This is a genomic window from Frigidibacter sp. SD6-1 (genome assembly GCF_030143255.1).
Classification (GTDB): Bacteria; Pseudomonadota; Alphaproteobacteria; order Rhodobacterales; family Rhodobacteraceae; genus TMP-24.
Map to the genome: position 1 here is coordinate 52,826 of NZ_JARJNR010000010.1, position 40,774 is coordinate 93,599.

Below are 40,774 nucleotides of genomic sequence, written 5' to 3' on the forward strand. Positions count from 1 at the left end.
TCGGCAAATGGCAACAGCGCTGACGTGACGATCTTGCAGCCATGTGACCATCCGGCGTTATTCGAGGCTTTGGACTGTCCGCCGTCACCTACGGACGCACTACGAGCAGCACATCGCCGGACGAAAGAGAGGTCATTCCGGCGAAACACATGGCTTCCAACGATGGACTGAGTCTGCCGGTCTTATGGGCTTCCCATGGACGCGCTGAAGACGACGACGTCTCTGCCCCAAGAGACCTCTATAAATTGCTTTGATGAATGCGATGTTCCAGCGTTATGGACGCTCCAATGCCAACATTTCCAAAGAACTGAGGGACTAGCCCAAGTGGAGGAAAGTCTGAAGACGCTGGGTTAAGCGACGGCCACGACTTGCGGTGGTTGCCGAAGATCGCAGCGGTGTATCTCCCGGCGTGCCGCCGGGAGCAGACCTTGGTCCTTCGGACAGGAGCTTGACCGAAGCTGATGTCCCAAAGGGATAATCTGCCAATCTATAGGTTGGCAACTACGCTCGGTTTGCCAAGCCACGGCATAGCAGAAGCTCCGGAAGGCCGGAGCTAGCCGGTGCCGTGCTCACTTGTTCCCGTCGATCCACTTCGACATCAACCCCTTGTCGCGGAAGCATTCGTCCGGAACGGCGCGGCGCTTGATGCGGGCGAGCTTCTCCGCGAAGGCCACCTGCTTCGAGGTCGGCAGCCGGTCCATGTCGGATACCGGCTTCAGCTGGGCCTGCGCCTCGATCCAGGCGCTGAGCGACCGGCGGTCCTGCTGAACTTCCCAGAGCAGGAGGGTCTGGTTGCGCAGGGCGAGCGAGCGCGCATAGGCGATCTGCTTGGGCGTCGCGGGCAAGGCGTATGTGGTGCTGTCCATCGGGAAACTCCCTTGCTGGCTTGGCCCTGAATATAGAACATAACAGGAACAAAATCAAGCCGAAGCTCTGGGGCGCGTCGGTTCGAGAGGGAGAGATGGGCGGGGGAAGATCAGGCCTGAGGGTGCCCGAGAGAGGGTGTCCGGGCCTGATCCTGTCCCTCATTCTGGAGCTTCCCGATGACCTATCTCGCACCCGTTGCGCCTCCCGTTCCCGTTCCATCGCGCGATCTCGCGCCAGCGATCCTCGCCGTCGCCGAAGTGTTGCAGCCCGATCTGACCCAAGGTTTCCAGATCGACGCGCTGCGTCTGCGGCTCGAGATGGAGCGCGCCTTTGGCGGCTCAGATGCCGATGGTTGCTGGGACTGGAAGCTTGCCTATGAGGCGGGCGAGGTGGCGCTGGTCCTCTTCCTGCGGAAGTTCGGCCGCGCGCTGCTGGCCCGGGCCGGCTCGCCTGCGGCGCTGCTGCCGATCCTCTCCAAGGTGGCCGGCCTCTTGCCGACGCACACCCGCCGCTCGGAGGAGATGGAGCGCTTCCAGCAATTCTCGACGCCCTTGCCCATGGGGCTCGCGGCGCTCACTGCTGCGCAGATCACCCGGCGTGACCTGGTCCTCGAGCCTTCGGCCGGGACCGGCCTTCTGGCGATCCTCGCGGAAATCGCCAGCGGCAGCCTCGCGCTGAACGAGTTGGCAGACACCCGCGCCGACCTTCTGCGCCTTCTCTTTCCGGGTCATCCCGTCACCACATTCGACGCAGCACAGATCGACGATCATCTCGACGCGGGCGTCCGCCCAAGCGTCATCTTGATGAACCCGCCGTTTTCGGTTGTGGCGAATGTCGATGGCCGGACGACAGAGGCGACAGCGCGCCACCTCCGCTCGGCGCTTGCCCGGCTCGCCCCCGGCGGGCGTCTGGTCGCAATCACCGGAGCCGGTTTCGCACCCGATGCGCCTGCGTGGGCAGAGACATTCGGCCGCCTGACCGAGAGTGCCCATCTGGTCTTCACCGGCGCTGTGTCGGGCGCTGCTTTCGCCAAGCACGGCACTAGCTTCGAGACGCGGATCTCGGTCTTCGACAAATGCCGGGGCGGCGAGCAGGGTGGCATCACCGCCGATCTGGCACGGTCCATCTCGCCCGATGTGGCCCACCTCCTTGCCCGGATCACCGCCGAGGTCCCGCCACGCGTCGAGTTGGATGCGGGTGTGGGCGCATGTTCCCGGCCCATTTCCTCTTTCCGGGGAATTCCTTCCCGTGCCTCCGGCCCTGCCGCTCGACCCCAGCGGTCAACGGCGTCGGCCAAGACGGATGCGCATGTCACCACGCCCGATGCCGAGGACCTCGCCTACACGCTGCGCGAGACGGAGGACGGCCTCGGCTCCGCGCGCCTTTCTGACGAGATCTACGAGATCTTTCGGCTGCAGGCGATCGACATTCCCGGTGCCGCTCCACACCCGACCAAGCTTGTGCAATCCGCGGCCATGGCGTCCGTTGCGCCCCCGAAACCCTCCTACCGCCCGAAACTCCCCGCCGCCGTCCTGCGCGACGGCCTGCTGTCCGACGCGCAGCTTGAGACCGTGATCTATGCCGGTGAGGCGCATGACGCCTATCTCGCGGGGTCTTGGACCGTCGATGAGACCGGCGACACGGTGTCTGCCGCGCCCGACGATGCCGCAGACGCTGTCCGCTTCCGCCGCGGCTTCTTCCTTGGCGACGGCACCGGTGCGGGCAAGGGCCGCCAGTCAGCAGGCATCCTGCTCGACAACTGGTACCAAGGCCGCCGCAAGGCGCTCTGGATCTCGAAGAGCGACAAGCTTCTCGAGGACGCGCAGCGCGACTGGTCTGCCCTTGGCCAAGAGCGGCTGCTGGTGACACCCTTGTCGCGCTTCGCGCAAGGCCGCGACATCCCGCTCGCTGAGGGTATCCTGTTCACCACCTATGCGACGCTGCGATCCGAGGAGCGGGGCGCCAAGAAATCCCGCGTCGACCAGATCGTCGACTGGCTGGGGGCGGATTTCGACGGCGTGATCCTCTTTGACGAAAGCCATGCCATGGCCAACGCTGCAGGGTCCAAGGGCGAGCGCGGTGACACGGAAGCTTCGCAGCAGGGCAGGGCGGGCCTGCGCCTGCAGCACAAGCTGCCCAATGCCCGCGTGGTCTATGTCTCGGCCACGGGAGCCACGACGGTCCACAACCTCGCCTATGCGCAGCGCCTCGGGCTCTGGGGCGGGGAGGACTTTCCCTTCGCGACCCGCGCCGAATTTGTCGAGGCCATCGAGGCTGGCGGCGTCGCCGCGATGGAAGTCCTCGCCTGCGACCTGCGGTCCTTGGGCCTCTACACGGCCCGGTCGCTGTCCTACGATGGCGTCGAATACGAGATGCTGGAACATGCGCTGACCCCTGAGCAGCGCGGCATCTATGATGCCTATGCCGGGGCCTTCGCCATCATCCACAACAATCTCGCGGCCGCGATGGATGCGGCCAATATCACGGGCGACAGCGGCACACTGAACCGCCAGGCCAAGTCCGCCGCGCGCTCGGCCTTCGAGTCTGCCAAGCAGCGCTTCTTCGGGCATCTGCTCACCAGCATGAAGACCCCCACGCTGATCGCGAGCATCGATGCCGATCTCTCGGCAGGCCACGCAGCCGTCATCCAAATCGTCTCGACCGGCGAGGCGCTGATGGAGCGCCGCCTGTCGGACATCCCCACCGACGAATGGAACGACATCCGCGTCGACATCACCCCGCGCGAGTACGTCCTGGACTACCTCGCCCATTCCTTCCCGGTGCAGCTCTACGAGCCCTTCACTGACAGCGAGGGAAATTTGTCGTCCCGGCCCGTTGTTCGCGACGGCCAGCCAGTCGAATGCCGCGAGGCTGCGCGCCGGCGCGACGCGCTGATCGAAAGGCTGGCGTCGCTGCCGCCGGTGCCGGGGGCGCTTGACCAGATCGTGCAGCGCTTCGGCACCGACCTCGTGGCCGAGGTCACGGGCCGCTCGCGCCGCATCGTGCGCAAAGGCGAGGGTCCTGCTGCTCGGCTCGTCGTGGACAGCCGGGCGGGCTCGGCCAACCTCTCGGAAACTGCCGCCTTCATGGAAGACCAGAAACGCATCCTGATCTTCTCAGATGCTGGCGGCACGGGTCGGAGCTACCACGCCGATCTCGGGGCCAAGAACCAGCGCCTGCGGGTGCATTATCTTCTGGAACCCGGCTGGAAGGCAGATGCAGCCATCCAAGGCCTCGGGCGCACCAACCGCACCAATCAGGCGCAGCCGCCGCTCTTCCGGCCGGTGGCCACGGATGTTAAGGCGGAGAAGCGGTTCCTGTCGACCATCGCCCGCCGCCTCGACACGCTCGGGGCCATTACGCGCGGCCAGCGCCAGACGGGCGGGCAGGGGCTGTTTCGGCCGGAGGACAACCTCGAGTCGCCCTATGCCCGAGACGCGCTGCGCCAGCTTTACCGCCGGATCTATCGCGGCGATGTGGCGGGCTGTTCGCTCGGTGCCTTCGAGGACGCCACCGGCCTGAGCCTGACGGATGACAACGGTCTGAAAGAAGACCTGCCCCCGATCACCACCTTTCTCAATCGCCTGCTGGCGCTGACGATCGACATGCAGGCCGTGCTCTTCTCGGCCTTCGAGGAATTGCTCGATCAACGGATCGAGGGCGCTATCGCCGCAGGGGTCTATGACCTTGGTCTCGAGACGCTACGTGCCGAAAGCTTCCGTGTCACGGATGCGCGCGTGATCTACACCCATCCCGGCTCCGGAGCGGAAACCCAGCTCCTCACCATCGCAGAAAAGCGCCGCAACACGCCGACCTCGCTTGCCGATGCTCTCGACTGGCTCGATGACCCGAAGGCCCGCCTTCTGGTCAACAGCCGCTCCGGCCGGGCTGCGGTGCAGGTGCCCGCGACCAGTCTGATGCTGGACGACGGTACCATCGAGCCGCGGCTGCGTCTGATCCGGCCGACCGAGGCGAGCACGGTTCCGGCCAAGATCATGGACGACACCCACTGGCTGGAAGCCGACCGCGCGGCCTTCGTCGCTGCCTGGACCGCGGAACTGGCCGAGGTGCCGGAGTTCAGCGAGTCCACCCTCCACATCGTTGCAGGCCTCCTGTTGCCGATCTGGAAGCAGCTCCCGCAGGACGAAACCCGCGTCTACCGGCTGCAGACGGATGACGGTCAGCGCATCATCGGTCGCCGCGTCTCGCCCGCCTGGGTCGCGACCACGCTGGCCAATGACGCGCCGCAACTCACGGCGGCCCAAGTCCATGCCCTCGTTCTCGAGGGCAAGACCGTGGTCCGCCTTACCGAGGGGATGGAGTTGCATCGCTCCCGCGTCATGGGCGTGAACCGGATCGAGCTTTCCGGCTTCACGGAAGCGGCCAAGGACCGGCTGAAGGCGGATGGCTTCTTTTCGGAGATCATCAGCTGGAAGCTGCGCCTCTTCTGCCCGACGGACTCGGGCGGCATCGTCGTGCTGGATCGTCTGCTTGCACGTTGTCCTGTGACGGGACTACATGCACGCGGAGGGTGTTGACCCATGTATTCCGAGACTGAAGATGTGATCCGCGCTCTGGCGGAGAATGCTGAGAGCGTCTGTCGCGCTTACCTTCCCGCCGGACGGCGGGAAGGATCCTACTGGATCGTGGGCGACCTGCAGAACAACCCCGGCCGGTCGCTTTTCGTGCGGCTGACCGGACCCGCGTCAGGGCCGGGCGCGCGCGGAAAATGGCAGGATGCGGCGGTCGGACTGCATGGTGATCTTCTCGACATCATCCGCGAGCGGACCGGGATCTCCCGCTTTCCCGATCTTCTGGCCGAGGCCCGAGCACATCTTGGCCGTCCGCAGCCGGTTCTCCCGGATGCGCCCATGCCGAAGAAGGCGAAGGCTCCCGCTGGCACGACAGTGGCGGCGGCGCGTCTGTTCGCAGCCTCGATGCCGGTCGCAGGGACGCTTGCTGACTCCTACTTCCGCTCCCGCGGCCTGACCCAAGGCGGCAGGATGAACGCCCTGCGCTTCCACCCGAAGTGCTGGCATCGGGAGGAGGGCCAAACCAAGAGCACCCCCAGACCAGCACTGATCGCCGCGGTCACCGATGGGGCAGGGGCCTTGCAGGGCGTGCATCGCACCTGGCTTGCGCCTGACGGACAGGGGAAGGCGCGGGTCGAGACGCAGCGGCGTGCCATGGGTCACCTCCTCGGCAATGCCGTCAGACTGACCCCGCATGACGACATCCTCGTGGTCGGCGAGGGCATCGAGACCATGCTGTCCCTGATCGAGGCAGTGCCCGGCCTTCCCGTCTGGGCCGCGCTCTCGTCGGGTCACCTCGGGGCGGTCCTGCTGCCGGAGGAGCTGCAGCGCCTCTACATCGCCATCGACCGCGATCCGGCGGGGCGCGGCGCGGCAGAGAGGTTGAGCGCCAGAGCAACCGGGGTCGGCATTTCCGTGCGGGTGCTGGAACCGCGGCTCGGGGATTTCAACGATGATCTCCGGGCGACCGGCAAAGAGGCGCTGCGCCAGCATCTGGCAGGTCAGATCGGGCCCGAGGATCGGCAGCGCCTGTTCGGCTGAGCAGCGTCGCGCAGGGGCGGGCAAGGAACAGCAGGGCAGGGTCTGCATTCCTGTTGTGGCTTTTGACCGTCACCTTTGCCTCTTCCCGGGCAATCTCATCCACCCGTCCCCCGAGCGGCCTTCAAGAGATGGGCAGGCGGCCGTCAAAGGGGACGCCCCTTCAAGGACGGGGGGCGACTGATTTCCGCCGGCGGGGACAAGCCCCGCCTTTGCATCGCGAAGCAAATCAGCCGCCCCCCGTCCTCCTCCACATGCGTTCCGGCCCTGAAAAGGGGGTGAAGGGGCGGCCCCCGTGACGGCGCTCTACGCCCATGAAGGCCGCGCGGGATGACGCGCGGACGAGACAGGCCCGGAGGCAAGAAACCGATGACGATCCACACCCACGACGACGCGTACGAACCCGCCCACACCGCATCCCAGACCGCCCATGCGCTCGACGAGCTGCAGCTCTATGGCTACCGCCCCTTCGACGAGCCCGATCCGCGCCCGATGCCCGATGGGCAGCGCCTCGCGGTCGCCGTCGCGGACATCTTCGACGCCCTTGTCGCGACCCTGGAAGACACCCGCATGGAACCCGACCTCGAAGAGGTGCTCTGGGGCCAGGTCAACCTCTTCCACCGCGCCACGGCCCGGATCGAGCGGTCGCTCGACGAGAACGAGCAGGCGCAGCGCCGCCTCCAGCGCGAGCAGGACGGCTCCGAGGTGAAATCCACCGAACTCGAGCGCCTGACAGCAGAAGGCCTGACCCTGATCGAACGGCGCAACTGCATGGACATGATGCGCGATCACGCCGCCACCGAGTTCGTCCATCACACGGGTTCCACCTGGCGCCCCCGCACCGGTTCGATGGTGAATCGCCAGCACATGACAGCCGCACTGATTGACAGCCGCGACTTCCTCGCCGCCAAGCGCCGCGTAGAGACCGAGGTGATGCTGCCGGCAGGCCCCAAGGTTGCCCTCACCGGCGGGACCGACTTCAACGATCATCGCCTGATCTGGGGCAAGCTCGACCAGGTCCGGACCAAGTATCCCGACATGGTCCTCCTGCACGGTGGCAGCCCGAAGGGCGCAGAGCTCATCGCCGCCAAATGGGCCGAAGCCCGGGGCGTGACGCAGGTGACCTTCAAGCCCGACTGGACCAAGCACGCCAAGGCCGCGCCCTTCAAGCGCAACGACGCGATGCTGGATGTGCTCCCGGTCGGGGTCCTTGTCTTCCCCGGAACCGGTATCCAGGAAAACCTCGCCGACAAGGCCAAGAAGCTTGGCATCCCGGTCATGAAGTTCGAGAAGGGGGCGTGAGCCCCCTCTTTCTTTTCGGGATAGAACATTGTGGAAACGTCGAAGAGCGCTTGATATTGTGGTTTGGAGAGAGGCGCAAACAACATGTTCGACATATCGCAGCAAATGGAAGTGTTCCCGACGACGGTCGATCTCAAGCGGATCGACCCGTCTCTCAACATGCGGCGCTTCTATCGAATGAGCGTTCAGCCGGACCTGTTTGGCGGCGCATGCCTTGTGCGGGAATGGGGCCGGATCGGGATGCGAGGGCAGATGCTGATCGAACAGCACCCAGACGAGGGCAGAGCAGTCACTGCACTCATGAAGCTTGCAGCGAACAAGACGCGGCGAGGGTATCGAGCGGCCGCCGGGCAGAAGATCGATTGAAATCCGGTCAAAGAGATTTCGCCAGGCGTGTATTTCGCGTTTATTTTCGGTAGTTTCCGGCAGCTTCTTTGACTACGAATAGTGTAACGAATTCCGAGGCCTGTTGATGAACCCGACTGAAATTTATGATGCCCTTGCCGAGATTGCGGCCAAGCCATTTGATCCGAATGAGTTTCCCTTTGCTTTTGCCGAGGCGACGGACGCGGCCAAGGCGGCGATCTCGAAGTTGCGCAATGGCTCGACCAACAAGTCAGATCTTCCTGGCGGCGTTCTGTTCAACAAGAAGTTTCACTACGCACCTGCACTAAAGGGCCTGACTGATGTCACCCTCGATCAACTGCGCGCTTCAAAGAAGACCAAGGCGTCCAAGCCCGCGATCCTGATTGCGACCGATGGCGAAACCATTGCAGCGGAACACCCGGCTTCAGGCGATACGCTGCATTGCACCTTCAGCGAGCTTGGTGATCATTTCGGCTTCTTCTTGCCTGCAGCGGGCAAAGAACGCTACCGCGCGGTCGAAGAGAACCCTGTCGACGTCAAGGCAACTGGTAAACTCGCCCGCCTCTATGACGCGCTGACAAAAGCCAACCCAGACTGGGGCAGCGACGAGCGTCGGCACGAAATGAACCAGCTGATGATGCGGCTCATCTTCTGCATGTTCGCCGAGGACGTGGGCATCTTCCCGGACAACCAGTTCTCGCGCCTTCTGTTTACCCATGCGGGCGACAAGGGTGAGGAGGCGCGCGAGACCATCATCGCGGCCTTCAACGCCATGAACCTGCCCAAGGACAAGCGCGGCGGTCTGCCCGCTTGGACCGGAGAACTGGAATACGTCAACGGCGGGCTGTTCGCGGGTACCATCGACGCGCCGCGCTTTGACACCATCGCCTTCCGCTATCTGCGTGATGCCTGCGATCTGAACTGGCGTGAGATCAACCCCGACATCTTCGGATCGATGATCCAGTCTGTGGCCGACCCTAAGCAACGCTCGGAACTGGGGATGCACTATACCTCGGTCCCGAACATCATGAAGGTGATCGGGCCGTTGTTCCTTGATGATCTGGATTCCGAGATCCACAAGGCCTGGGACCGCGCGAAAGCGTTGCAACAGGTGCTGGATCGCATGTCGCGCATCCGAGTCTTTGACCCCGCGTGTGGATCGGGCAACTTTCTGGTCGTGTCTTACCGCGAACTCAGGGCGCGCGAGACGCGCATCCTGCAGCGGCTGGAGGAACTCAACGGCCGAGGCTCGATGCAGATGTTCTCGGCCATCCCGATCAGCAATTTTTACGGGATCGAGATCGCGGATTTTGCGGCAGAGACCGCCAAGCTCGCGCTGTTCATTGCCGAGTATCAGGCCAATGCCAGCTTTGCCGAGGTGTTTGGGCGGCGTCCGGCCGCGCTGCCTTTGAACGATGCGGCGCATATTCGGCGTGGGGATTCCCTTTATACCCAGTGGGAGGAGGTCTGCCCCCACCCTGGCGAGGAAGAGGAAGTATTCATCGCAGGCAACCCGCCATTCCTTGGAAAGGCTCAGCAGGACGCGGATCACAAGGCCGGAATGGACCATGTCTTCAAGGGCAAGGTAAAGTCTTACCGAGCGTTTGACTTCGTGGCGGCGTGGTTCTTCAAGGCATCGGTCTATCTGCGTGGCCGCAATGTTCGTGCTGCTCTGGTGTCTACCAATTCAATCTGCCAAGGGGCATCCGCAGCCAACCTGTGGCCCGAAATCTTGACTGACGGCGTAGAAATCGGATTCGCGCACCGATCCTTCAAGTGGCGCAACAATGCATCGGCAAATGCCGCAGTCATTTGCGTAGTCGTCGGAATGCGAAACAAATCCAATGCTACAAAGCGCATTTTCGACGAAGGTGTTTTCGAGGAAGCCGCAAACATCAATTCGTATCTGCTAAATGATCAAAACGTATTCGTATCTGGATCGAGCAAAGGACTTTTCGGGCTACCCGAGATGAATTTTGGCTGCATGCCATATGATGCTGGAAATCTGTTACTGCTCCCAGATGAGAAAGAGAAAATGCTGGCCGAAGCACCTGAGGCGTCGAAGTTCATTCGGCGTTTCATGGGGTCGCAGGAGGTTGTGAAGGGCATAGAACGCCATTGCCTTTGGATTTCAGATCCCGACTTGCCGGATGCCATGGCCATTCCACCTGTCGCCCTTCGTATCGAGGCGACTAGAGAGGCCCGTCTAAAAATGACGGATAAGGGCGGCATTGAACTTGCAGAGCGGCCACATCAATTCCGTGAGCATGTTGCGCCTGAACGCCATGCCATCCTTGTTCCCAGCGTGACTTCCGAACGCCGCCCTTATTTGCCCGTTGAGCGGGTTGGGGCCGATGTGATTGCCTCTAACCTCAACCAGGTGCTCTACGACGCCCCTGAATGGTGCATCGCCCTAATCGCCTCGCGCCTGCATCTCGTCTGGATCGCCACGGTCTGCGGCAAGCTGAAGTCCGATTTCCGCTACTCCAACACCCTCGGGTGGAATACCTTCCCCGTTCCAAAGTTCAGCGAGGATCAACTGGCCGAGCTATCCGCCTCTGCGCGGCGCATCCTCAAGTGCCGCTACTCGCATTTCCCCAAGACCATCGCCGAGCTTTACGACCCCGACAAAATGCCCGACGACCTGCGCGCCGTGCACCGCGAAAACGATGATCTCTTGGAGACGATGTATATCGGCCGCCCCTTCCGCAACGACACCGAGCGGCTTGAAAAGCTCTTCAAGCTCTATGCCGCCAAGGTGAAATCGCAGGATAAGAAGGGCGCGAAGGCATGAGCGGGCAAACGACACCCCAAAAAACAAGCGAGGCGGCGCCCGAAGGCCCGCCTCATGATCTTGTCCACGGGAGGGGCCAGAAGCCTGCCGAAGCACCTAAAGGCAACCTCACCGCGTCTCACGAAGCAATAGATAGCGCCGATGTGGCCACGGATCAAGTTCAAACTCTGACCGATCTTAGGGTTCAGAAGCTGTTAACCGACTGCCTGAGCGACCGAAGACTTCAGCGATACGCCCCTGCGGCCGGTGATGCCGGGGTAGCGCGCGAGGACATCTACCTCTGGAACTGCGACCTGTCCGAGGCATTTCACTTTGCATTGCATATGGCCGAAGTGACCTGCCGGAACAGCATACACAACGCGCTAACGTTCCGTGACCAGCGATGGTTCGAAAACCCAACGTTTCTCAAGATCCTGGACCCTGTTCGCAGGAAGGACCTCGACAACGCGATCGCTGATGAGACCGATCAACACGGTGACGTCATGGACGCCCACCACATGGTTTCGGCTTTGTCTTTCGGGTTTTGGGAGCACCTGACGACCAAGCGGTTCCAGCGTTATCTGTTCCCGAAAGGGTTTCAGCGGGTGTTCAAGCACGCTCCATGGGACGCCAAGCTGGAAGACTTGCACGACTTGATCGAAAGCGTGCGCCGCTGGCGTAACCGCATCGCGCACCACAATGCGATCTTCGACAAAGGCCCATCATCGAAGTACCAAGACGCGTTAAAGCTGATCGCGTGGTCCTCTCCGGACCTAGAGGCATGGGTAGCAACCCGATGCCGTGTGAACCAGATTATCAACGCGCGCCCGAAGGGAGAATGACATGGTTGAAATGGTGAACGTTACCTATGGGCGCTCCAACTCGACAACCAACAAGTTGGGCCAACGCCCGATGCAAGCCCGCGCCTATGCCGCACGAGCGGCGCAGTTCCTTTTGCTCAAAGCGCCGCCGGCCGCTGGCAAAAGCCGCGCGCTCATGTTCGTCGCTCTCGACAAGATGCTTCATCAGGGGCTGGAAAAGACGATCGTTTGCGTCCCCGAGACATCGATTGGCGGGTCATTCCGCTCGACGGATCTGACCCGCTACGGGTTTGAGGCGGACTGGGACGTCGAGGATCGCTGGAACCTCTGTTTAACGGGCGAGGACGCAGACAAGCAGAAGGTCAAGGCGTTTCAGGCGTTCCTGGAAAGCGATGCCAAGGTGCTGGTCTGCACCCATGCCACATTTCGCTTCGGTTTCGATGAGGTGGCAAGAACTGCGGGTATTGAGGCTTTTGACAATTGCTTCATAGCCATTGACGAATTCCACCATGTCTCTGCCTCCGACAACAACCGGCTGGGCGTGATCCTGCGCAGTCTGATTTCCCGAGCGGAATGCCATGTGATGGCAATGACCGGCAGCTATTTCCGCGGGGATGCGGATCCGGTGTTGCGGCCAGAGGATGAGGATCGGTTCACCAAGATCACCTACAGCTACTACGAGCAGCTGGAAGGCTACGAATTTCTCAAGGCACTCGGGATCAACTACGAGTTCTACAAGGGCAATTACGTCAACGGATTGCCAGGGGTGCTGAACCCTGACCAGAAGACGATCATCCACATTCCTCACCGGGGGTCGTCCGAGGCATTCGACGACAAGTACAACGAAGTCGGGAAGATTCTCGACCTCTTGGGTGTCCATGAAGGTCGCGATCCTGAGACCGGATTTGATCTTGTCCGCAGGCCAGATGGGCAGATTCTGAAAATCGCCGATCTGGTTGATGACGGACCAGGCCGCGACATCGTTAAATCTGCGCTTTCGCGAGAGATCAAAGGCGCTGATGGTCGTCGAGACGATACGGCGGACCGCGAGAAGGTCGACATCATAGTTGCGCTTGGTATGGCGAAAGAAGGGTTCGACTGGGTTTGGTGTGAACATGCCCTGACGATAGGCTACCGGTCATCGCTTACCGAAATCGTGCAGATTATCGGGAGAGCCACCCGCGATGCCCCGGGTAAGCCGCGTGCGCTCTTCACCAACCTGGTTGCCGAGCCGGGTGTGGAAACTGGCGTTGTGACAGACGCGGTCAACGATATGCTGAAGGCCATTTCTGGTTCTCTGCTCATGGAGCAGGTGTTGGCACCCAACTTCAAATTCTATCGGCGCGAGGATGGCGACGTGCGTGCCCCAGTCGGCACTGACGCCGAAGGCAACGTCACCATCGGTATCAGGGGACTGATTGAGCCACCCACTGATCGTGCTAGGGAAATTTGCGAGAAGGACATGCACGACTTGATGGCCACCGCTTACCAGGAAATGGATAGACGGGTCCTTTCTCCGGACACAGCGCCAGAGGTCGCCACGCAAATGGTTCTGACGGACATCATCGAGCGTAGATACGAGACCCTAGATGAAGAAGAGGCAGAGTCTGTCCGGCAACACCTTGCGGCGCATATGAACGTGCTCACTTTGGCTCGGCGAGAAGCTGAGCGTGGCTTCGCTGAAGGGCAGTCACCTTTGATCGGAAGCCCCGGCAAGGTGGACGCTTCTGACGACGATGGGGATGACCTCGGAGACAGCGCCCCCAATACGCTGCTGCAGATGGTCAAAAAATTCATCAACGTCCGCGACATTGATGTTGAGCTGATCGATAGCGTGAACACGTTTCGTGAACGGTTCGAGGTCGCATCGAAGTCTTTGAACTCAGAGCTTTTGGCACATGTCCAATCGGCGATGGTTGCGTTGCGGGTCAACATGACCGGCGACGAGGCTCGAACCCTCTGGCCGAGGATCAAGGCGTTCCGGGCCAGTGAAGGACGTGAGCCGAATGTTCATTCCGCCGATCCCCTGGAGAAGCGGATGGCAGAGGCGCTGGCCTGGCTGAAAGCTGAGAAGGCGAAGCGGCTGCGAGAGGGCGCGATGCAATGACGCGGCCGAGCTTGGAGGACATATTTTCGGAAGACGATGAATTCGGCCTGTTGGATGTTAGGCTGCGCGGCAGCCGCGCCCCAGTAGCCTCCGACCAAGGGGCGGGCGCGCTGAGAGAAGTCTCAGCGTTCTTTGAGAAACACGGGCGCGTTCCTGATCCTGATGCGGTGGACCATGACGAGATGCGGCTCGGTTCGATCTGGGCATCGATCAAGTCTGCGCCGACAGACCAGATGCAGTTGGAGGATCGGTTTGGGCTCCTGGACGACAAACCTGCGCAAGTGTTGAAATCTTGGCGAGATGAGCCACAGGGTTCTGAAGTGCCTGCCAGCCTCGATGACATCTTCGATGACGACGAACTTTCGGTGGATCTGTCACTGATCAACTTGAAACATACGACGCCTGCCGCAGACCGACATTTGCCCGATCATCGGGCGGAATTTGTTCCCTGTAGCGACTTCGAGCAGTTTGCAGAGCGTTTTGCAGCGGTACAGCAGGCCTTGGAGGCGGGCGATCGCCAAGCGTTGCCAGTAAAGAAATGGTCCGTGATTGAGCCCATAGAAGGCGATTTCTTTATCCGCAACGGGCTTCTCGCGATGATAGCTGAGAAATCCGAAATGTCCGCGCGAGGCGGCTCTCGTGACCACAGACTTCGGGTCATCTTTTCCAACGGCATGGAGAGTGATCCTCTCATGTCTTCGTTCCGCAAGTCGCTCAACGATGATAAAACGGCCCGTATGGTCCAGAAGGTAGGGCTTGGACCCCTCGATCCAGACTGGGAAACGGATCAGCTCGAACTTTCCGGGACCATTTACGTCGCTCGGTCACGCTCGGAGGATCCTGCGATCAGGGCGGAGCGAATGATCCTGCATAAGATCGGTGTGACCAGTCAGGATGTCGCGCGCCGAATTGCAGATGCCCGGAACGATCCCACGTTCTTGCTGGCTCCCGTGGACATCGTCGCGACCTATGAACTGCAAAACCTGTCCCGCCGCAAAGTCGAGAATCTTCTTCATCGCTTCTTCGCTGCGGCCAGGCCGGCCGAGCTCTATGTGACTGATCGTTTCGGGAAGAAAGTTTACCCCAAGGAATGGTTCTACGTCTTACCGGACCATGTCGGCCGAGCGGCGAAACTGATCGAAGAAGGGCGCCTTCATCTGTTTGAGTATAACGTTCAATCCCAAGAAATCGTTGCGAAGGTTTGACCAGGTAAAGGCGCGGCGGGCTACCAGCGCGACGGGAAAAATAAGGTCGGTTGGCTAGGTCTGATAAGTCGATCTTTGATGGAAATACGCGTTCCAGCCCTTTTCGGCGTCCCGTTGGCCGATAAAACCTCTAGCTCACGCGCTTGTGCCAATTCGGAGAGTACCTGAAAAATGTCGTCGTTGGTGCCTGCTGTTCGGTTGCCAATCTCATCCAACAGGCGTGCGACGTCCAACTGCCCATTTTCCATGATTTGGTGAACTTCGGCTGGCAGGGCGTTTACAAGCTCCGTATTCAACTTGGTTCGATCAATCTCTGAAAAGTTGAAGAGCGAGTCGCAACTTTCGATCAGTCGCGTATCATACCCCAAAGAAAATAAGCTTCCCGAACCAATGTGGGTGAAGCTGTTCTGTTCCTGCCAGTGCACACTAAGCATCTTGTCGCGGGCAGCTTGGTGTTGCGATAGGTGTGCAAGCATCATCCATCGGTTATCTGTGCGCGACCACAGCATGAATGGAGTGAAAAACTTGGCACCACTTTTTGCATGAATGTGTGCCATGAGCGCGCGCTGTGTCAGTGCGCGGCCCATATGTTCATCTTTTCGCTGTCTCCAATCAGCGATGAAGCGGGAGTCGATGCCAAACTGCTGGTAGAGGGGAAGCTCTGCCGAAGCGTCCTGGAGGTAGTTCAAGAGGCTATCAATGGCGAAATTGAGTACGACCTCTGCTCTATCAAGGGCAGAAAAGATCGTCTGTATCGCTGACATTGGCACGTCGGAGTAGCCAAACTGATCCAAAAAGAAAATCGATCGGCCTTTGCGCTGAGTCTGCGTGATCTCAGCCATGATTGTTGGCAAGTGTTCGACAAACTTTCCTTCTAATACAGATATCTGCGGATCGTTCTCTTTGTATCCTCGCCCGCGCAGCTCCCTCTTAAGGGCGGCCACATGCTCGCGTTCGTCATCCACAAAGATAAAGCGTGCGTTGATTTCCAAAGGCTTTGCGCGACCTTCGTTCAGTCTTACGGACGCCTCTTCAACAGCATTGAGGAGAACAAGCGGGCTCCCAGCTCTCGTCCCGTTTCCATCGGAATATGCGCCACCCCCACTGAACCCGTCCACAAGAGTAATATTCAAACGATCTTGTGCTGGGTTACGAACCACTGTGTCGAAATAGACATCAAGATAGTTCTTGAGGACATCGAGCTTACGCTTAGTGTGTTCTTCAATTCGCGGGAGACTGCCATCGGGTCCCCAGATGAAGTTCGTCGCCATCCCGTTCCTAACTCGTCAACTCTGCCATTATTTCTTTGGGTACGATCTGCCATGGAAAGCCGTTCCACTCCGCTCCTTCGAGAAGCCGTCCGCCAGACTTTGGCCGGGCGCCCCCCCACTGCTTGAAGAAGAATGCGACTTCATATTTTTCACATGCAATGCGCAATTCCGTTGCCCATGACGGTTCCATCGGCCTCGCCTTTGGGCCGCTTTCACCCCCGACAATTGCCCATGCTATGCCGCTCAGATCGACGTTCCCGATCCGCCCGAGTAGTGGTTCAAACGAAATAAATCGCGCTTCTGAATTGATTTGGCGCAGGTGTTCGATGCGGCTTTTGTGTGCGCTGTCCTCGACGGACACGCCGAGCCAGATGTGTGAAGGGACTTTTTCTCCAGAATATCTCTTTCTTACGTAGTTTCGCATCAGCGACGAGCGTTTGGTAAGAACCTGATACACATGCCAATTAGCCTTCTCCATCGCGTCAAAAACGGCATCGATGTGACTGATCGGGATATCTTTGTGAAATAGATCGCTCATTGAGTTGACAAAAATCATACGCGGCTTCTTCCAACGAGCCGGTTGGTCAAGGCGTGAGGGCCAGAGACGTAGATCAAAGCCTTGCTCATAAGGATGCCCCTCGATACCACGCCACCGCTCCGCAAATCTTTCTGCATAGCAGTTGTCGCAGCCCGGGCCGATTTTTGTGCAGCCGGTGACAGGGTTCCACGTCGCGTCCGTCCACTCGATTTCAGATTTTTGTGCCATCCTGCCCAATCCTTTTTGACGGCCACTCTACGCTGATTGGCACAAAGAGGGAACATCCAATCTGGGCACTGAGCGTCATGCCGAATCTGCCGATAGTGAACCTCCCAGGCTTTCTACCAACCATTCACGTCCTCCCACTTAGGTTCAACCAGTACCTCGTATGGCGTCGCTCACCGGTTCGGCTGAGCGCACCTTTCTCGACCAGGTCCTGCAGATCGCGGGTTGCGGTTGCGCGTGAAGTTCCGGTGATTTTGAGATAGTTGTCGGCGCTGAGGCCGCCTTTGAAACCGCCAGGGCCTTCCCGGAACATTCGAGCGATGGCCTTGGCCTGGCGTTCGTTCAACTGGTCCCTGTGACGATCGTAGAAGTGTGCCTTGCTGATGAAGAAGCCGACGCGGTCGAGTGTTGCCTGTTGGGCCTTCAAGACAACTTCCGCGAACCAGACGAGCCAATCGGTCACTTGAAGCGTTTTTTGATGCTGCTCGAGCTGGTCGTAGTATGCCTTGCGCTCCTTCTCGATGGTGAAGGCGAGCGAGATGAGGGTCGGCTGGCCAATGTTCTGCGCCAGCGACTTTTCAGCGAGGGCGCGACCCAGGCGGCCGTTGCCGTCTTCGAATGGGTGGATGCTCTCGAAATAGAGGTGGCTTAGCCCTGCGCGCGTCAGCGCTGGAAGCGGCTCTGCTCCCCCCGGCCCGGTCTTGTTGAACCAATCCGCGTATCGCTCCATCTCAGGCATGACACGCTCTGAGGGAGGCGCTTCGAAATGGATCGTGGGCCGGTCGAGGCGGCCGGAAACGATTTGCATCGCCTCGGCGTGGCGTCGGTAGGCCCCGATGGTTTCCAACCGACGGTCATGGGACAGGAGCATCCGATGCCAGCGGTACAATGTCTCATGGGTTAGCGGCTCTGCAAAACTGGAATAGACATCGACCATCATTTCCGCGACGCCCTGTTCGCGCGGTTTGGCAGGGTAGCTGTCTGGATCGAGGCCTAGATGGCGGCGCAGCGAAGACTGGACACTGAGCCGATCGAGGATTTCACCCTCGATGGCGCTCGTCTGCATCGCTTCCTCGCTGAGCAGTTCGATGCGGAGTTGCTCGCGCTCCGGCTGGCTGACATGATGGACCGCGCCGAGGATTTCCCCGGACGACAGCAGAAATGTCTGCTCGAACGCCTCCAGAGCGGAGGCGTCATACCGGAAATCCGGCCAATCAGGCAGCGTCCAGTTCCAAGCCATGAGTTATAGACATCCTTTCTATAACTCATATCTAGACCACTTCCGAGGCATAGAAGTCAACTCTATCGCTCAAAGGACCTGCGGGATGGGGTGACCCACAAACCGACGCGAGGCCTTGAACTATGCCTTTTCAAGGTGCGTCAGACCTTGCTGACGCGGTCTGGGGGCCTTCGGATCGGCGGGGTTTTGTTCCGGCGCTTGAATGAATGGTTCATAGCGAACGTCCGCTATGGCGCCGTCGAACCAGGCAGGCTGCACGTCACCATTGTTCCATTGGTAAAGGTAGCCAACCAGATTCTCAGATGTCTTGCAGAGGATGCGCATGATCGGTTCGCCAGTCAGGCGGGGCTTCGTGTTCATAATGCGTTCCTCCTAAATGGACCTCGCAACTCGTCACTACTGAGGTCTGAAATTCCTGTTAGCCGGTGTTAGGACTAGGTTTCTGCAACTGCAAGATGAACCGTCCCGGGTGGGCAAAAATCCACCGGCGAAATGCAAGTTGTCTTTTCAGATAGGTATCTTACGGCACGTTCGGTTCATGCGGCGATGCAGCACGAATGGCAATTTCTTCCAGGATCGCATCGATCTCGCCCCAGATGAGCGGTTCCACCTGGCCACGGATCAGGGCCCATTTACTCAAGACGTCGAGCGGGTCTTGTTCGCGGAGGAGCATACCCAGGCTTGCCGCATTTACAGCCAGAGATGTCCGGGCCTGCCACTGTGTGTTGCGAGTGCGTCGCTCCTCCGCGACTGGGGCGAAGACCGGCGACAGTTGCCAGCCTTTGACTGCACGGCGCAGGGCGGCACGCACCACATGCGCCGGCTCAACACCACAAGTCTCCAGCGCTGCTTCCTGTCGTTCGAGTGCGTTGACCCTGATGTCGATCTTGCGGGTCGGGCTCTTGGTCGCGGTCGATACGGGAGCATTCAGGTTGGTATGCGGGTCAGAGCTTTCCGCGGTGACTTGGTGCGGCGCCACGGCACCTTCCGGCACACACTCTGACTCGTGCCGATCAGCGTCAACGTCAGCGTCAACGGCCGGGGTGCCTGTCTTTGTTGCTGTGACCTGTGCCTCATCTTCCTTCCCGGGAATCTCGCGGTCACCCTGTTGCAGGGTGGCGGCGTAGGCTGGGTCGGGCCTGGTGATGGTCGGGATCTTCTTGCGCAATCGGCTGTCCTCACGCAGCAAGGATGTTGTTGAGGATGTCCGTTGCCTCCTCGAGCGCCTCGACGACATGGCGTACATGTGGACGCATCAGAGGGTTCGGATCGGATTGCTTTTCCAGCGCCAAGGCGTGGAGAAGCCCCTTCTGGTCCATCTCCTTGTAAGTGTTCCGTCGCATCATGACGGTCTCAATTACTGGAAAACGGGTGAGCGCTTCTTCAATCAGGGCGGCGTCAGCACGGGTCGTTTTCGGGTCGACCATGTTGAGGACGACGTGGTGGCGCGGAAGGCTAGAGGGGTCGTCAACACGGGATTTCAGCTTCTCAAACCAATCAGCCGTCTGCGCGCCGACATCGAAATCAGACGTCGACAGCATGACGGGCGTCACGATGTGGTCCGCAAGCACCGCGATGCCGTCTGACCATTCGGCACCGACCCCTGCGGTATCGATGAAGATGAAGTCTGCCGTGCCTGCCATGTAGACCTGATCGATCCGATCCTCGACACCCGCCACGCTTTCGACGATGGCCGAGCAGAGAAGCGGCGAACTCAGCCCACCGGCTTCCGCCCGGGTATGCCAGGCCCCGAGTACTCTCGTGCTGTCCGTGTCGATCAACATCACTCTGCGTCCGGCGGCGATCGCGGCGCTGATCAAGGCGCGCGAAAGCGTCGTTTTCCACTGCCCCCTTTCCGGGCCATCGCTGCGATCACCACAAGATTTTCGTTCGGCATTCTGATCCTCCACAAAAATAGTGAATCGCAACGATAATGCCAAAGTGTCGCTAAACGCATGAGGCGGAGGGGTCAAGCAGAAGTCGGGATGCGACCCGCGTTTGGCATGCAGAGGGCGGCGTTGTGCGATGACCGTGCGACGTCTGCCGTGGCGCCTTCAGCATTCGTCGCGGGGCACCACACACCATCCAAATGTCGGGATGCGCTTGGCGATGTGCTGCGGACGGAATGCAGGTGACGTATAGCGCGCTCCAAACGACGGGAGGCAAGAGACGGGGCGCAAAAGACGTGATGCGCGATGCGGAGACCGCATCGCGTGGTGCAATGAGCGCGAAGCGCGATCCATTGGACAAAGGACGGGAAATCGCCCCTGTAGGGCGATTTTCTACATTGAGTACAAGCCCTTATGGCCGACTCCACTTGCGTTGGGAGTCGGCGGGCTTGTACGAAGTTGGCAAGAAATAGGAACGTTAACTTCAAAATGCCCCGACGTCGCAGACTGTCAGAGATCGAGCGCTCGACCATCGCCCAGGACCGCCGGAACGGCGTCTCCGCGGCGTCGTTGGCCGCGCGCTACGATGTCAGCCTGAAGACGATCTACAATGTGGTGAACCACTGGGGTGAGCGTCAGACAGCGAACGGCAGCCGATCGCGGGTTGTGGGGATCCGGGTCTCGGACGACGACCTGCGCCGGTTCGACGCGGCGCTGTCGCGGCGCGGGATTGCGCACCGCTCGGATGCAATGCGCCGCCTGATGCTGGCGGCCGAAGGTGTCTTCCTGCCCGATGACGAGATGTGCGACGAGCTGCGCAGTCTCGGCGCCGCGCTCAACCGGGTCGGCAACAACGTGAACCAGATCGCGCGACGTCTGAACGAGGCCAAGGTGCGGGGCGAGAGACTGTCCTACCCGGCCTCAAGTCACCGTGACGTCCGCGCCCTTGCGGGTCTGGTCTTCGATCTGGCCGACCAAGTCCAGGAGATGTCGCGTGCGCGGCGCAGCGTGCTGGACCTTGAGATCAGCTCTGCCCTGGCGGGCCTCGCCGAGAGGGATGAGAATGGCGCGGAGTGACCGGGTCCGTGGCATCGACCCGGCGCTCTTTGACCGCGGCTGGAGCCGAGTTTCGGGATCCTGGCAGGGGCTTTCCAAGGGCGCGCAGATGGTTCGGGCCGCGCGCGGCTATTCGCCAGCGATCTTCAAGGCTATCTCGAAAGGGGGCTGCCACACCGGGGCGCAGCTACGGGCGCAGCTCACATATCTCACGACGAAGTCGACCCATATCCTCGACAGTCGCGGCACCCATGATGGAAAGAAGCAGCTCTCGGAAGCCGAGATCAACCGAGTGGCGCGGCGGTTCGAGAACCAGTGGAACGAGCGCTACAGCCCCAAGCTCGGACATACGTCGCATCTGCTGATGGCATTCCCGGTTGGAACGAGCGGCGACGAAGTGCGCGATATCACCCAAGCGGTCTGCGAGAGGTTCTTTCAAGGTGAGGGGTCGCATTTCGACTATATTGCTGCAATACACCAAGATCGCGCGCATCCACATGCGCATATCGTTCTGAACCGCCGCAGCAAGGATGGCGAAATGTTCTTTCTCGGGAAGGATCACCACTTCAACTACGACGCTTTTCGCGAGGCGATGGTCGAGGCTGCCCAAGTTCATGGGATCCGCCTTGAGGCGACGCGTCGTCTGGATCGCGGCGTCACGACCTACCGCGCCGAGATCGATGAAATCTACAAGGCCCGCGACGAAGGCCGTTCTCCTGTCGAACGCCAGAGAACCGGCGCTGACCTGGCGGCCGCTCTGGAAACCGTCAGGCACAATGCGTTGATCTACCGCGGGCTGGCGGCGGAGGCGTCACGTTCGAATTTCGAAGACTTGGCCGAGGCGCTCGAGAGGGCCAGCACCATCCTTGCCAGTGGCGGTCAGATTCAATCTGACGGAGCCATCTACATGTCCCAAGACCAAGCAGCGTTCGACACGTTGATCACCGAGTTTTCTCAGAACATTCGCCAAATCGAGGCGGCGATCGACAGGGCGCCGGCGGCCGAGAGGCCGGTGATCGAGCGCAAGCTGACCGACGTTCTGGCCTCGGTCGCGCATTTGAACCCGCTCGGGGATCGCTCCGCCGCCCTGGTCGATGCCCCGTCCCGGGACGGCATCTATGCAAGGCCGAACTTAAGTGAAGATCACCTCGCGCGTCTTGACGATGGAGAGGTGGCACCAAAGCTGGCCGAGGCGTTGCAAGGCACGGGCATCGATGCCGAGGCTGTGGCCGCGCGCCTGCGGGAAGGGGCAGGCAATGCCGCATTGGAGCGCCAGTGGCTGGCACAGGATCTGCAGGCGATTGCCAAGGAAGGGGGACTCGATCTGGAGAAACCTGCGGACCGGGAAGAAGCGCTCGACCGGCTGGAAGCCGTGCATGTTCGGTTGGGCGATGTTCTGACCGATGTACGCGTCCTGCGCGCGCCAACCGAGGTCGACGAGGTGGATGACGCTGAGGCAGCGCTTGGTGAGCGGTTGACGACACCTGGGAGTGATCTCGCGCAAGACGGGTCCGACATCTTTTCCCCATCGGAGCGGCAGGCGTTCAGTGCGCTGGTGGCGCAGTTCCGCCGGACGGATTTCGATCATCCGTTCTCCGACGACCCCTCTGTGCGGCGGGCAGGCGCCGTGGAGGTGGAAGAGGCCCGCGCCGCGTTCGACGCCTACGCGCAGAAATCGCCGCAACATGCCGAACTGGCCTCAATGGCTTGGGAACAGCTGACCGACAGTCGAATGCCGCCGCAATATGCGGTATCGGAGCAGGACCGCACGCTTCATGCTGGCGACATGGACCTCGCCTTGCGGGATCCTTCGGATCATTTCGGTCCGATTACCGAAGAGCTCCGCACCCTCGCCCGCTATCGCACGGAGATGCCGGATGACGAGTTCGGGCAGGCCGTCCAGGACGAAATCAATCACCTTCGTTCGCTCGGCGCGTCGCGTGCCTATATCAGCGAACGCAGTTTCGAGATCGAGGACCAGGCGCGACAAGACTACGCCGAGCGCCGGCATCTGGAAGAGACAGCGCCAACCGTCATGGCCTTTGTGCGAAACGCCGACGTCGAGGGCCCGCTCTCCGAGTCAGAGCAGCAGGACATCGTCCGACAGATAAACGAGCGACTAAGCCCCGACGCAATCGACGCGCTGCGGGCCGGTAACGCGGACGTCCTCGACAAGTTCACTGAGGATCCGTTGCGCCAGCTGGAACTCGCCAGGACCTATCTTCAAAGCAGCGAGGTCACTGCGCACGGCCCGGCGATGGAGCGCGTTCTCGATGCATTGGCCGAAGAGCAGATCGAGGCGCAGCGCGCGCGCCACGCCGCGGCACATGGTGAGAAGGGGATCACCCATGGATAAAGGCAAGATTGCCCTAGGAGTGTTGAGCCTCGTGCTGGTCGGTCTCGCCATGGGCTATGTCGTGGCGACCGGCTTTGTCATGTTCCGCTATGGGCTTTCTCCCACGCGTTTCGACGTCACCCTGCTTGCCCGCGAATATCGGGGTCTGTCTCAGTCCGCACCAAAAGACTTCCTCTGGGTGAACCTCATCCTTGGCGGCTTCGGCCTGGCATCGCTGATGCTGAGCGTCACGCTTCTGGGGGATGCATTGACTCGCTTCGGGACGACGCATTGGCAGACCCGCAGCGAGATGAAGAAGAACGGTTTCTTTGCCAAGCCCGGCGGCGGCTTTCTTCTGGGCAAGCTCGGCTCCCCGAAATCCAGGCGCCCGTTCCTTGTCTCAAAAACCTTCCCCCACGCGCTGATCGTGGCGCCTACAGGCCGCGGCAAGGGCGTGGGCTTCGTGATCCCGAACCTTCTGACCTACAAGGGCTCGGCTGTGGTGCTCGACGTGAAAGGTGAGAACTTCCGCGAGACCTCGCGCTTCCGCGCCAGCATGGGCGACAAGGTTTTCCGCTTCGCGCCGACCGACTGGGACCGACCGACGCATCGCTACAACCCGCTCGCGCGCATCGCGGCCATGACCAACCCCGACCGACAGCAAATGGAGCTGAAACTCACCGCCAAGCTCTTCCTGCAGACTGACAACGAAAAGCTGAGCGGGCTTTTGGCCGGGGGTATCGACCTCTTTGTGGCGGCAGGTCTTCTGGCCATCGAGCGCGGCGTGCCGACCATCGGCGAGATCTATCGCATCACAGCCTCGGGGGGCGACAAGCAGAAGGAATACCTGAAGCGTTCGCAGGAGGTGAAGAACAAGTCGGCCAAACTGATCTTCGAGCGTATGGCATCGACCAACAATGACACCCTGACCTCCTACTTGTCGCTTCTCATGACCTCGGGACTCGACACCTGGGATAACCGCGCGATCGACGCGGCCACCGCGACCTCTGACTTCTCATTCCGGGATATCCGCCGCCGCCCGCATGCGATCTATCTTGTGGTCGAATCCGAGATGATCCGACCGCTTGCCCCGCTGATCCGCCTCTTCTTTTCGGACCTGATTGCCTCGCTGCAGGCGCAGGAACCTGGAGACGACGAGCCTTGGCCCGTCATGATCATGCTCGACGAGTTCGACCGGCTCGGCAAAATGCCGATCGTCGCCGAGAGCATCAAGACGCTGCGCTCCTTCGGCGGCAACCTCGCCATCGTCACCCAGACGATCCCCGCGCTGGACGAGATCTATGGTGAGAACACCCGCAGGTCGCTTCAGGGCGGCGCAGGTGTGAAGCTCTACCTCACCCCGTCCGAACAGAAGACCATTGAGGAGTTGAGCCAGGCCGTTGGTAAGACCACCAAGCGCGTGGTGACCCGGTCACGCGCGGTCGGGCGCAATCCGTTTGAGGGGCGCAGCGTTTCGGAGAGGACAGAAGATACCCCGCTTCTGACAGAGGATGAAGCCCGGCGCATGGATCTCGACGAGGTCATCCTAGTGATAGACGCGCAAATGCCGATCCGGGCAAGAAGGGTGAAGTATTTCGACGACCCGGCGCTCAAGGTGCTGCACGCGGGCCAGTCGGGAAGCTTCCCCTATCCGGACGAGGATGGTCTGCGGCGAGATCGGCAGATGTCCGAGACCCGGGAAACGGTGGAGAAGCTGAAGCAAGAGCTGCAAGAGGTGCGTGCGGCTGCGGGGGCACAGGGGTCCGAGGCGAATGCGCTACCCAAAGCGGCTCAATCTCCCTCGCAAGAACAGCTCGATCCCAAGCCAGCACCGTCAGGGCGGGCGCGAGGGAGGGCTGCACGGACCGCTGCGGGTGCCGCTGGGTCGGATCAGCTCTCCTTCGATCTGGCCGGGCTGGGTCTGCGCCCCTCTGACAGAACCCAACTGGCTGCGGCGGTTCTGACGACGCGAAGGATCATTGCACAGCATACGTGACCGGCCGAGGCTGTGTGGAAACCGCTCTCTGTGGTAAACTTCCGCAGGTCAGGCGGAGGCGGGCATGGCGGGTTTCATTGAGGGCGTTGATCGCGGCCAGTCGGTGCTTTTCCCCGAACGGCTGGACGACTGGATCGGTGATGACAGCCTCGTTCGTGTCGTGGATTTCTTCGTCGAGGAGCTCGATCTGCAGCGTCTTGGTTTCGCCCGCTCCGCCCCCGCGTGGACTGGACGGCCAGGCTATGACCCTGCGGTGCTGCTCAAGCTGTTCATCTATGGCTACCTGAACCGCATCCCGTCGAGCCGCAGGTTGGAGCGCGAGGCGGGGCGCAATGTCGAGGTCATGTGGCTGACCGGCAAGCTGGTGCCGGATCACAAGACCATCGCGGATTTCCGGCGTGACAACTGCGTGGGCATCCGCAAAGTCTGCGCGCAATTCGTTGAACTCTGCCGCCGGATCGGCACGCTGAAGGGTGGTTGCGTGGCCATCGATGGCAGCAAGTTCAAGGCCGTGAACAACCGCGACAAGAACTTCACCAAGGGCAAGATCGCCAGCCGCATCGCCCATCTCGAAGCCGACGTTGAACGCTATATCACCGAGATGGTCCGCATCGACCGGCAGGAGGAAGGCGAGGCTCGGACTGAGAAGGTGGAGCATCTGTCCCGCCGCTATGGACGCATCCGGCAGGAGATCGCGCGGCTCAAGGAGATGGACCAAGCCCTGGCCGATGCGCCTGATAGCCAGATTTCCTTGACGGACCCCGACGCCCGCTCGATGGCAACCAGCGCGCGGCACAGCGGGATGGTCGGCTACAATGTGCAGAGCGCTGTCGATACCGAGACCCATCTCATCGTCGCACATGAGGTCACCAATCAGGGCTTCGACCGCGAACAGCTCAGCCCGATGGCCAACGCGGCCAAGGCCGCCCTTGGGCGGGACGACCTGCATGCCATCGCCGACAAGGGCTATTTCAGCGGCCCCGAGATCCTGGCCTGCCATGAGGCGGGCATAACCACGACCGTGCCGCGGCCCGCGACCTCGGGCAATGCGGCCAAGGGCATGTATGTGAAGGCGGACTTCGTCTACGACGCCAAGCGGGATGTCTATGTCTGCCCTGCGGGAGAGGACCTGACCTACCGGTACACGACCGAGGAACGCAGCATCCCGATCCGGCGATACTGGATCAACGGATGCAAGACCTGCCCGCTCCGGACTAATTGCACGACGGGCAACGAGCGTCGGATTTCCCGCTGGGAGCGGGAAGATCTGGTCGACGACATGGATAGCCGCCTGGGGCGCGACCCGGACTACATGACCCTCCGCCGCTGCACCGTCGAACACCCGTTCGGCACGATCAAGGCGTGGATGGGTGGCACCCATTTCCTGATGCGCAGGCTGAAGAACGTCCGGAGCGAGATGGCGTTGAATGTGCTAGCCTACAACATCAAGCGAATGGTCGCCTTGCTCGGCGTCAGGGGACTGATGCAGGCCATGCAGGGCTGATCGCAGTCATTTGGAGCTACATGAGGCCGATCAGTGGCCGTCAGATCCCCCTCCCAGAGGCGCGGTGAACGCGATGTGCCCACAATACGAACCCAGTCTCCGGAAATGCTCTGATCGCTCACGCCCCCGACGTCGCCACCGCGTTTCCACACAGCCTCGGCCCAATGCGGCCGGACGTCTTGTAAGGATGCTGCTTCGCCGTATTCTCCAAAGCCGCCTTTCGTCTGGCACTGCAACAAGATTCCGGCCACAATGGGAATGAACCTAGATTATCTTTTTTACTTCTTTGTACGGAATCTGCCATTTGGGAAATAGGCACTTGGGTAGCAGCACTATGGGCGCCGGGGAGGGCAATTTATTAGCGTGATGCGTTCCATAGACCTACGCCTTGTCGATGATCTCGTTGACTTTGTCCGAGGCCCGGGCTTCGTGCTCGATTTTTCGGACACGAGCTTCGCGGAATTTTTCGCATCCGAGTTGAAGATCAACATCGACGATCCCAAGTTCTCAGCGAACGGTGGGTCCAAGGGGAAACGCCTGCGCTACTTTCTGCAACAATGTGATGACCGCACAGCCGTGCGCGTGCTCGCCGCACTCTGGGAGCACCGATGCGAATATCTCGCGCGCAGCGGCACAAAGGACCCGGTGGCGAACGCCGGTTCGCGCTATCAACGCTTGATCGACCGTCTCTCCGATGGCATTTCGCCAACGCCGGTTCAACCCACATCCGCGCCCGTCGTCGATCGCCAGAAAATCGCGAACATCAAATCTGAACTGCTGCGTGTCTCTTCGCTCAGCGCACAGACACGCGGCTTCGCCTTTGAAGGATTCCTTAAGGGTCTGTTCGATGCCTTCGGACTTGCCGCACAAGAGCCCTTTCGGCTGCGCGGTGAGCAGATCGATGGCAGCTTCCAACTCGGCAGCGACACCTATCTTCTGGAAGCAAAATGGCAAGGCCAGCCAATCGGGGTTGCCGATCTCCACACCTTCCACGGCAAGATCGAGCAGAAAGCGGCCTGGACGCGAGGCCTGTTCGTGAGCATCAGCGGCTTCTCCGAAGACGGCCTCGTCGCCTTCGGTCGAGGCAAGCGCGTCATCTGCATGGAGGGCCTCGACCTCTACGAGATGCTCGACCGGGAGATACCGCTCAACCAAGTTCTGGAACGCAAGGTGCGCAGGGCTGCTGAAACCGGCATGCCCTTCCTTCGTGTTCGCGACCTCTTCCCGGCCTGAGGAGGAGGCGCATGGTGCAGTTCAACGATTGGTGCGACTCTGCAGATACGCCTCTGGGCAATCATCACGTTCGGGTCATGACGGGCCGCCCCGCGGACGCTGCAACCGGCATCCAAGCGACGGCTACAGCCGTGCCCACCCACTACGCCGCCGAGGAACGCATTGCTGCAGCGCTTGCGAGGCTGGGCAAGGTCGCTGCCGCGCAGATGATCACTGATCTTCTCCCACAAACGCCGCAGATCCGATCAGGCGACCTCGGCGAGATTTATGCAACGGAATGGATCGATGCTCATAGCGGCTATCGTGCCCCCGTCAAACGGCTGCGCTGGAAAGACCACCGCAATATGGCGATGCGCGGTGACGACGTCATCGGCATGACGCTTGACCCGGCAACACAACGCCTCCGCTTCCTAAAGACGGAAGCCAAGAGCCGCATCGACCTGCGAGCCCAAACGCTGCAGGAGGCGCGGACCGGTCTGGATAAGGATGGCGGCCTTCCATCGTCACATGCGCTGTCCTTCATCTCAGCCAGGCTAATGGAGCTGGGGACCGATGCGCCGCTCGTCGACGCCATCGACGAGGCGCTCTATCGGCACGGTATCCCGCCAGAGAGCGTGAGACATCTCCTCTTCACCTTCTCCGGAAACTCCCCACAGGCCTTGCTGACGCAGGCGCTGCAGGCCTATCCCGGTCCGATCGGACAATGGGGCATCGGCCTGCACGTTAACGGGCATGCCGACTTTGTCGGGGCCGTCTACGATCGAGTCATAGCCGATGCCAACCACTCCTGACGCGATCGAAACCGCCATCACCGATGCAGCGACGGCAGGCTTTCGTGGCAGGCTCATCGCGCGAGGCCAGGCCCGCGCCATGATCTGGCGTGATGGCATTCTCCCGCCTGACGCACCCGCCTTCTCGCCGCAGCTTAGCTTCGATCTCCACAACTACGCATATGGCTTGCTTGGGCTGGGGCTGCGCCTCCTCGAACTCGATGGCGATCCGAACCAGGCACGGATCGCGTTCGAACAGGCGGCGACCGCCCTCGAGGCGGTTATGGCCAAGGGCAATCGCGACGAAGCAGACCGCGATTTCCATTTCGTTATTGCGGCGGCCAGCTATCACCTCGCGCACCTGTCAGCTCGCGCCTATTCTCTACTTGCTATCGTGGCCGCTGAGGAGAATTTCTCGCCAATCGAACAGGCGCTCGCGCTGTTGATGCGCCGAGACGTCAACGAGCTGCGCGCACTTGTGTATGCCTTCCGCCTCGATGGCCGAGGATCGGACACGACCATTGCGGCGCTCTTCCAGCAGCGTCTCGCTGAGCCCGTCGCTGCCGACGCTCCGGAGCGCGACGGAAAGGATTTCCTTTTCGAGGGCTTGGATCTCGCGCTCACGGACGCCTTCTTCGGCGCTTTCGCGATGTTCCTGCTCGCGCTGGATCGCGGCGAGCGTGCCCTTCTCGACCAAGCGATCACCCAGCTTCGCGAAAGTCTCGACATCTGCGCGGAATTGAACCTTTTGCCGCAATGGTGGGTGCATCGGGTCGCCATCCATCTGCTTTCCGATCTCTGGTCGAACACCTTCCACGAAAAAGTTCCACTGCTACCCGCCGGCGGCGGCGCGGCTTCATGGTCCGGCCTTCGCGAGCTCTTCATCGCCTTGCTTGCTCGCCGCCCGAGGGCCGAGGTCGACCTTTGGCCTTCGCAGACCGAGGCGGCGTCGCGTGCTGTCGATCAGACCGACAACCTCGTCGTCTCGCTGCCGACCAGTGCCGGCAAAACCCGCATCGCCGAATTGTCCATTCTGAGATGTTTGGCCAGTGGACGGCGAGTCATGTTCGTGACCCCGCTTCGCGCCTTATCGGCGCAGACGGAAACCACCCTTCAGCGCACATTTGGGCCGCTCGGCAAGACCATCTCCGCTCTCTATGGCAGCATCGGCGTATCCGGCTTCGATGAGGACGCCATTCGTGAGCGCGACATCGTCGTCGCGACTCCCGAAAAACTCGACTTCGCGTTGAGGAACGATCCGTCGCTTCTCGACGACGTCGGCCTGCTCGTGTTCGACGAAGGCCACATGATCGGACCGGGGGAGCGCGAGGTTCGGTATGAGGTTCAGATTCAACGTCTCCTGCGCCGCCAGGATGCCGACCAGCGCCGCATCGTCTGCCTGTCAGCGATTCTTCCTGATGGGGATCAACTTGAAGACTTCTCGGCATGGCTGCGTCGCGACCAGCCCGGCGGTCCGATCAAGCTCGACTGGAGACCGACGCGCTTGCGGTTTGGCGAGGTAACCTGGAACTCTCCGACGGCGCGCCTCAATCTTCGCGTCGGGGATGAAAACCCCTTCGTGCCTCGCTTCCTTGCCGGCGCTGCCCCGCCGTTATTCGCCCCGCCGAAGAAGCTGCGCACCCGCCTCTTTCCGGACAACCAACAGGAACTAAGCCTCGCCACGGCGTGGCGGCTCGTCAGCGATGGCCAAACGGTGCTGATCTATTGCCCCGAGCGCCGGAGTGTCGAACCATTTGCCAAGGTCATCGTCGACTTGCACGCGCGCGGCGCGCTCGCGTCGCTGCTCACAGTGGCTCCGGCTACGCTCCAGACCGCTATCGCGCTTGGCGAAGAATGGCTCGGCCCAGACAGCGACATCCTTAAATGCTTGCGGATTGGCGTGGCGCTTCACCATGGAGCGTTGCCGACCGCCTATCGCAAAGAGGTCGAGCGGCTGTTGCGAGATGGCGTGCTCAAGGTCACAATCTCATCGCCGACACTGGCTCAGGGCCTCAACCTGTCGGCGACAGCCGTCGTCATGCATTCGCTCTATCGCCATGGCGAAAAGATCAAGGTTTCAGAGTTTAAGAACGTCATCGGCCGCGCTGGCCGCGCATATGTCGATGTCGAAGGCCTTGTCTTATATCCCATCTTTGAGGACGCGAAGAACAAAAAACACAAGGCATGGGTCGGACTGATCGAGGATCTCGGCGCGCGCGAGATGGAGAGCGGCCTCGTCCAGCTTATCTTCTCGTTGCTCAGTCGTATGCACGCCCGGCTTGGAGGCAACCTTGATCAATTGATCGACTATGTCGTCAATAATGCTGCCGCATGGACCTTTCCCGAGGTCGCCGGCGAAAAGGCCGACAAGCGCGAACGGGCACTCAACGAGTGGGAGCGTCATATGGCGACGCTCGACACGGCCATTCTCAGCCTCATCGGTGAAGCCGACGTTCCAGATGATCAGATCGAGGTCGCGCTCGACAACATCCTTCAATCGTCGCTCTGGCAACGTCGTCTGTTCCGCATGAACGATGCAACGCGGGCTGCTTATCGCACCACGCTGCTCACCCGGGGCCGCTTCATCTGGGCGAATTCGACCGCCGCTAGACGGCGCGGCTACTTTCTGGCTGGGCTGGGGCTCGAAGCAGGGCACGCGCTAGACGCAATTGCGCCTGAGGCGAACGACCTTCTCATACAGGCCAACGCAGCCCTTGCGGCAGCGGATCATGAGGCGGCAATCGCTGCGATCACCGGCATCGCCGAGCGTGTGTTTGCCTTCTACCCATTTGAACCGGATCCATTCCCGGTGAATTGGCGCGACATCCTCAGATGCTGGCTCCTCGGACAGCCATTGGCCGCGATCGTCGCCGGACAGGAAGCTGAGGTATTGCAATTTATCGAAGGCGGCTTGGGCTATCGTCTTCCTTGGGCCATGGAGGCCCTGCGCGTTCGCGCTGCGGCCAATGGCGATGTCGTCGGCATTTTGGAACTCCCGTTGGACGACCATGAACTTGGCCTGGCCGTGCCCGCTGTCGAAACGGGGACGATGAACCGCTCCGCCTCGATACTCATACAGGCCGGCTTCAATTCAAGGCTGGCGGCCATCAAAGCCGTTACCGACACCGCCGCCACCTTCACGACCGGCGCGGAATTGCGCGCCTGGCTGCGCTCGCCCGGCCTCGCGGTCTGGTCGGCGCAACCCGATTGGCCAACTGCCGAGACACAGGCGATGTGGCTCGAATTCATCCAGGAGTTTTCTCCGTCGGACAACCGGACCTGGGCGCAGCGAAGTTACCTTGGAAACGTCCAGTGGTTCGCGGCACCACCGCCTTCCGGGACACCAGTTAGCCTCTTTCATAGAAACGGCCAACCGCTGGTGCTGGCGCCGGACGGGCGCGCGATCGGCAAGCTACAGCACCCGCTCAACCCGAATGCCCGCGGTCTTGTTCGGGCGAACGTGGCTCACGACGTGGCCCATCTTGACCTGAGCTATCTCGGCCCCGACGATATGTGGACAAATTAGTGAAACCACAGCTTCCTCCGCTGCACTTTCTTGCGACAGTTGCTATCCGCCCGTTACGCTGCGGGTTGTTCGAGTGACTGCTCGCCCAGCGTCGCTGCAGTTGCCATGCCCCACCACCATTAGTCTGCTTTTCGCCCTTCTCGACAACGAGAACATTGACGTTCCATCTCACTTCCCCAGCCGTTTTGCCCTCTCGGCTATCCGTGCCACCTGCGCGCTTGCCGTTGCCGCAGCGCTCCGCACAGCGGCAGGCGTCTGAACCGCGCCTCGCCCGATCACTTCGCCTGTCGTGAGCGCGCCGATCCGCGCCCGGCCCTTCACGCCGTCGGTATTGAAGATCCCCCGCATGATCCCGGTCGATCCAGCGACCACAGCGGGTGCGGCTGCAACCATCAGGTTGCCCGACATCCCCCGCACGATCAGTGGTGTTGCAGCGACGAAGCCTTTGGCGAGGAACACCATGACGAAGAACGGCACCAGCGATCCGATGTTGGTTGCCGAGTTCGGATCACCGAGCTGCGCGAGAAGCGAATTCGCCATGCCGACGACGGTCGAAAACATGGCTGCGATGACGATGGGGTAGAAGGCATAGCTGACCGTCGTCGAGACCCATCTGTGGAAGAAATCCTTGGTTGCATCGAAGAGCGACAGCGCGATCATGATCGGTGCGAGGCCCAGCATCAGGGTCAGCATCATCTTGGCGAAGATGAGGACGATCCCGGTCATGAAGCCAAGGAGGCTGAGGAGCACCAGGCCGATCCCACCCAGGATCGCGCCTGTCATCCAGTTCAGATTGCTGCCGATCGCGTTCAGATATGTCGCGAAGCGCTCGATCAGGTTGTCGAACTCTCCTGCGAAATGGGTTGCGCCTGCGCCACCCCCGCCAACGGACGACACCAGCGCGCCCGCCACATAGTCGAGGCCCCCGATCACAGCGTTGGATACCGCGTTGAAATTGGCCCAGTTGAAGGCGAAGAGGCCTATCAGTGTCAGCTTGATGAGATACCAGAAGAAGCTGGCCCCATCCATGCTGCGGAACTGGAATGCCATGTTGATGCAGACGCCAATCAGAGAGAGGGTAACCATCAGCAGGACGATCGTGCCGGTATTGCTTGCCACTGCCCCGAACTGGGACTCGGCCGCATCGACAAGGAACGCGTCTGCGGTTCCGACCATCCAGCTGACGACGCCCATTACCAGTTGCCCTGAGCTTCGCAGATTTCCTGAACTGCCAACCGTAGATCATTCCGCTGCCTTCTGATGTCCCGCTGCGCGGTTGTGTGTTCCGCAGCCGAGTCCGGAAGGTACTTTTCATCGAATTCCTCAGAGGCATCTTCCCAAGACGGGAAGCGGACATCGCAAGCACAGTTGCCTGTCTCGACAATCTGTTCCCATGCCCGAAGTTCATAAAGGTCCATCAACGTCAGCGCCTTGTAGGCTTCACGCGGATTGATTTCGTCCATCCAGGTCGGGCGCGCCGGACGTTCGTTGCAGATCCGGTATTGTTGAGGCGACATATCGACTGTGAGATCGTTTGAAACCTGAGGCGAAGTCTGCGCCACAAGGGGGCCCGCCAAGGCGGCAAGCATGAGTACGAGAATTGGTTTTCGCATCTGGGGGGGGTCCTTTTTTTACTCAGCGGCGACGGAGGGGCTCTTGTTGCCTCTGCCGTCGACCGTGTCGAGGTTCAAATCTGTGGTTTGCCCCGGGAGGAAGAACTCGGTGATTCCGCGCGCGCCTTCATGGCGGCCTGCCTGAATGATCACGTCGATCGAGCCCTCAATATAATCGATCATGTCGGCATAGGTCATTGGCACATCGGTTTTCAGGGCGGCGATGGCGAGGCGACGAACGGCAAGTTGTGGGGTCTCGGCATGCAGCGTGGTCAGCGATCCGCCGTGGCCGGTATTGATTGCCTCGAGAAACGTCATCGCCTCGCGCCCGCGGACTTCGCCTAGGACGATCCGGTCAGGTCGCATGCGAAGCGTTGAGGCCAAGAGCACATCGGCACTGCGGGCATCCGTGTCCCGGTCCGCGATCAACGTCACGGCATTGGGCTGCTCGGGGCGCAGCTCGGCCGCCTCCTCGATGGTGATGATCCGCTCTTCGGGCGGGATCAGCGAAAGGATCTTGCGCGCCGCGACCGTCTTGCCGGTCGATGTACCGCCCGAAACGATCATGTTGAGCTTGTTCTCGACGCAGAAGCGCAGCGCGGCGTCGATGTCGCCGGAGGCAACCACATTGCGCAGCGCGGCGTTCCGTTCCCGGCGCAGACCTTCGAGGCTGCGCTCCTTTCCAAAGAGGAAGCCGAGCCGGATTGCCTCCAGCGGCAGGGAGGAGAAGAACCGCAACGATATTGAAAACCCGCCCTCGACTGCCGGCGGCTGGATCACCTGCGCGCGGATCGGGCGATCACGATATAGGATCGAGACCGAGACGATAGGCTTCTTGGTGCTGAGCGTAGTCGAGGCGGCGGAGGCGATCTGGTTGCCGAGGTCCTTGATCTCAGTCTGGCTCAGCGGGCTGCCGAGACCTCGCATGAAGTGATCGCCCTGGAATTCGCCCCAGACTTGTCCGTCGGGATTGATGCAGATCTCGATCGTGTCGTCGCGCAGGACCTCGGGGCCGAAACGGTCGAGCGACGCTTCCAGATAACTTGCAGCCATGTCAGAAAATCTCGAGGTCACGATCAACCATGACCGTGATCCGTGTACCCTGATCGACATGTATCACTGGCCGGATCGCCAGATAGTCCTGCATCACGCTTTGCGTGCTATCGCGCAGGTCGGTGCCGACATCACTCGCAACATCGGCCGCCGCCTCGCTGTCGATTTGACCCGCTGCAGCCGCAGGCAGGGCGCCGATCAAGGAGATCAGCGCGGCGGAGCCGAACCGTTGCGCGAAACGGGTGTCGACAAACCCGGTGGTGCCAGTACGGCCGAGTTCGTCTCCACCGAAGGCGCTGATCTGCACGGTCTGATTATCGGGCAAGATGATCCGGTCCCATGCCACCATGACGCGCGATTGGGCGAGTGCGACATCGGAGCGGTAGCGCCCGATCAGCCGCGCGCCGCGCGGGATCAGGATACGCGTTCCATCGAAAGAATGGACGTCTTCCGAGACGATGGCGCGGATCGCGCCGGGCAGTGTGCTGTCGAGGGCCGTCTCTGTCACAGCCTGAATCATGGTGCCCTGAACAACCGTGTTCGATGGGTTCGCGATCACTTCGGCACGTGTCACCTGTGCAGGTTGCGCGCCCGAACGAACAAAGGCTTCATCTGCATTCAGTCGCGCGGCTTCCAGCGTATTCTCCCTATCCGCACCCGCGCCCATCCCGGAGAAGGCGATCATAGGAGACGCGATGCGCTCTGCGCGGGCCTCAGCTTCGGCTGCGCGCCGCCTTTCGAGTTCGGCCAGCCGCAATTCTTCTTCACTTGGTCCCAATGAGGTCGGCTCTGGTGGTGCAAGCCGTGCAAGTTCCAAGTCCATGCGGAGCTGATCCAATTCGCGATCCCGCTCGGTCAGCTGCCGCTCGAGGGCACGCTGCGCCTCGGCGGATGCTTCCTGTAAGGTGGCAATTTGCGCCGTCAGGTCCGCAATAGCCTGCTCCGCCCCGCTGTCCGCGGCCTCGGCCGGTCTTGCGCGCAGTTCCTCGAGTTCCGCTCTCAATGTCGCAAGACTTTCCATCAGCGCGAGTTCCGACTCGCTCGGACCTGTGTCCGCAGGCGGGGCTTGGCTGGGCTCCGGGGCAGAAATCGGCTCCAGATCTCCGAATCCGGGGCCGCTGCTCTGGAACTCTTCCGGCGCGGCGGTCGCCATTGGTGCTTCTGCCGACGGCTGTAGGGCAGCCCACGCCAGACCACCTGCTGCCGCGATGCCGACGACTCCAAGGATCGCGGCAAGCGGTGCAGGCCGCTTGTTTGCCTTCGCTTTGCCTGTCGAACTTTCGAGAGCCGCGAGGCGCGCGGCGAGGTCTTCCGTACCTTCGGTCATGATGTGGCCTGTCCTGCGTCCTGAACGCAAACCACCTCTTCGCCAAGGCGAAGGACCCATTGTCGGTTGACGCCGGACACGCGGATGACGCCGTCACTAGAGGTGTGGCTGTTCACCGCGCGTTCCCTTCCGTTCGAATATCGGAAGATGGCGGGCACCGGCGCGTTCCGTGAAAACCGGAAATACGTGAAGGTACCATCATCCCAGATGGCCGTCGGCGTGAACTCTTCTCGGGCGCTGACCGCATAGTTCGCGTTCGGCGCATCGGCCGCAACCGCCCTGGTGGGTTGCACGCGATTTTCAGGATAGCGGAACTGCACGACATAATGCGGCGTCTCCCGGGCTTCGACGACATGGAAGTAGTAGGAGCGGCGGTTGGTGTAGACGGTGATGTTGGTGGCGACGCCAGATGCTGTCGGCTTGATGGCGAAGGCACGGCCACCCGGGACACCGTCGAATTGAAACCCGACCGTATCGCCGGCGATGATCGAGCGGATGGTTTCACCCTCACCGAATTCGACTGTGGTGACGCGGGTCAGAGTCGTGACGACACGGTAAACCTGGCCTTCAGTCCAGGTCGCCACGCGCACGCGATTGTCGTGAGAACCCGGGCGGGGCGTAGTTTCGGCCAAAGCAGTCGTTCCCGCGAACGCGAGAATACTGGCGGCCAGCAGCGCAGAGATTGGAGTGCGAGTCATTCGGAACGGTCCGATCGGATGGCATATTGGGTAACGGTGAAACCGAAAGGGTTTTGCCAAACATCGTCGATCGCGCGGGTCCGCTCGGGCCGGAATTCGAACATCAACGTGGCAGTGAACGATCCATCCTGTACCCCCTGAGGGCTGGTCAGGCGCTTTTTGAGCCGCACCTGGGCGCGGTTATCGCCAATAAGGGTGATCGATGCGATCTCGACAGCCATCTCGGCCGCAGCCCCGTAACGCGTCGGCGGATAGCTGTCCTGCCCCGATGTCCACATCGCGCGCATGCTGGCCTCGGCCGATCCGGAAGACTGTGCCAGGACACGGCGGACACGAAGATCGTTGTCGAGCTGGTTGTAGGTTTCGCGGTCGAGAATGTAGCGGTAGATTTGCGCTTCGATCACGGCAGGGCGTTCGGCGAGCGACACGGTTTCAACCGTGGCATTGGGGAGCGCCATCCCGGTCGCGGGATCGTAGGGCACAACCACGGGAAGCGGCGTCTCGACCATCAGCGCGACAGCCGCAGCCGTCAAACAGCCGAATACGCCAAAGCCTGCCCCGGAAATGCCGATCATCCGCCAGAGCTGTTCCCGGCGCAGGGCACCGTAGACAAGTTCCTCTTCCACGAGCTCGCGCGCAGTCATCACCCCTGCCCCACTCACGGCTCAAGATCCGGCAAGGTGAAGTCCATGTAGCGGCGTTCTTCAGCAACGGTGGCGGCGTCAACCACGCCTGCATTGCCTGCGCCTAGGGTTTGGATCGCTTCCAGCTCCCACATCCGGGTCATGGCGATGGCGAGTTCCGCCGTGACGCGTGTGTTATGATCCATCGAGGCTTTGAGATCTTCCATGTCCGGGATCATCTCGACCAGACGTTCCACCCGTTCGAGAGACTGTTCCGCCTCTGCGTGGCTGTTCTGCGCCGCCGCCGACATCACAGCACCTGTGGTTGCCCGCGTGGCTACGCCTTCAGCGCCCGGATTGCCGCTGGTGGCGATTTCGCGGAGTGAATCCTCGTCGAACCCGGCACTTGCCAGCGCCTGTTCCATCTGCGTGCGCATGGGCCCGGCATTGGGCCCGATGAGAGCGCTCCAATCGCCCGCCTGGATGCCCCGGATCAGGCCAGGGATGTCTTCGAAGTTGGCCTCAAGCAAGGTGTCGAGGTCCCCGCCCATGGCAAGCCCGAGGATGCTGCGCGGCCCGGTGAGCGAGGCATACATCTCGTTCAGCTGATCAAGCTGGCTTTGCAGCATGTCCAGTTGCTCCAACGCATTGTCCAGAAGATCCGTCTGAATCCCGAAATCCTGCAGCATCTGTTGAAGCTGGCGGATTTCCTGAGCAATGTTCTGAGTGTCCACCGTGGGCACACCCTGTGCCGCGGCAGGTCCGGTGACATTGAGGGCGAGCGCGAGAGCAATGCTACCGGCGAAAAGGGAACGGGGCAGGCGCAGGTTCAACGCAAATCCTCCTGACTGAAATCCATGAATTGCTGTTCGGCTGCCTGGGCCGCCGCCAAGGCGATCTGCTCGGCGCTGAGTGGCTCGGTTCGGGCGGCCTTGATCCGGGTCCGGATTGCGACCAGCCGGGCCAGTTCGGCCCGGGCATAGGTGTTGAGCGCGATGGCCTCGTGGAGATCCTCGGTCTCACCAATGCGGGTGATGATGTCCTGAACCCGCAGGGCGGCGGCACGGACCGAGACCAGCGAATAATCGCCATAGACCCCCGACCCATGGGCCGAAAGGCTGAAACTCGCGTTGGCGAGGAGCACAGGGTCGATGGTGCCGAGCGCGTCGATGCCGCCTACGGCCGCGAGGTAGCTGTTGTACTGCTGCGGGATCACCACGACATAGGCTTGGGTTTCCGCGAAGGGCGGCACACCGCCATAATCCTGCACATTGCCCGGACCGGCGTTATAGGCGGCGAGCGCATGGATGATGTTGCCGTCGAACATGTTCAGCATTTGTGCGAGGTATCGCGCACCGCCGGTGACCTGCAGATAGGGATCGTCGTAATAGGCCGGGTAGATCCCGAGATCGCCCGCGGTACCGGGCATGATCTGGGTAAGTCCGAAGGCCCCCACGGGTGAGCGCGCTCCAATCTGAAAACGACTCTCCTGCCAGATCAGCGCCTGCAAGAGACAGCGCCATTGCACGAGCGAAAGACCCGCGCGGCTCACCCCGGGCAGACTATGGGTATCGCGTGCTGCGCGGATGATCAGCTCCTCGATCCCTTCCCTGGCATCGCCAAACATTCGGGCGGCGGCCGGGTTGTTGTCCTCGGGCGCATAGAGGCTGGCGGCGGCGCTCTCGACTTCATCAACCGCCCCCTGCCCTGCCTCGAGCCCGGCCACGGTGCCGGCCACGTCTCCAGCGCCAAGCGACATAGCATCCATCAGCCCTTCGAGGGAGGCGAGTTGCTGACGCTCGATCTCGGCCAGTTCCTCCTCGCGGCTTAGCCGGTCCTGCTGCAGTGTCAGGTCCCGATCGGTCTGCTCGAGGATCGCCTGCCGCTCTGCGAACAGGCGCAGATCGAAGGTCGGCACGCCCTGGGCGACCGCTGGCCCCGCCGCGGGAGCTGCCAGTGCAAAGCCGATCATCGAGAGAGGAAGCCAGGTCCGCATTGGCTCAGCCGCCCGCACCCAACAGGACGAAATCGCAGGCCGTGTCGCGGCGCGTGACCTCCGCCCCCATGGTCGAGATCGTGGCGGTGGCGGTTCCTGCCTGCGCGGGCGCCTCGCGGAAGTTGAAGCAGTTGGCCTGCGCGGGGTTATGCTGCGCGCAAGCCGTCAGGGTCAGGCCGAGGCCGAGCAGCACAGCGCTGCGGATGATGGTACGGGTCATGTCACTCTCCAGAAATCAGGGCGGTCCCGGTAGTCAGAGCCAACGAGGGCCTCGCCTTTCTCCATGCCGCCAAGGATGGTCACGAGCGGGCCGAGGGCGCTGAGATCAGCGTCGATCACGACGGAACCCCGGTCATCGCGCACGAGAGCCAGGCGCGAGGCGGAGCCGACGCCCAGAAGAACGTCGAGTTCTTTCTCGCTGAGGCCGAGCATCGCGTAATCGGCAGCCGAGGCGCGGATGTTGGGCAAGAGCACCTGCGTCGGCACGGCTTCCACGATGGTCTTGCCGGTCCGGGTACGTTCGAGCTGGCTGGCATATTGGGTCATCATCACGACGACGGCGTTCTGCTTGCGCGCGGTCACCAGCCAGTTCGAGAGCCGCTCCGCGAAGTAGGCGTTGTCGAGCGCCTTCCAGGCCTCGTCGATGACGATGATCGTGGGCTTGCGATCCTCGATCACGCGCTCGACCCGTCGGAACAGGTACGACAGGACCGCCATGCGTTCCCGCTCGCTCTCGGAATCGAGGATGCCGGTCAGATCGAAGCCAGCGACGTCCCCATCGATGCTGAAACTGTCCTCGGCATTGGCCCCGAAGATCCAGCCGTAGCGACCCTCGGCCGTCCATTCCTGCATCCGCTCGAAGAGATCGCC

Annotated in this window: 32 protein-coding genes; 15 read left to right on the top strand and 17 right to left on the bottom strand. The window is 61.3% G+C overall.

Annotated elements, in window-relative coordinates:
• Positions 1 to 569: 569 nt before the first annotated feature.
• Positions 570 to 866, bottom strand: a complete 297-nt coding sequence (locus P0645_RS16650; protein WP_035714334.1) for a hypothetical protein — start codon at positions 864 to 866, stop codon at positions 570 to 572.
• Between the two features lie 177 nt (positions 867 to 1,043).
• Between P0645_RS16650 and P0645_RS16655 the strand changes: the two genes are divergently transcribed.
• The 8 genes from P0645_RS16655 (at position 1,044) to P0645_RS16690 (ending at position 15,011) form a co-directional block, all read left to right on the top strand.
• A complete protein-coding gene (locus tag P0645_RS16655; RefSeq protein WP_284165687.1) occupies positions 1,044 to 5,405 on the top strand; it encodes a strawberry notch family protein in 4,362 nt (1,453 codons plus the stop codon).
• Positions 5,406 to 5,408: 3 nt separating this feature from the next.
• Complete coding sequence (locus P0645_RS16660) at positions 5,409 to 6,440, top strand: DUF7146 domain-containing protein (RefSeq protein ID WP_284165688.1); 1,032 nt, start codon at positions 5,409 to 5,411, stop codon at positions 6,438 to 6,440.
• A gap of 366 nt (positions 6,441 to 6,806) precedes the next feature.
• Positions 6,807 to 7,739: a DUF2493 domain-containing protein gene (locus tag P0645_RS16665; RefSeq protein WP_284165689.1), complete on the top strand. Its 933-nt coding sequence runs from the start codon at positions 6,807 to 6,809 to the stop codon at positions 7,737 to 7,739.
• Between the two features lie 84 nt (positions 7,740 to 7,823).
• Entirely contained in the window at positions 7,824 to 8,105 is a 282-nt protein-coding gene (locus P0645_RS16670; protein ID WP_284165690.1) for a WGR domain-containing protein, read from the top strand.
• 106 nt (positions 8,106 to 8,211) lie between these two features.
• Entirely contained in the window at positions 8,212 to 10,899 is a 2,688-nt protein-coding gene (locus P0645_RS16675; protein WP_284165691.1) for a class I SAM-dependent DNA methyltransferase, read from the top strand.
• Entirely contained in the window at positions 10,896 to 11,720 is an 825-nt protein-coding gene (locus P0645_RS16680) for an Abi family protein (protein WP_284165692.1), read from the top strand. Before P0645_RS16675 ends, P0645_RS16680 begins: the two co-directional genes overlap by 4 nt.
• A gap of 1 nt (position 11,721) precedes the next feature.
• Positions 11,722 to 13,806 (top strand): DEAD/DEAH box helicase, encoded by a 2,085-nt coding sequence (locus P0645_RS16685; RefSeq protein WP_284165693.1) that lies wholly within the window; start codon positions 11,722 to 11,724, stop codon positions 13,804 to 13,806.
• A complete protein-coding gene (locus P0645_RS16690) occupies positions 13,803 to 15,011 on the top strand; it encodes a GIY-YIG nuclease family protein (RefSeq protein ID WP_284165694.1) in 1,209 nt (402 codons plus the stop codon). Before P0645_RS16685 ends, P0645_RS16690 begins: the two co-directional genes overlap by 4 nt.
• Positions 15,012 to 15,031: 20 nt before the next feature.
• Here P0645_RS16690 and P0645_RS16695 read toward each other — a convergent pair whose 3' ends face one another.
• The 6 genes from P0645_RS16695 to P0645_RS16720 all read right to left on the bottom strand — a co-directional run bounded on the left by P0645_RS16695 (position 15,032) and on the right by P0645_RS16720 (position 20,225).
• Complete coding sequence (locus P0645_RS16695; protein ID WP_284165695.1) at positions 15,032 to 16,282, bottom strand: three-Cys-motif partner protein TcmP; 1,251 nt, start codon at positions 16,280 to 16,282, stop codon at positions 15,032 to 15,034.
• A gap of 7 nt (positions 16,283 to 16,289) precedes the next feature.
• Positions 16,290 to 17,048, bottom strand: a complete 759-nt coding sequence (locus P0645_RS16700; protein WP_284165696.1) for a DUF5131 family protein — start codon at positions 17,046 to 17,048, stop codon at positions 16,290 to 16,292.
• Between the two features lie 124 nt (positions 17,049 to 17,172).
• Positions 17,173 to 18,285: a Fic family protein gene (locus tag P0645_RS16705; protein WP_284165697.1), complete on the bottom strand. Its 1,113-nt coding sequence runs from the start codon at positions 18,283 to 18,285 to the stop codon at positions 17,173 to 17,175.
• 120 nt (positions 18,286 to 18,405) lie between these two features.
• Entirely contained in the window at positions 18,406 to 18,645 is a 240-nt protein-coding gene (locus P0645_RS16710; protein WP_284165698.1) for a hypothetical protein, read from the bottom strand.
• Between the two features lie 160 nt (positions 18,646 to 18,805).
• A complete protein-coding gene (locus P0645_RS16715) occupies positions 18,806 to 19,453 on the bottom strand; it encodes a hypothetical protein (RefSeq protein ID WP_284165699.1) in 648 nt (215 codons plus the stop codon).
• A gap of 10 nt (positions 19,454 to 19,463) precedes the next feature.
• A complete protein-coding gene (locus tag P0645_RS16720) occupies positions 19,464 to 20,225 on the bottom strand; it encodes a nucleotide-binding protein (RefSeq protein ID WP_284165700.1) in 762 nt (253 codons plus the stop codon).
• Positions 20,226 to 20,663: 438 nt separating this feature from the next.
• Between P0645_RS16720 and mobC the strand changes: the two genes are divergently transcribed.
• The 7 genes from mobC to P0645_RS16755 all read left to right on the top strand — a co-directional run bounded on the left by mobC (position 20,664) and on the right by P0645_RS16755 (position 32,594).
• Positions 20,664 to 21,251, top strand: coding sequence for a plasmid mobilization relaxosome protein MobC (mobC, locus tag P0645_RS16725; protein ID WP_284165701.1), 588 nt, complete (start codon positions 20,664 to 20,666; stop codon positions 21,249 to 21,251).
• A complete protein-coding gene (locus P0645_RS16730) occupies positions 21,238 to 23,586 on the top strand; it encodes a relaxase/mobilization nuclease domain-containing protein (protein ID WP_284165702.1) in 2,349 nt (782 codons plus the stop codon). The genes mobC and P0645_RS16730 overlap by 14 nt, the downstream gene beginning before the upstream one ends.
• Entirely contained in the window at positions 23,579 to 25,561 is a 1,983-nt protein-coding gene (locus P0645_RS16735; RefSeq protein WP_284165703.1) for a type IV secretory system conjugative DNA transfer family protein, read from the top strand. Before P0645_RS16730 ends, P0645_RS16735 begins: the two co-directional genes overlap by 8 nt.
• Positions 25,562 to 25,625: 64 nt before the next feature.
• A complete protein-coding gene (locus P0645_RS16740; RefSeq protein ID WP_284165704.1) occupies positions 25,626 to 27,065 on the top strand; it encodes an IS1182 family transposase in 1,440 nt (479 codons plus the stop codon).
• A 429-nt stretch (positions 27,066 to 27,494) separates the two neighbouring features.
• On the top strand, positions 27,495 to 28,298 hold the full coding sequence (locus P0645_RS16745) for a restriction endonuclease (RefSeq protein ID WP_284165705.1): 804 nt from the start codon (positions 27,495 to 27,497) through the stop codon (positions 28,296 to 28,298).
• Between the two features lie 11 nt (positions 28,299 to 28,309).
• Complete coding sequence (locus P0645_RS16750; protein WP_284165706.1) at positions 28,310 to 29,089, top strand: Hachiman antiphage defense system protein HamA; 780 nt, start codon at positions 28,310 to 28,312, stop codon at positions 29,087 to 29,089.
• Entirely contained in the window at positions 29,073 to 32,594 is a 3,522-nt protein-coding gene (locus P0645_RS16755) for a DEAD/DEAH box helicase (protein WP_284165707.1), read from the top strand. Before P0645_RS16750 ends, P0645_RS16755 begins: the two co-directional genes overlap by 17 nt.
• Positions 32,595 to 32,762: 168 nt before the next feature.
• Here the strand turns inward: P0645_RS16755 and P0645_RS16760 are convergent, their stop codons facing one another.
• The 10 genes from P0645_RS16760 to P0645_RS16805 form a co-directional block, all read right to left on the bottom strand.
• Positions 32,763 to 33,788, bottom strand: coding sequence for a TrbL/VirB6 family protein (locus P0645_RS16760; protein WP_284165708.1), 1,026 nt, complete (start codon positions 33,786 to 33,788; stop codon positions 32,763 to 32,765).
• Positions 33,788 to 34,207, bottom strand: a complete 420-nt coding sequence (locus P0645_RS16765) for a hypothetical protein (RefSeq protein ID WP_284165709.1) — start codon at positions 34,205 to 34,207, stop codon at positions 33,788 to 33,790. Before P0645_RS16765 ends, P0645_RS16760 begins: the two co-directional genes overlap by 1 nt.
• An 18-nt stretch (positions 34,208 to 34,225) precedes the next feature.
• Positions 34,226 to 35,260 carry an ATPase, T2SS/T4P/T4SS family gene (locus P0645_RS16770; RefSeq protein WP_149884457.1) on the bottom strand — a complete coding sequence of 345 codons (1,035 nt, stop codon included), beginning with the start codon at positions 35,258 to 35,260 and terminating at the stop codon, positions 34,226 to 34,228.
• Between the two features lies 1 nt (position 35,261).
• Positions 35,262 to 36,587, bottom strand: coding sequence for a TraB/TrbI/VirB10 family type IV secretion system protein (locus P0645_RS16775; protein WP_284165710.1), 1,326 nt, complete (start codon positions 36,585 to 36,587; stop codon positions 35,262 to 35,264).
• Positions 36,584 to 37,285: a TrbG/VirB9 family P-type conjugative transfer protein gene (locus P0645_RS16780; protein WP_284165711.1), complete on the bottom strand. Its 702-nt coding sequence runs from the start codon at positions 37,283 to 37,285 to the stop codon at positions 36,584 to 36,586. Before P0645_RS16780 ends, P0645_RS16775 begins: the two co-directional genes overlap by 4 nt.
• Positions 37,282 to 37,929 (bottom strand): VirB8 family type IV secretion system protein, encoded by a 648-nt coding sequence (locus tag P0645_RS16785; protein WP_284165712.1) that lies wholly within the window; start codon positions 37,927 to 37,929, stop codon positions 37,282 to 37,284. Before P0645_RS16785 ends, P0645_RS16780 begins: the two co-directional genes overlap by 4 nt.
• A gap of 14 nt (positions 37,930 to 37,943) precedes the next feature.
• Positions 37,944 to 38,741 (bottom strand): type IV secretion system protein, encoded by a 798-nt coding sequence (locus tag P0645_RS16790; RefSeq protein WP_008336087.1) that lies wholly within the window; start codon positions 38,739 to 38,741, stop codon positions 37,944 to 37,946.
• Positions 38,738 to 39,904 (bottom strand): lytic transglycosylase domain-containing protein, encoded by a 1,167-nt coding sequence (locus P0645_RS16795; protein ID WP_284165713.1) that lies wholly within the window; start codon positions 39,902 to 39,904, stop codon positions 38,738 to 38,740. The genes P0645_RS16790 and P0645_RS16795 overlap by 4 nt, the downstream gene beginning before the upstream one ends.
• A gap of 4 nt (positions 39,905 to 39,908) precedes the next feature.
• Positions 39,909 to 40,124, bottom strand: coding sequence for a hypothetical protein (locus P0645_RS16800; RefSeq protein WP_284165714.1), 216 nt, complete (start codon positions 40,122 to 40,124; stop codon positions 39,909 to 39,911).
• Positions 40,121 to 40,774: VirB4 family type IV secretion system protein (locus tag P0645_RS16805; RefSeq protein ID WP_502855176.1), on the bottom strand; the 654-nt coding region annotated here is incomplete at its 5' end. The genes P0645_RS16800 and P0645_RS16805, both read right to left, overlap by 4 nt.

What these genes read in the sequence shown, in the direction of transcription:
- P0645_RS16655 (WP_284165687.1), top strand. Translation starts at nt 1,044, where the DNA reads ATGACCTATCTCGCACCCGTTGCGCCTCCCGTTCCCGTTCCATCGCGC.
- P0645_RS16685 (WP_284165693.1), top strand. Translation starts at nt 11,722, where the DNA reads ATGGTTGAAATGGTGAACGTTACCTATGGGCGCTCCAACTCGACAACC.
- P0645_RS16700 (WP_284165696.1), bottom strand. Translation starts at nt 17,048, where the DNA reads ATGGCACAAAAATCTGAAATCGAGTGGACGGACGCGACGTGGAACCCT.
- P0645_RS16785 (WP_284165712.1), bottom strand. Translation starts at nt 37,929, where the DNA reads ATGACTGCGCGCGAGCTCGTGGAAGAGGAACTTGTCTACGGTGCCCTG.
- P0645_RS16730 (WP_284165702.1), top strand. Translation starts at nt 21,238, where the DNA reads ATGGCGCGGAGTGACCGGGTCCGTGGCATCGACCCGGCGCTCTTTGAC.
- P0645_RS16750 (WP_284165706.1), top strand. Translation starts at nt 28,310, where the DNA reads ATGGTGCAGTTCAACGATTGGTGCGACTCTGCAGATACGCCTCTGGGC.
- P0645_RS16675 (WP_284165691.1), top strand. Translation starts at nt 8,212, where the DNA reads ATGAACCCGACTGAAATTTATGATGCCCTTGCCGAGATTGCGGCCAAG.
- P0645_RS16770 (WP_149884457.1), bottom strand. Translation starts at nt 35,260, where the DNA reads ATGGCTGCAAGTTATCTGGAAGCGTCGCTCGACCGTTTCGGCCCCGAG.
- P0645_RS16740 (WP_284165704.1), top strand. Translation starts at nt 25,626, where the DNA reads ATGGCGGGTTTCATTGAGGGCGTTGATCGCGGCCAGTCGGTGCTTTTC.
- P0645_RS16680 (WP_284165692.1), top strand. Translation starts at nt 10,896, where the DNA reads ATGAGCGGGCAAACGACACCCCAAAAAACAAGCGAGGCGGCGCCCGAA.
- P0645_RS16705 (WP_284165697.1), bottom strand. Translation starts at nt 18,285, where the DNA reads ATGGCTTGGAACTGGACGCTGCCTGATTGGCCGGATTTCCGGTATGAC.
- P0645_RS16795 (WP_284165713.1), bottom strand. Translation starts at nt 39,904, where the DNA reads ATGCGGACCTGGCTTCCTCTCTCGATGATCGGCTTTGCACTGGCAGCT.
- P0645_RS16695 (WP_284165695.1), bottom strand. Translation starts at nt 16,282, where the DNA reads ATGGCGACGAACTTCATCTGGGGACCCGATGGCAGTCTCCCGCGAATT.
- P0645_RS16760 (WP_284165708.1), bottom strand. Translation starts at nt 33,788, where the DNA reads ATGGGCGTCGTCAGCTGGATGGTCGGAACCGCAGACGCGTTCCTTGTC.
- P0645_RS16660 (WP_284165688.1), top strand. Translation starts at nt 5,409, where the DNA reads ATGTATTCCGAGACTGAAGATGTGATCCGCGCTCTGGCGGAGAATGCT.
- P0645_RS16755 (WP_284165707.1), top strand. Translation starts at nt 29,073, where the DNA reads ATGCCAACCACTCCTGACGCGATCGAAACCGCCATCACCGATGCAGCG.
- P0645_RS16710 (WP_284165698.1), bottom strand. Translation starts at nt 18,645, where the DNA reads ATGAACACGAAGCCCCGCCTGACTGGCGAACCGATCATGCGCATCCTC.
- P0645_RS16800 (WP_284165714.1), bottom strand. Translation starts at nt 40,124, where the DNA reads ATGACCCGTACCATCATCCGCAGCGCTGTGCTGCTCGGCCTCGGCCTG.
- P0645_RS16650 (WP_035714334.1), bottom strand. Translation starts at nt 866, where the DNA reads ATGGACAGCACCACATACGCCTTGCCCGCGACGCCCAAGCAGATCGCC.
- P0645_RS16775 (WP_284165710.1), bottom strand. Translation starts at nt 36,587, where the DNA reads ATGACCGAAGGTACGGAAGACCTCGCCGCGCGCCTCGCGGCTCTCGAA.
- P0645_RS16765 (WP_284165709.1), bottom strand. Translation starts at nt 34,207, where the DNA reads ATGCGAAAACCAATTCTCGTACTCATGCTTGCCGCCTTGGCGGGCCCC.
- P0645_RS16735 (WP_284165703.1), top strand. Translation starts at nt 23,579, where the DNA reads ATGGATAAAGGCAAGATTGCCCTAGGAGTGTTGAGCCTCGTGCTGGTC.
- P0645_RS16665 (WP_284165689.1), top strand. Translation starts at nt 6,807, where the DNA reads ATGACGATCCACACCCACGACGACGCGTACGAACCCGCCCACACCGCA.
- P0645_RS16670 (WP_284165690.1), top strand. Translation starts at nt 7,824, where the DNA reads ATGTTCGACATATCGCAGCAAATGGAAGTGTTCCCGACGACGGTCGAT.
- mobC (WP_284165701.1), top strand. Translation starts at nt 20,664, where the DNA reads ATGCCCCGACGTCGCAGACTGTCAGAGATCGAGCGCTCGACCATCGCC.
- P0645_RS16690 (WP_284165694.1), top strand. Translation starts at nt 13,803, where the DNA reads ATGACGCGGCCGAGCTTGGAGGACATATTTTCGGAAGACGATGAATTC.
- P0645_RS16780 (WP_284165711.1), bottom strand. Translation starts at nt 37,285, where the DNA reads ATGACTCGCACTCCAATCTCTGCGCTGCTGGCCGCCAGTATTCTCGCG.